54 protein-coding genes (2 of these 54 cut by a window edge) are annotated in these 55,976 nt (G+C 69.2%); 44 read left to right on the top strand and 10 right to left on the bottom strand.

Features of this window, described 5'->3' with window-relative positions:
• The 10 genes from tig to AC3RXZ_RS00905 all read left to right on the top strand — a co-directional run.
• Positions 1-259 carry the 3' portion of a trigger factor gene (gene tig, locus AC3RXZ_RS00860; RefSeq protein WP_491492878.1) on the top strand. The gene continues 1,226 nt to the left of window position 1, outside the view, so only the last 259 of its 1,485 coding nucleotides appear in the window; its start codon lies off the left edge, out of view; the stop codon is at positions 257-259.
• A 68-nt stretch (positions 260-327) separates the two neighbouring features.
• Positions 328-846, top strand: a complete 519-nt coding sequence (locus tag AC3RXZ_RS00865) for a tetratricopeptide repeat protein (RefSeq protein ID WP_491492879.1) — start codon at positions 328-330, stop codon at positions 844-846.
• A gap of 55 nt (positions 847-901) precedes the next feature.
• A complete protein-coding gene (locus AC3RXZ_RS00870) occupies positions 902-1,498 on the top strand; it encodes an ATP-dependent Clp protease proteolytic subunit (protein ID WP_491492880.1) in 597 nt (198 codons plus the stop codon).
• A 20-nt stretch (positions 1,499-1,518) separates the two neighbouring features.
• Entirely contained in the window at positions 1,519-2,160 is a 642-nt protein-coding gene (locus AC3RXZ_RS00875; RefSeq protein ID WP_243225931.1) for an ATP-dependent Clp protease proteolytic subunit, read from the top strand.
• Between the two features lie 173 nt (positions 2,161-2,333).
• Positions 2,334-3,269 carry a sugar-binding transcriptional regulator gene (locus tag AC3RXZ_RS00880; RefSeq protein WP_491492881.1) on the top strand — a complete coding sequence of 312 codons (936 nt, stop codon included), beginning with the start codon at positions 2,334-2,336 and terminating at the stop codon, positions 3,267-3,269.
• A gap of 29 nt (positions 3,270-3,298) precedes the next feature.
• Positions 3,299-4,267: a deoxyribose-phosphate aldolase gene (deoC, locus tag AC3RXZ_RS00885; RefSeq protein ID WP_491493485.1), complete on the top strand. Its 969-nt coding sequence runs from the start codon at positions 3,299-3,301 to the stop codon at positions 4,265-4,267.
• Positions 4,268-4,280: 13 nt separating this feature from the next.
• Positions 4,281-5,723, top strand: coding sequence for an aldehyde dehydrogenase family protein (locus AC3RXZ_RS00890; RefSeq protein ID WP_491492882.1), 1,443 nt, complete (start codon positions 4,281-4,283; stop codon positions 5,721-5,723).
• Positions 5,720-6,571, top strand: coding sequence for an aldehyde dehydrogenase family protein (locus AC3RXZ_RS00895; protein ID WP_491492883.1), 852 nt, complete (start codon positions 5,720-5,722; stop codon positions 6,569-6,571). Before AC3RXZ_RS00890 ends, AC3RXZ_RS00895 begins: the two co-directional genes overlap by 4 nt.
• Positions 6,572-6,668: 97 nt before the next feature.
• Positions 6,669-7,937, top strand: coding sequence for an ATP-dependent Clp protease ATP-binding subunit ClpX (clpX, locus tag AC3RXZ_RS00900; protein WP_243225926.1), 1,269 nt, complete (start codon positions 6,669-6,671; stop codon positions 7,935-7,937).
• A gap of 40 nt (positions 7,938-7,977) precedes the next feature.
• Positions 7,978-9,099: an epoxide hydrolase family protein gene (locus tag AC3RXZ_RS00905; protein ID WP_491492884.1), complete on the top strand. Its 1,122-nt coding sequence runs from the start codon at positions 7,978-7,980 to the stop codon at positions 9,097-9,099.
• Here the strand turns inward: AC3RXZ_RS00905 and AC3RXZ_RS00910 are convergent.
• Both AC3RXZ_RS00910 and AC3RXZ_RS00915 read right to left on the bottom strand, forming a co-directional pair.
• On the bottom strand, positions 9,092-9,586 hold the full coding sequence (locus AC3RXZ_RS00910) for a GyrI-like domain-containing protein (RefSeq protein ID WP_491492885.1): 495 nt from the start codon (positions 9,584-9,586) through the stop codon (positions 9,092-9,094). The genes AC3RXZ_RS00905 and AC3RXZ_RS00910 overlap by 8 nt on opposite strands.
• Before the next feature lie 141 nt (positions 9,587-9,727).
• On the bottom strand, positions 9,728-11,776 hold the full coding sequence (locus AC3RXZ_RS00915; RefSeq protein ID WP_491492886.1) for a M3 family metallopeptidase: 2,049 nt from the start codon (positions 11,774-11,776) through the stop codon (positions 9,728-9,730).
• A gap of 111 nt (positions 11,777-11,887) precedes the next feature.
• On the opposite strand from AC3RXZ_RS00915, the gene AC3RXZ_RS00920 reads away from it, so the two are divergent.
• The 3 genes from AC3RXZ_RS00920 to AC3RXZ_RS00930 all read left to right on the top strand — a co-directional run bounded on the left by AC3RXZ_RS00920 (position 11,888) and on the right by AC3RXZ_RS00930 (position 14,031).
• Positions 11,888-13,087, top strand: a complete 1,200-nt coding sequence (locus tag AC3RXZ_RS00920) for a Gfo/Idh/MocA family protein (protein ID WP_491492887.1) — start codon at positions 11,888-11,890, stop codon at positions 13,085-13,087.
• Positions 13,088-13,162: 75 nt separating this feature from the next.
• Complete coding sequence (locus tag AC3RXZ_RS00925; RefSeq protein WP_491492888.1) at positions 13,163-13,801, top strand: ArsR/SmtB family transcription factor; 639 nt, start codon at positions 13,163-13,165, stop codon at positions 13,799-13,801.
• Positions 13,798-14,031 (top strand): hypothetical protein, encoded by a 234-nt coding sequence (locus AC3RXZ_RS00930; protein ID WP_243225918.1) that lies wholly within the window; start codon positions 13,798-13,800, stop codon positions 14,029-14,031. Before AC3RXZ_RS00925 ends, AC3RXZ_RS00930 begins: the two co-directional genes overlap by 4 nt.
• 3 nt (positions 14,032-14,034) lie before the next feature.
• Here AC3RXZ_RS00930 and AC3RXZ_RS00935 read toward each other — a convergent pair whose 3' ends face one another.
• Both AC3RXZ_RS00935 and valS read right to left on the bottom strand, forming a co-directional pair.
• Entirely contained in the window at positions 14,035-14,250 is a 216-nt protein-coding gene (locus tag AC3RXZ_RS00935; protein WP_243225917.1) for a hypothetical protein, read from the bottom strand.
• Positions 14,250-16,823, bottom strand: a complete 2,574-nt coding sequence (gene valS / locus AC3RXZ_RS00940; RefSeq protein ID WP_491492889.1) for a valine--tRNA ligase — start codon at positions 16,821-16,823, stop codon at positions 14,250-14,252. Before valS ends, AC3RXZ_RS00935 begins: the two co-directional genes overlap by 1 nt.
• A 169-nt stretch (positions 16,824-16,992) precedes the next feature.
• Here valS and AC3RXZ_RS00945 point away from each other — a divergent pair, with 169 nt between their 5' ends.
• Genes AC3RXZ_RS00945 through AC3RXZ_RS00960 form a run of 4 tightly spaced genes read left to right on the top strand, consistent with a single transcriptional unit; the run spans position 16,993 to position 21,869 of the window.
• Positions 16,993-18,609, top strand: a complete 1,617-nt coding sequence (locus tag AC3RXZ_RS00945; protein WP_491492890.1) for an ABC transporter substrate-binding protein — start codon at positions 16,993-16,995, stop codon at positions 18,607-18,609.
• 10 nt (positions 18,610-18,619) lie between these two features.
• Positions 18,620-19,558, top strand: a complete 939-nt coding sequence (locus tag AC3RXZ_RS00950) for an ABC transporter permease (protein WP_491492891.1) — start codon at positions 18,620-18,622, stop codon at positions 19,556-19,558.
• The gene (locus AC3RXZ_RS00955; RefSeq protein WP_491492892.1) at positions 19,555-20,367 is read left to right on the top strand and encodes an ABC transporter permease; all 813 of its coding nucleotides are present in this window, start codon (positions 19,555-19,557) and stop codon (positions 20,365-20,367) included. The genes AC3RXZ_RS00950 and AC3RXZ_RS00955 overlap by 4 nt, the downstream gene beginning before the upstream one ends.
• A complete protein-coding gene (locus tag AC3RXZ_RS00960) occupies positions 20,364-21,869 on the top strand; it encodes an ATP-binding cassette domain-containing protein (protein ID WP_491492893.1) in 1,506 nt (501 codons plus the stop codon). Before AC3RXZ_RS00955 ends, AC3RXZ_RS00960 begins: the two co-directional genes overlap by 4 nt.
• On the opposite strand, the gene AC3RXZ_RS00965 is transcribed toward AC3RXZ_RS00960, so the two are convergent.
• Entirely contained in the window at positions 21,853-22,503 is a 651-nt protein-coding gene (locus AC3RXZ_RS00965) for a pentapeptide repeat-containing protein (protein WP_491492894.1), read from the bottom strand. The two genes, AC3RXZ_RS00960 and AC3RXZ_RS00965, sit on opposite strands and share 17 nt — an antisense overlap.
• A 64-nt stretch (positions 22,504-22,567) precedes the next feature.
• Here AC3RXZ_RS00965 and AC3RXZ_RS00970 point away from each other — a divergent pair, with 64 nt between their 5' ends.
• From AC3RXZ_RS00970 to ndk, 6 genes are all read left to right on the top strand, one after another.
• Complete coding sequence (locus tag AC3RXZ_RS00970) at positions 22,568-22,717, top strand: ribbon-helix-helix domain-containing protein (RefSeq protein ID WP_491492895.1); 150 nt, start codon at positions 22,568-22,570, stop codon at positions 22,715-22,717.
• Positions 22,714-23,403, top strand: coding sequence for a hypothetical protein (locus tag AC3RXZ_RS00975; RefSeq protein WP_491492896.1), 690 nt, complete (start codon positions 22,714-22,716; stop codon positions 23,401-23,403). The genes AC3RXZ_RS00970 and AC3RXZ_RS00975 overlap by 4 nt, the downstream gene beginning before the upstream one ends.
• Before the next feature lie 263 nt (positions 23,404-23,666).
• Positions 23,667-27,008, top strand: a complete 3,342-nt coding sequence (gene ileS, locus AC3RXZ_RS00980; protein ID WP_491492897.1) for an isoleucine--tRNA ligase — start codon at positions 23,667-23,669, stop codon at positions 27,006-27,008.
• Positions 27,005-28,357, top strand: coding sequence for a bifunctional folylpolyglutamate synthase/dihydrofolate synthase (locus tag AC3RXZ_RS00985; RefSeq protein WP_491492898.1), 1,353 nt, complete (start codon positions 27,005-27,007; stop codon positions 28,355-28,357). The genes ileS and AC3RXZ_RS00985 overlap by 4 nt, the downstream gene beginning before the upstream one ends.
• Positions 28,354-28,761, top strand: a complete 408-nt coding sequence (locus AC3RXZ_RS00990) for a DUF4233 domain-containing protein (RefSeq protein ID WP_491492899.1) — start codon at positions 28,354-28,356, stop codon at positions 28,759-28,761. The genes AC3RXZ_RS00985 and AC3RXZ_RS00990 overlap by 4 nt, the downstream gene beginning before the upstream one ends.
• A 1-nt stretch (position 28,762) precedes the next feature.
• Positions 28,763-29,176: a nucleoside-diphosphate kinase gene (gene ndk / locus AC3RXZ_RS00995; protein ID WP_243225905.1), complete on the top strand. Its 414-nt coding sequence runs from the start codon at positions 28,763-28,765 to the stop codon at positions 29,174-29,176.
• 252 nt (positions 29,177-29,428) lie between these two features.
• On the opposite strand, the gene AC3RXZ_RS01000 is transcribed toward ndk, so the two are convergent.
• Positions 29,429-30,046 carry a vitamin K epoxide reductase family protein gene (locus AC3RXZ_RS01000; protein ID WP_491492900.1) on the bottom strand — a complete coding sequence of 206 codons (618 nt, stop codon included), beginning with the start codon at positions 30,044-30,046 and terminating at the stop codon, positions 29,429-29,431.
• A 269-nt stretch (positions 30,047-30,315) separates the two neighbouring features.
• Between AC3RXZ_RS01000 and AC3RXZ_RS01005 the strand changes: the two genes are divergently transcribed.
• The gene (locus tag AC3RXZ_RS01005) at positions 30,316-32,910 is read left to right on the top strand and encodes an Rne/Rng family ribonuclease (RefSeq protein WP_491492901.1); all 2,595 of its coding nucleotides are present in this window, start codon (positions 30,316-30,318) and stop codon (positions 32,908-32,910) included.
• Here the strand turns inward: AC3RXZ_RS01005 and AC3RXZ_RS01010 are convergent.
• Positions 32,869-33,141 carry a DUF4031 domain-containing protein gene (locus AC3RXZ_RS01010; protein WP_243225902.1) on the bottom strand — a complete coding sequence of 91 codons (273 nt, stop codon included), beginning with the start codon at positions 33,139-33,141 and terminating at the stop codon, positions 32,869-32,871. The genes AC3RXZ_RS01005 and AC3RXZ_RS01010 overlap by 42 nt on opposite strands.
• Before the next feature lie 224 nt (positions 33,142-33,365).
• Here AC3RXZ_RS01010 and rplU point away from each other — a divergent pair, with 224 nt between their 5' ends.
• The 12 genes from rplU to AC3RXZ_RS01070 all read left to right on the top strand — a co-directional run bounded on the left by rplU (position 33,366) and on the right by AC3RXZ_RS01070 (position 43,032).
• Entirely contained in the window at positions 33,366-33,674 is a 309-nt protein-coding gene (gene rplU, locus AC3RXZ_RS01015) for a 50S ribosomal protein L21 (RefSeq protein ID WP_243225900.1), read from the top strand.
• A gap of 20 nt (positions 33,675-33,694) precedes the next feature.
• Positions 33,695-33,952 carry a 50S ribosomal protein L27 gene (gene rpmA, locus AC3RXZ_RS01020; RefSeq protein ID WP_243225898.1) on the top strand — a complete coding sequence of 86 codons (258 nt, stop codon included), beginning with the start codon at positions 33,695-33,697 and terminating at the stop codon, positions 33,950-33,952.
• A gap of 76 nt (positions 33,953-34,028) precedes the next feature.
• A complete protein-coding gene (gene obgE, locus AC3RXZ_RS01025; protein ID WP_491492902.1) occupies positions 34,029-35,537 on the top strand; it encodes a GTPase ObgE in 1,509 nt (502 codons plus the stop codon).
• Positions 35,534-36,322 (top strand): glutamate 5-kinase, encoded by a 789-nt coding sequence (gene proB / locus AC3RXZ_RS01030; RefSeq protein WP_491492903.1) that lies wholly within the window; start codon positions 35,534-35,536, stop codon positions 36,320-36,322. The genes obgE and proB overlap by 4 nt, the downstream gene beginning before the upstream one ends.
• A gap of 64 nt (positions 36,323-36,386) precedes the next feature.
• The gene (locus AC3RXZ_RS01035; protein WP_491492904.1) at positions 36,387-37,682 is read left to right on the top strand and encodes a glutamate-5-semialdehyde dehydrogenase; all 1,296 of its coding nucleotides are present in this window, start codon (positions 36,387-36,389) and stop codon (positions 37,680-37,682) included.
• Positions 37,683-37,734: 52 nt separating this feature from the next.
• The gene (locus AC3RXZ_RS01040) at positions 37,735-37,959 is read left to right on the top strand and encodes a hypothetical protein (protein WP_243225893.1); all 225 of its coding nucleotides are present in this window, start codon (positions 37,735-37,737) and stop codon (positions 37,957-37,959) included.
• A 7-nt stretch (positions 37,960-37,966) separates the two neighbouring features.
• A complete protein-coding gene (gene nadD, locus AC3RXZ_RS01045; RefSeq protein ID WP_243225892.1) occupies positions 37,967-38,569 on the top strand; it encodes a nicotinate-nucleotide adenylyltransferase in 603 nt (200 codons plus the stop codon).
• A complete protein-coding gene (locus tag AC3RXZ_RS01050; protein WP_243225891.1) occupies positions 38,566-39,711 on the top strand; it encodes a hypothetical protein in 1,146 nt (381 codons plus the stop codon). Before nadD ends, AC3RXZ_RS01050 begins: the two co-directional genes overlap by 4 nt.
• Positions 39,711-40,088: a ribosome silencing factor gene (rsfS, locus tag AC3RXZ_RS01055; RefSeq protein ID WP_243225890.1), complete on the top strand. Its 378-nt coding sequence runs from the start codon at positions 39,711-39,713 to the stop codon at positions 40,086-40,088. Before AC3RXZ_RS01050 ends, rsfS begins: the two co-directional genes overlap by 1 nt.
• A 1-nt stretch (position 40,089) precedes the next feature.
• Positions 40,090-40,779, top strand: coding sequence for an SDR family oxidoreductase (locus AC3RXZ_RS01060; protein WP_491492905.1), 690 nt, complete (start codon positions 40,090-40,092; stop codon positions 40,777-40,779).
• 139 nt (positions 40,780-40,918) lie between these two features.
• The gene (locus tag AC3RXZ_RS01065) at positions 40,919-42,028 is read left to right on the top strand and encodes an FUSC family protein (RefSeq protein ID WP_491492906.1); all 1,110 of its coding nucleotides are present in this window, start codon (positions 40,919-40,921) and stop codon (positions 42,026-42,028) included.
• Positions 42,025-43,032, top strand: a complete 1,008-nt coding sequence (locus AC3RXZ_RS01070) for a YihY/virulence factor BrkB family protein (protein WP_243225887.1) — start codon at positions 42,025-42,027, stop codon at positions 43,030-43,032. Before AC3RXZ_RS01065 ends, AC3RXZ_RS01070 begins: the two co-directional genes overlap by 4 nt.
• A gap of 14 nt (positions 43,033-43,046) precedes the next feature.
• Here the strand turns inward: AC3RXZ_RS01070 and AC3RXZ_RS01075 are convergent, their stop codons facing one another.
• The gene (locus AC3RXZ_RS01075) at positions 43,047-43,730 is read right to left on the bottom strand and encodes a response regulator (protein ID WP_243225885.1); all 684 of its coding nucleotides are present in this window, start codon (positions 43,728-43,730) and stop codon (positions 43,047-43,049) included.
• The gene (locus tag AC3RXZ_RS01080) at positions 43,727-45,319 is read right to left on the bottom strand and encodes an ATP-binding protein (RefSeq protein WP_491492907.1); all 1,593 of its coding nucleotides are present in this window, start codon (positions 45,317-45,319) and stop codon (positions 43,727-43,729) included. The genes AC3RXZ_RS01075 and AC3RXZ_RS01080 overlap by 4 nt, the downstream gene beginning before the upstream one ends.
• 159 nt (positions 45,320-45,478) lie before the next feature.
• Here AC3RXZ_RS01080 and AC3RXZ_RS01085 point away from each other — a divergent pair, with 159 nt between their 5' ends.
• Genes AC3RXZ_RS01085 through AC3RXZ_RS01095 form a run of 3 tightly spaced genes read left to right on the top strand, consistent with a single transcriptional unit; the run spans position 45,479 to position 48,616 of the window.
• The gene (locus AC3RXZ_RS01085; RefSeq protein WP_491492908.1) at positions 45,479-46,504 is read left to right on the top strand and encodes a Bug family tripartite tricarboxylate transporter substrate binding protein; all 1,026 of its coding nucleotides are present in this window, start codon (positions 45,479-45,481) and stop codon (positions 46,502-46,504) included.
• Positions 46,501-47,046 (top strand): tripartite tricarboxylate transporter TctB family protein, encoded by a 546-nt coding sequence (locus tag AC3RXZ_RS01090; RefSeq protein ID WP_491492909.1) that lies wholly within the window; start codon positions 46,501-46,503, stop codon positions 47,044-47,046. The genes AC3RXZ_RS01085 and AC3RXZ_RS01090 overlap by 4 nt, the downstream gene beginning before the upstream one ends.
• Positions 47,039-48,616: a tripartite tricarboxylate transporter permease gene (locus AC3RXZ_RS01095; protein WP_243225880.1), complete on the top strand. Its 1,578-nt coding sequence runs from the start codon at positions 47,039-47,041 to the stop codon at positions 48,614-48,616. Before AC3RXZ_RS01090 ends, AC3RXZ_RS01095 begins: the two co-directional genes overlap by 8 nt.
• Before the next feature lie 51 nt (positions 48,617-48,667).
• On the opposite strand, the gene AC3RXZ_RS01100 is transcribed toward AC3RXZ_RS01095, so the two are convergent.
• Positions 48,668-50,329: a dipeptide ABC transporter ATP-binding protein gene (locus AC3RXZ_RS01100; RefSeq protein ID WP_491492910.1), complete on the bottom strand. Its 1,662-nt coding sequence runs from the start codon at positions 50,327-50,329 to the stop codon at positions 48,668-48,670.
• 159 nt (positions 50,330-50,488) lie between these two features.
• Here AC3RXZ_RS01100 and AC3RXZ_RS01105 point away from each other — a divergent pair, with 159 nt between their 5' ends.
• The 5 genes in view from AC3RXZ_RS01105 to AC3RXZ_RS01125 are tightly spaced (at most 33 nt apart) and all read left to right on the top strand, a layout consistent with a single transcriptional unit that may run on beyond the window.
• Positions 50,489-51,697 carry a dipeptidase gene (locus AC3RXZ_RS01105; protein WP_243225878.1) on the top strand — a complete coding sequence of 403 codons (1,209 nt, stop codon included), beginning with the start codon at positions 50,489-50,491 and terminating at the stop codon, positions 51,695-51,697.
• Entirely contained in the window at positions 51,697-53,316 is a 1,620-nt protein-coding gene (locus tag AC3RXZ_RS01110) for an ABC transporter substrate-binding protein (RefSeq protein WP_491492911.1), read from the top strand. The genes AC3RXZ_RS01105 and AC3RXZ_RS01110 overlap by 1 nt, the downstream gene beginning before the upstream one ends.
• Before the next feature lie 33 nt (positions 53,317-53,349).
• Complete coding sequence (locus AC3RXZ_RS01115; protein ID WP_491492912.1) at positions 53,350-54,312, top strand: ABC transporter permease; 963 nt, start codon at positions 53,350-53,352, stop codon at positions 54,310-54,312.
• Positions 54,309-55,208 (top strand): ABC transporter permease, encoded by a 900-nt coding sequence (locus tag AC3RXZ_RS01120; RefSeq protein WP_243225875.1) that lies wholly within the window; start codon positions 54,309-54,311, stop codon positions 55,206-55,208. Before AC3RXZ_RS01115 ends, AC3RXZ_RS01120 begins: the two co-directional genes overlap by 4 nt.
• A gap of 8 nt (positions 55,209-55,216) precedes the next feature.
• A protein-coding gene (locus tag AC3RXZ_RS01125) for a M24 family metallopeptidase (RefSeq protein WP_491492913.1) crosses the window boundary here: on the top strand, positions 55,217-55,976 show its 5' portion. It continues 419 nt past the right edge of the window; 760 of the gene's 1,179 nt are visible here — the first part of the coding sequence; it begins with the start codon at positions 55,217-55,219; the stop codon falls past the right edge of the window.

Genomic DNA, 55,976 nt, shown 5'->3' on the forward strand with positions numbered 1-55,976 from the left:
CGTCGACACCAACGGCAAGGCCGTCGACCTCAGCGACTTCATCGCCGTCGAGGACGAGGACGAGTCGGCGGATGACTCCGCCGAGGCGCAGGAGGACGAGAAGCCTGCCGAGAAGGCTCCGGCCAAGAAGCCGGCGGCCAAGAAGGCTCCCGCGAAGAAGAAGGCCGACGACGCCGAGGCTCCCGCTGAGAAGCCCGCGGCCAAGAAGCCGGCGGCGAAGAAGGCTCCGGCCAAGAAGGCGGCCGACAAGGCCGAGTGATCGCTGCGCGATCCTGACGAGAAGGCGGATGCTTCGGCATCCGCCTTCTCGCATATCGGAAGGAAGACATGAAGACGTGGGATGAGCGGGTCGACGAGATCTGGGCGGCCGCAGCGGGGGAGCCCGTCGATGACGAGATCATCGCCCGGATCGACGCCCTCGCCGCCGAGCGCGGCGCCGACGACGCCCGCGCCGCGTTCGAACGCGCGGGTGCGCGCGACTCGGCCGGACGCGAGGCGGAGGCCATCGCCCTGTACCGCCGCGCGCTGGAACTCGGCCTGGACGAGGAGCACCGGCCGCAGGCAGTGGTCCAGCTCGCGAGCTCGCTGCGCAACGTCGGCGCGTACGACGAGGCGCTGGCACTGGTCTCGGCCGAGACGGACGCGCATCCCGACTCGCCGTACCGCGACGCCGTCGCGGCTGTTCACGCCCTCACCCTGGCCAGCGCCGGCCAGCCGGCGCGTGGTCTCTCGGTGGCGCTGCTGGCACTCGTGCCGCACCTGCCGCGCTACCACCGTTCGATGACGGCGTACGCGAGGCAGATCGCCGGGACGACACCCGATATGCCGACGGCGAACACGACCTGAGCGCCGCGTTGTCGCCGGTAGATTCGAATCACCGAACACGGAAACAGGAGCTGAAATGGCTGCAGAACCCCTTGTCGCGACGAGCGTCTTCGACAGGCTGCTGAAGGACCGCATCATCTGGCTCGGATCAGAGGTGCGCGACGAGAACGCCAACGAGATCTGCGCGAAGATCCTTCTTCTCGCCGCCGAGGATCCCGAGAAGGACATCTACCTCTACATCAACTCGCCCGGCGGCTCCATCACGGCGGGCATGGCCATCTACGACACCATGCAGTTCGTTCCCAACGACATCGTCACGGTCGGCATCGGAATGGCCGCGTCCATGGGCCAGCTGCTGCTGACCAGCGGCACCAAGGGCAAGCGCTACATCACGCCGAACGCCCGTGTGCTGCTGCACCAGCCGCACGGCGGGTTCGGCGGCACCGCGAGCGACATCCAGACGCAGGCGCAGCTGATCCTCTCGATGAAGAAGCGCCTCGCCGAGATCACTGCGACGCAGACGGGCAAGTCCGTCGAGCAGATCAACGCCGACGGAGACCGGGACCGCTGGTTCACGGCCGATGAGGCGCTGGAATACGGCTTCGTCGACCACATCCGCGAGCACGCCAGCGACGTCCACGGCGGCGGCGGCACCGACCAGAGCAGCAAGTAAGCGGACGCGAAAGGAATCCCATGTACACCCCCACCTTCCGCTCCGCAGGCGACCTGCCGTCCAGCCGCTACGTGCTCCCGCAGTTCGAGGAGCGCACGGCCTACGGCTTCAAGCGCCAGGACCCCTACAACAAGCTGTTCGAGGACCGCGTGATCTTCCTCGGAGTCCAGGTCGACGACGCATCGGCCGATGACGTCATGGCGCAGCTGCTCGTGCTCGAGAGCCAGGACGCCGAGCGCGACATCACGATGTACATCAACTCGCCCGGCGGATCGTTCACCGCGATGACGGCGATCTACGACACGATGCAGTACGTCGCACCGCAGATCCAGACCGTCGTGCTCGGGCAGGCGGCATCCGCCGCCTCCGTGCTGCTGGCGGCCGGAGCACCCGGCAAGCGGCTGGCGCTTCCCAACGCGCGCGTGCTCATGCACCAGCCCGCGATGGGGGAGGCGGGTCACGGTCAGGCCTCCGACATCGAGATCCAGGCCGCGGAGATCCTCCGCATGCGGACCTGGCTCGAGGAGACCATGGCGAAGCACACCGGCAAGCCGGCGGAGCAGATCAACCGTGACATCGATCGCGACAAGATCCTGTCCGCGAGCGAGGCGCTGGAGTACGGCATCGTCGATCAGGTCCTCACCACGCGCAAGCGCGGCTGACCTTCACGACGCGTTCGAAGGGCGGTCCGGCATTCTGCTGGGCCGCCCTTTCGCATGCCCGGGAGTCCCGCTCGCCCGCGGATGTGGGCGCGCCCGGTGCGATGCTGCTCATATGAGCAAGACCCCGCGCATGCGTCGGTCCGGCGTTACCCTGGAGGAGAAGGGAGGATGCCGTGGACGACGATCTGCTCACCGTGCGCGTCGCCGAGCTCTACTACGACGAGAGCAGGACGCAGGACGAGATCGGCGCGCTCCTCAAGATCTCGCGCTGGAAGGTCGGTCGGCTCCTGGCGCAGGCTCGCGAGCGCGGCATCGTCCGCATCGAGATCGTGCATCCCCGGGCGCGCCGTCTCGGACTCGAGCGCGCTGTCACCGAGGCATTCGGCCTCGCGGACGCCGTCATCGTGCCCGCTGCGGACGACGACGCCATGACGCTGGAGCGGGTCGCGCAGGGAGCAGCGGACCATCTCGCCGCCCTCCGCCCCGTGCCCCGCGTGCTCGGCGTCAGCTGGGGCCGCACGCTGACCGCCGTCGCAGAGGCCCTCGCCGACGGATGGGCGCACGGCGTCACGGTCGTCCAGCTCAACGGCGGGGTGAGCCTGAACCGGCGCTCGGGTGGGGCGGCGCAGCTCGCGGCCACGATCGCCCAGCGCGCGTCCGGTCAGGTCGCGCTCCTGCCGAGTCCCGCCATCCTGGAGCGCATCGAGACCAAACAGGCGATCGAGGCTGACCGCACCGTCGCCGGCGTGCTCGCTCAGGCGGAGGCCGCGAACGCGTTCTTGTTCAGTGCAGGTCCGTGCGATCGGACCTCCGCTCACGTGGAGAACGGCTACCTCGACGAGGAGGACGTCGCCGAGCTCGCCCGTCGCGGCGCCGTGGGCGACGTGCTCGGGCGATACGTCGACGCGGACGGCAACATCGTCGACCCCGAGCTCGACGCCCGCACGGTCGGAGTCGGGCTGGACCGTCTCCGCGCCGCGCGAAGCACGATCTTCGTCACCTCCGGTGCCGCCAAGCACGACATCGCGCGTACAGTCGTGACCAGCGGCCTGTGCCGGATCCTGGTGACCGATGAGACCACAGCCAGAGCATTGTTGGAGGAACAGTGACCACGAAGGAACTCGCCCGCAGGACTGCGGTGGACGTGCTGGGCGGTGAACCCGATGACGCGACGCTGCGGCGCTTCCTGCACGGCCTCCCAGGCGTCGACGCCGTGGGGCTCGAGCAGCGGGCAGCGGGCCTGGGTACGCGCTCGATCAAGACGAGCTCCAAGGCCTGGGCGCTCGACCGGATCATCTCGCTCATCGACCTGACCACGCTCGAGGGGGCGGACACCCCGGGAAAGGTGCGATCCCTGGTCGCGAAGGCGAAGACCCCGGACGCCGCCGAACCTACGACTCCGCTCGTCGCGGCCGTGTGCGTGTACGGCGACATGGTGCCGTACGCGGTGGACGCGCTCGGGAGCCTGCACGGGGATCCCGACGACGGGAAGATCTCCGTGGCGGCCGTGGCCACCGCGTTCCCGAGCGGCCGCGCCTCGCTGGACATCAAGCTCGCCGATACGGCGGAGGCGGTGGCCGCCGGTGCGGACGAGATCGACATGGTGATCGATCGGGGCGCGTTCCTGTCCGGGCGCTACGGTCTCGTCTTCGAGCAGATCGCGCGGGTCAAGGAGGCGTGCCGCCGGGAGGACGGCACCTACGCCTCGCTGAAAGTGATCCTGGAGACCGGGGAGCTCAACACCTACGACAACATCAAGCGGGCATCGTGGCTCGGCATCCTCGCCGGAGGTGACTTCATCAAGACCTCGACCGGCAAGGTGCAGCCGGCGGCGACCCTGCCGACCACGCTGCTCATGCTCGAGACCGTGCGCGACTGGTACCGCGCGACGGGCGAGAGGATCGGGGTGAAGCCCGCCGGCGGCATCCGTTCCTCGAAGGATGCCGTTAAGTACCTCGTCACGGTCGCCGAGACGGCCGGCGAGGAATGGCTGCAACCGCACCTGTTCCGGTTCGGCGCCTCGAGCCTGCTGAACGACGTGCTCCTGCAGCGGCAGAAGCTCGCCACCGGCCACTACTCCGGCCCCGACTACGTCACGATCGACTGACAGGGACACGAACATGTCATTTCTGGAATACGCACCGGCGCCGGAGTCCACGGCGATCCTGAAGCTCAAGCAGAGCTACGGACTGTTCATCGACGGCGAGTTCGTTGACGGTGGCGGCGACAGCTTCACGACCATCTCTCCGGCCGACGAGTCGCGGATCGCCGACATCGCAGCCGCCGGCGACGAGGACGTCGACCGCGCCGTCGCCGCGGCCCGCCGCGCCTACGAGCGGACCTGGTCGAAGATGAGCGGACGCGACCGCGGCAAGTACCTCTTCCGCATCGCGCGCCTCGTGCAGGAGCGGGCCCGTGAGCTCGCCGTGGCCGAGAGCCTCGACAACGGCAAGCCCATCAAGGAGAGCCGCGACGTCGACGTGCCCCTGGTGGCCGCGTGGTTCTTCTACTACGCGGGCTGGGCCGACAAGCTCGACTACGCCGGGCTCGGCGCGAACCCGCGGGCACTCGGCGTCGCGGGTCAGGTGATCCCGTGGAACTTCCCCCTCCTCATGCTCGCGTGGAAGATCGCTCCGGCTCTCGCAGCCGGCAACACCGTGGTGCTCAAGCCGGCCGAGACCACGCCGCTGACGGCGCTGATCTTCGCCGAGATCCTGCAGCAGGCGGATCTTCCCGCCGGCGTCGTCAACATCCTCAACGGCGCGGGCGCGACGGGCGCTCGACTGGTCCGGCATCCGGACGTCGACAAGGTCGCCTTCACCGGTTCCACCGGTGTCGGGCGGGACATCGCGAAGGCCGTGGCGGGGACCGGTAAGAAGGTCACGCTCGAGCTCGGCGGCAAGGCCGCGAACATCGTGTTCGACGATGCTCCGATCGACCAGGCCGTCGAGGGCATCGTCAACGGCATCTTCTTCAACCAGGGGCATGTGTGCTGCGCCGGCAGCCGACTGCTCGTGCAGGAGTCGATCCACGACGAGGTGCTCGACCGGCTGAAGGCGCGTCTGTCGACCCTGCGGCTCGGCGACCCGCTGGACAAGAACACCGACATCGGCGCGATCAACTCCGCCGCACAGTTGCAGCGGATCCGTGAGCTCAGCGACATCGGCGAGGCCGAGGGCGCCGAGCGCTGGACCGCGGACTGCGCGATCCCCGAGAAGGGCTTCTGGTTCGCGCCGACGATCTTCACCGGGGTGGAGGCCTCTCACCGCATCGCGCGCGATGAGGTGTTCGGCCCGGTGCTGTCGGTGCTGACCTTCCGGACCCCCGCCGAGGCGATCGCGAAGGCCAACAACACGCCGTACGGCCTGTCCGCCGGCATCTGGACCGACAAGGGCTCGCGCATCCTCGCCGTGGCCGATCGGCTGCGAGCGGGAGTCGTCTGGGCGAACACCTTCAACCGGTTCGACCCGTCGAGTCCGTTCGGCGGGTACAAGGAGTCCGGATACGGCAGAGAGGGCGGCCGGCACGGTCTGGCCGCGTACCTGAAGGGAGCCTCGGCATGAGCAAGCGACTGTCCGTCCCCAAGACCTACAAGCTCGCGATCGGCGGAGCCTTCCCCCGCAGCGAGTCCGGTCGCACCTACGAAGTCGTCTCCGCCAAGGGTGCTTTCCTCGCGAACGCGGCGAAGGCGTCGCGCAAGGATGCACGGGATGCCGTCGTCGCCGCACGGGCGGCGGCGAAGGGATGGTCGGGTGCGACCGCGTACAACCGTGGCCAGGTCCTGTACCGCGTCGCTGAGGTGCTGGAGGGCCGCCGTGCGCAGTTCGTCGACGAGATCGTCGCCCAGGAGGGCGTGTCGACCGCCGTCGCCGGCGCGCAGGTCGACGAGGCGATCGACCTGTGGGTCTGGTACGCCGGATGGTGCGACAAGTACGCCCAGGTCGCGGGGAACGCCAATCCCGTCGCAGGCCCGTACTTCAACATCTCGGTGCCCGAGCCCACCGGCGTGGTGGCGATCGTCGCGCCGCAGGAGTCGGCGCTGCTGGGGCTCGTGTCCGTGCTGGCACCGGCCCTCGTCGCGGGGAACGCGGTCGTCGTGATCGCCAGCGAGCGCTTCCCGCTGTCCGCCATCAGCCTCGCCGAGGTGCTCGCCACGAGCGATGTCCCCGGTGGCGTCGTGAACATCCTCACCGGCTCCCCGGCCGAGATCGCGCCGTGGCTCGCCTCACACGCCGACGTCAACGCGCTCGACCTCGCCGGAGCCGGCGAGCTGGAGTGGGTCGACCTCGAGATCGCCGCGGCCGACACGCTCAAGCGGGTGCTCCCGCCGGGTGCCGTGGACGCCACTCCGGCGAGGATCGCGGCGTTCACCGAGACGAAGACGGTCTGGCACACCAAGAGCATGGTGTGAGACCCCGGCCGGACACCGGGCCGTCGCAATGCGGCCCGGTGTCCGATGCACGGGTTAGGCTCGTCAGGAAGATCTCAGGATCCTGAGGAGGATGCGCATGGCTCGTATCGGTGAGAGCGCCGACCTGTTCAAGTGCTCGTTCTGCGGAAAGAGCCAGAAGCAGGTCCAGCAGCTGATCGCCGGCCCCGGCGTGTACATCTGCGACGAGTGCGTCGAGCTGTGCAACGAGATCATCGAAGAGCGCATGGCGGAGTCCGAGGCCTCCGGGGTCGCGGAGTTCGATCTGCCCAAGCCGCGCGAGATCTTCTCCTTCCTCGAGGAGTACGTGGTCGGCCAGGAACCCGCGAAGAAGGCACTCGCCGTCGCCGTCTACAACCACTACAAGCGCGTGCGCGCGCGCAGCACCCTGCAGCCGGCCGAGCAGAAGGCCGAAGAGATCGAGATCGCCAAGAGCAACATCCTGATGATCGGTCCGACGGGGTGCGGCAAGACGTATCTCGCGCAGACTCTCGCCAAGCGGCTGAACGTGCCCTTCGCGGTCGCGGACGCCACGGCACTGACCGAGGCCGGCTACGTCGGCGAGGACGTCGAGAACATCCTGCTCAAGCTCATCCAGGCCGCCGACTACGATGTCAAGCGCGCGGAGCAGGGCATCATCTACATCGACGAGATCGACAAGATCGCCCGCAAGGCCGAGAACCCCTCGATCACGCGCGACGTCTCGGGTGAGGGCGTCCAGCAGGCCCTGCTGAAGATCCTCGAGGGCACCGTCGCCTCGGTGCCGCCGCAGGGGGGACGCAAGCACCCCCATCAGGAGTTCCTGCAGATCGACACGACGAACGTGCTGTTTATCGTCGCTGGCGCGTTCGCGGGACTCGAGGACATCGTGTCCGCGAGGGTCGGCAAGCACGGTGTCGGCTTCGGCGCTCCTCTGCACGACAAGACCAAAGACCTCGACCTGTTCAGCGAGGTGCTGCCGGAGGATCTGCACAAGTTCGGACTGATCCCCGAGTTCATCGGCCGCCTGCCCGTCGTCGCGTCCGTGTCCCCGCTCGACCAGGACGCCCTGATCGACATCCTGACCGGACCGCGCAACGCCCTCGTCAAGCAGTATCAGCGCATGTTCGAGCTCGACGGCGTGCAGCTCGAGTTCGAGGAGGACGCGCTGCGATCCGTCGCCGACCTCGCCGTCGAGCGCAAGACCGGTGCCCGGGGTCTCCGTGCGATCCTCGAGGACGTCCTCGGGCCGATCATGTTCGAGATCCCCTCTGCCGAGGACGTCGCGAAGGTGATCGTGACGCGTGCCGCGGTCGAAGAGGGGGCGCCCCCGACCGTCATCATGGAGCGCAAGCGCAAGAGCGCCTGAACCCGCGGTCGACGTCGGAGGTCCGCACTACGGTCGCGGTATGCGACCTTTCCAGATCTCCGTGCCGGATGATGTCCTTCGCGACCTGCGTGAACGTCTGGAGCGGGTTCGCCTGCTGCCGGATTCGCCCAGGCGACCGGACAGCGGGCTGACCGCGGCCTACCTGGCCGAGCTCGTCGAGTCCTGGCGCTCGTTCGACTGGCGCGGCCGCGAACGCTGGCTCAACGAGTTCCCGCAGTTCCTCGCCGAGGTCGACGGCACGCAGGTCCACTACGTGCACCGCCGCGCCGAGGACGCCGGCGCGCCCGCGATCCTCCTCATGCACGGGTGGCCGCACACCTTCGCGCTGCAGCTCGACCTCGTCCGGCTCCTCCCCGAGTTCGATGTCGTCGTGCCGAGCTTCCCCGGTTTCGCCTTCTCGGAGCCGTACGACGGCACCATGACCGAGAACGTCATGGCGGATCTGATGCACGGTCTGATGACCGAAGTGCTGGGGTACGACCGGTACTTCGTGTACGGCGAGGACATCTCGGCGAACGTCAGCGATCTGATCGCCTCCGAACACCCGGAGAACGTCGCGGGAATCGTGGTGACGCACGCGCACTTCGGCACCGACGCCGAGCGCGAGTCGTGGGACGATCCCGAGGTCAGCGCGTTCTTCCGCCGCCTGTCGGAGGCCGGGGGACCCGACGGCGCCTACGCCCACGTTCAGGCCACGCGCCCGGACACGCTGGCGGCGGCGCTGAACGATTCGCCGGTCGGATTGCTGGCATGGATCGTGGAGAAGCTCGTCGAATGGAGTGACACGCCCGCTGATGACCCGGCCGGCGTGGAGCGGCTCATCTCACGAGATCGCATCCTCACCGAGGCGACCATCTACTGGGTGACCCAGACGATCGCGTCCTCGTTCCGCCCCTACTTCGATCACGGCGCCGACGCGGCCATCGCCCCCGTCGAGGTCCCGGCCGTCGTCGCGATCCAGCGGCACGAACACGACTACCCCGAGGTGCTGGCACGCGCCTTCTACCGCGATCTGCGTTCGTTCGAGCGGCTGGAGCGGGGCGGCCATTTCGCGGCCGCCGAGGTCCCCAGCGCGATCGCCGAGCGTGTGCGCACCCTGGCCGCCGAGACGCGGTCGCCCGCGGTGTCCAGGATCAGGTGAGAGGCAGGATGAGATCCGTGCGCAGCCGCTCAGCACGTTCCGTCGGGTCCGAGACGTAGACCTCGATCGAGATGCCCCGGGGCATGAGGCCTGCGGACACTGCTCGTTCGACGAGCCCGGACCAGCCCGTTCCCAGGCCGTCGTACGCACCCAGGTAGGTCGTCGCGACGGCCGGCCCGGAGGGAAGCGTCGACGCCGTGATCAGCACTCCGTCCGCATCGATCGGATCGGCCGGGGCGCTCGCGACGGGGAACCCGAGCTCGAGGTCGAACTCCTCCATCGGGTTGCCGTGGTAGATCGCCAGCGCCGGACCGGCGGGCACGAGTGCGCCGGTGCCGAACTGACGGCCGACCGCGGCATAGCCGGAGTCGAACGCCTCCCGCAGATCGTCGAATCGGATGCCCTCGTGGCGGACGACGGCGAGCGGCATCGGGTCCAGCTCGATGCGATCGGCTGCGCCGAACGGGGCCTCGGGGAAAGCGGTCATGGGTTCTCCTCCTCGACGGACGTGCTGACAGGGCTCAGCCTAGGCACTGAGAGGCGGCGAGGGCACTCATCGAGCTCTCGTCATACGTCGCAGCGCGTGCGTCGAACACCGCGCGGATCGCCGCGAGGTCGCCATCACGACTCATCCCTCGAGACCGCGGCGCTTCAGCAGCGGCTGGATCTCGGCGTCCCGGCCGCGGAAGTCGCGGTAGGCCTCGAGCGGATCCTTCGACCCGCCGACGCCCAGCAGGCGCTCGCGGAACCGGTCGCCGTTGTCGCGCGTCAGACCGCCGTTCTCACGGAACCACTCGACGGTGTCGGCATCGAGCACTTCGCTCCAGATGTACGAGTAATAGCCCGCACTGTAACCGCCGGCGAACACGTGCGCGAAATACGTCGACGAGTACCGGGTCGGCACGGCCGGCTCGTCGAGACCGATCTCGGCGAGAGCGGCCGCCTCGAACGCCGCCACGTCGTCCACGGCATCTTCCGGCGACAGACGGTGCCAAGCCTGATCGAGCCAGGCGGCCGCGAGGTACTCGCTCGTCGCGTGCCCCTGGTCGAACGTCTCGGTCGCCCTCAGACGCTCGACGATTCCCGCGTCCAGAGGCTCGCCGGTCTCGAAGTGACGGGCATAGTTGTCCAGCACCTCGCTCCACAGGATCCACATCTCGTTGACCTGACTGGGGAACTCGACGAAGTCGCGGAACACGTTGGTCCCCGCGAAATGCGGGTACGCGACGGTCGCGAAGAGCCCGTGCAGGGCGTGACCGAACTCGTGGAACAGCGTCGTGACCTCGTCCAGCGTGAGGAGAGTGGGCTGCCCGTCCGCGGGACGTGCGACGTTGAGGTTGTTCACCACGACGGGAGCCGTGCCCCGCACGCGCGACTGGCTGACGATCGGGTTCATCCACGCGCCCCCGCGCTTCGAGTCCCGGGTGTACAGGTCGAGGATGTAAAGCCCGAGCGCGCGGCCGTCGGCGTCGGACACCTCGAACACGCGCGCACCCGGGTGATAGGCGACCAGGTCCGACCGCTCGGCGAACGTGATGCCGTACAGGCGCGTCGCGGCGAAGAACACGCCGTCCTGCAGGACGCGTTCGGCCTCGAACCACGGCCGCAAGGCCGCAGTGTCGATGTCGTACTCGGCCGCACGGACCTTCTCGGTGTAGAACGCCCAGTCGTGGGCCTCGAGTTCGAAGGGCCGCGGCTCGGTCTCGTCGATGATCCGCTGCAGCGCGGCCTTCTCGCGTCGGCCGTTGGCTGCGGCCGGGATCGCGAGACGGTGCAGAAGGTCGGAGACGGCCTCGGGCGTCCCCGCGGTCTCGTCGGAGGTGACGTACGCCGCGTGGGAGGGATGCCCGAGCAGCGACGCGCGTTCGGCGCGCAGACGGGCGATCTCGGTGAGCACGGCGCGGTTGTCGTACGCGTTCCCCCGTGCACCGCGTGATCGCGAGGCCTCCATGATCCGGCGGCGGCTCTCGCGGTTCGTCAGCGACGAGAGGTACGGGTGCCCGGTGAACAACGGGAGCGTCACGAGGTAGCCGCTCTGCCCACGATCGGCGGCGGCGCGGGATGCCGCGGACAGCTCACCCTCGGACAGGCCGTCGAGCTCGGTGGCGGACTCGAACGCCACCGCGAGCTCGTTCGTGTCGGCGAGCAGGTTCTTCTCGAACGTCGTCGTCAGCGTCGACAGGCGCTGGTTGAGCTCGGTCAGCCGGGCCTTCGCCTCGTGATCGAGAGCGGCGCCGGCGTGCGTCATCTCCCGGAAGCGGCGCTCGACGAGATAGCGGTCCTCACCCGCGAGACCCAGCTCGTCGCGGCGGTCATGGATGCGGCGGATGCGGTCGTAGAGTGCGGCATCCAGGTTCACGGCATCCTCATGCGCGGCCATCAGCGGAGCGAGCTCCTCGTCGATGGACTGGATCTCCTCGGTCGCGTCCGCCGAGCTCACGGTGTAGAAGGCGTGCGCGACGCGCTCGAGCAGCTCTCCCGACCGCTCGAGCGCCAGCATGGTGTTCTCGAACGTGGGCTCGTCCGGAGAAGCGGTGATGCGGGCGATCTCGTCCCGATGCTCGGCGAACGCGGCGCGGAAGGCCGGAAGGTAGTGCTCGGGGCGGATCGCGGCGTAATCCGGAAGGGCATAGGGGAGCGGGGACGGCGTGATGAGGGGGCCGGCGGCATCGGTCATGGGATCGAGCCTACGCCGCCGATACCGGACCGCCGGGATCCCGGTCAGGGCCGCAGCTACGCTGGAAGCGCTCGCGAGCACGTTGCGGGCGGAGACCCGGGAGACCTGCTGATGACCGTCGAGAACGCTGTCGAAACACCGGACTTCCGGGTTGCGGTGATCGGAGTCGGCGCGCGTGCCGGAATCGCCCGTCACGTCGAGGCCGTCGGAGGCCGGGTGGTCGCTGCGGTCGACCCGGACGAGCGCAGTCGCGAGCGCGTCGTTCGCCTGTTCGGGGACATCCCGGTCTTCTCCACCGTGACCGAGCTGCTCGCCTCGGGGACCCGGCTCGAGGGCGCGTTCATCACCACTCCGGACTTCACGCATGCCGACGTCGCCGTCGAGCTGCTCGAGGCAGGGATCGCCACGTATATCGAGAAGCCGCTGGCCACCTCGATCGAGGACGCCGACCGCATTCTGGAGACCGGCTTCCGCACCGGCACGAAGGTCTACGTCGGGCACAACATGCGGCACATGCAGGTCGTGAAGACGATGAAGGACATCGTCGATCGGGGCGAGATCGGCGAGGTCAAGGCGATCTGGTGCCGCCATTTCGTCGGACACGGCGGCGATTACTACTTCAAGGACTGGCACGCCGAGCGCGACAAGGCGATGAGCCTGCTGCTGCAGAAGGGCGCTCACGACATCGACGTCATGCACTGGATCGCCGGGTCCCCGACCCGGTCCGTGGTGGGCATGGGCGATCTCGCTGTGTACGGCGCCGTCGAGTCGCGCCGCGACAACTCCGACCGCCGCATGGGGGACTGGTTCTCGATGGCGAACTGGCCACCGGCGGCTCAGCAGGACCTGAACCCGGTGATCGACGTCGAGGACATCTCGATGGTCCTGATGCGCACGGACAGCGGTGTGCTGATGAGTTATCAGCAGTGCCACTTCACCCCGGACTACTGGCGCAACTACACCGTGATCGGCACGGAGGGGCGCATCGAGAACTTCGGTGACGAATCGGGCGGCGAGATCCGGCTCTGGAACGCGCGCAGCGATTATCTCGAGAACGGGCACGTGCGCTTTCCGATCGAGGACGGCGGCGACGGGGGTCACGGCGGCGCCGATCCGCTCACGGTCGCGGAGTTCGTCCGCTTCGTGCGGGACGGGGGTGCGACGCTGACGAGCCCTGTGGCGGCACGGGACGCCGTCGCGGCTGGCGTCGGCGGGGCGCTCTCGATCCGATCCGGGTCCCGGCCGTTCGAGATCCCGCGCCTGCCCGAGGACGTCCTCGAGCATTACGCCGCACACCAGCCCGCACGCTGATCCGGACCGCGCAGGGCCCGGAGCTGATGCAAAGAAAAGCTTGCAAAAGACTCTTTGCAAGGATATCTTTGCATCATGACTGATCGTGAGAACGCCGCCCGGCAGGCGGGTCCCGAGGAGCGCCGCATCCTCGACGCGGGGGCGCTTCGGGCGCTGGCACACCCGTTGCGGGTGAAGATCTTCGACGTGCTCGCCAATGAGGGCCCGCAGACCGCCAGTACGCTCGCCGCGATCCTGGGGGAGTCCTCCGGAGCGACGAGCTACCACCTGCGCACCCTCGCGCGGCACGACCTCATCCGCGAGGTCCCCGGCGAGCATCAGGGACGGGAGCGCTGGTGGGAGCGTCCGCCGGGCGGGATCGTGTACGACTCCCGCGCTGTGCAAGGATCCCCGGCCGGCGAAGCCGCGCTCCAGGTCGCCGTCGCCGAGGTGCACCGCCGCCGCCACGAGGAGCTGATGGAGTACTTCACCGGACGCATCGATCTCGAGCCCGAGGAATGGGTCGATGCGAGCTCCTCGATGACATCGGGCATGAGCCTCACGGCCGAGCAGACCATCGAGCTCATCCGACGGATCGAGCAGGTCATCGACGAGACCGCGGCGACCTACCGCGGTCAGACCGGCGACGGGGTGCGCCGGGTCAGCGTCCGCGCGGACATCTTCCCCCTCACTGCGCACACCAGGAGCACGAACAGCGAGGAGGCGCGTCCATGAGCGCCGTGATCGCCAGTCAGGTTCCCGTCATCCCGCGCGGGGCCACGGCGCTCGAGCGCTGGGCGCTCCGACGGGCCATCGCGGTGACCGGGTGGATCACCCGGCGCGCCGAGATCCGCCAGGAGCGCCACGACGCGTTGCTCGCCCGCCTGCAGATCGAGCAGACGACGGCCGCCGATCCCGCAGCGACCGACCGCGCGCTCGCGCAGTGCGGTCTGCCGCTGAAGTGACGCTCAGTCCTCGAACGGGCGGGTGACGACCTCGCCGGATGCCGTCGCGAGGACCTCCCACCCGGCATCCAGCTCCGCGATCGGACGGCCCTCGAGCCACGTCAGCGTCCAGGACCCGGTGTGGCCCTCGGCCTCGACGGCCGCGATGCCGGGTCGGAGGGATGCCGGGACGGACGCCGGCGGTTCGGAGCCGGCGGACCACCGGGTGCCCAGCTGCATCAGCTCTCCTCCGCCGGTGCCAGCTCGATCTCCGTCACGGCGATCTCCTCGCCCTCGACGAGGTCGAGCTCGGCGATGCGCCCGACCGCCTGCAGGTCTCCGGCGGCGGCGCGCAGAGCCGCGAGCTGCGTGGCGGGGGCGGCGATCACGGCACGCGCGACCGGGGTCTTCTGCGAGGCCTTCGCCTCGGTCTTGGCCCGGCGGATGCCGATGAGAGCGGCGCTGGCGGCGGAGAGCACGGCAGCGTCGCCACCGCGCTCGGCCGGTTCCGGCCACGCGGAGGTGTGGATCGAGCCCTCTTCGAACCAGCTCCAGGCCTCTTCCGTCGCGAACGACACCACGGGCGCCAGCAGGCGCAGCAGCGTCGACAGCGCGATCCGCAGTGCGAGCGCCGCGGAGGGCTGGCCGACGTCGGCCTGGTTGTAGGCGCGCTCCTTCACCAGCTCCAGGTAGTCGTCGCAGAACGTCCAGAAGAACGCCTCGGTCACCTCGAGCGCGCGCGCGTGATCGAACGCGTCGAACGCCGTGGTCGCCTCGCGTACGACGACGTCCAGCGCGGCGAGCATCGAGGCGTCCAGATCGTGCGTGATCTCCGCGCCCTCGGGAACCGGGAAGGAGAGCACGAACTTCGCGGCGTTGAGGATCTTGATCGCGAGCCGCCGGCCGATCTTCATCTGCGTCGGGTTCTGCGGGTCGAACGCGGCATCCACCCCGAGTCGGCTGGAGGCCGCCCAGTACCGCACGGCATCCGAACCGTGCTTGTCGAGGATGTCGGCCGGGGTGACGACGTTGCCCTTCGACTTCGACATCTTCTTGCGATCGGGGTCGACGATGAAGCCCGACACCGAGGCGTGGGCCCACGGTGCGCGAGCGTCCTCGAGCGTCGAGCGCAGCATGGTCGAGAACAGCCAGGTGCGGATGATGTCCTGTCCCTGCGGACGCACGTCGAACGGGGCGACGAGGCTCCACAGCTCCTCGTCCCGCTGCCAACCGCCGGCCAGCTGAGGGGTGAGGGAGGAGGTCGCCCAGGTGTCGAGGATGTCGACCTCGGCCTCGAACCCCCCAGGGACGCCGCGCTGGTCGGCCGTGTAGCCGGCCGGGACGTCGATGGTCGGGTCGATCGGCAGCGATGCCGCGTCGGGCAGGATCACGCGGTCGAAGTCCCGCTCTCCGTTCTCGTCGAGGCCGTACCAGACGGGGATCGGGACGCCGAAGAAGCGCTGGCGCGAGATCAGCCAGTCGCCGGTGAGGCCTCCGACCCAGTTCTCATAGCGCACGCGCATGAAGTCGGGATGCCAGGTGAGCTCCCGGCCGTTCGCGATGAGCTGGTCGCGGAGGTCCTCGTCGCGGGCGCCGTTTCGGATGTACCACTGGCGCGTCGAGACGATCTCCAGCGGACGATCGCCCTTCTCGAAGAACTTCACGGCGTGGTTGAACGGTGCCGACACGCCCAGCAGCGCGCCCGCGGCGTCCAGCAGCTCGACCATCTGCTTGCGAGCGCTGAACACGGTCTTGCCCGCCAGTTCGGCGTACGCGGCCCGTCCGGCCTCCGAGGTGATCGCGTCGGGAGCCTCGGCGATCACGCGGCCGTCCTGGCCGAGGATCGTGCGGTTGGGAAGATCCAGTTCGCGCCACCAGACGATGTCGGTCACGTCGCCGAAGGTGCAGACCATCGCGATGCCGGAGCCCTTGTCCTGCTGAGCGAGGTGATGGGCGCGCACCGGCACCTCGACGTCGAAGACGGGCGTGCGGACCGTCTTGCCGAAGTACGGCTGGTACCGCTCGTCGTCGGGATGCGCCACGAGGGCCACGCACGCCGCGAGCAGTTCGGGACGCGTCGTCTCGATCTCGACGTCACCCGATCCGTCGGACTTGGGGAAGGCCAGCCGGTGATAGGACGCCTGCTGATCGCGGTCCTCGAGCTCGGCCTGCGCGATCGCCGAGCGGAAATCGACGTCCCACAGCGTGGGAGCGAGCGCCTGATAGGCCTCGCCGCGCTCGACGTTGCGGAGGAAGCCGAGTTGGCTCTGCCGGATGGTCTCGTCCGAGATCGTGCGGTAGGTCTGCGTCCAGTCGACGCTCAGGCCCATCTGGCGGAAGACGTCCTCGAACTGCTTCTCGTCCTCGACCGTGAGCGTCTCGCAGAGCTCGATGAAGTTGCGTCGGCTGACCGGCACCTGGTCGGCTGCCTTCAGGCTCTTCGCATCCCCGCGGAACGGGGGTACGAAGTCGGCGTCGTACGGGAGGGACGGATCGCAGCGCACACCGTAGTAGTTCTGGACGCGGCGCTCGGTCGGAAGCCCGTTGTCGTCCCAGCCGATCGGGTAGAAGACGGCCTTTCCCCGCATGCGCTCGTAGCGGGCCTTGACGTCGGTGTGCGTGTACGAGAACACGTGTCCGATGTGCAGGGAACCGGATGCCGTGGGAGGAGGCGTGTCGATCGAGTAGACGCCGGCGCGGCCGAGTTCGGCGGCGCGCAGCCGGTCGAACAGGTACGTGCCCTGCTCGGCCCAGACGCCGTCCCACTTCGCTTCGAGACCTTCGAGTGCGGGCTTGTCGGGAATCGCGGACATGGAGGTCTCCTCGAGCGATGTATGCGGCACGGTGTGTGCGTGCCTGAGTGTGGGTGGGTGCAGACAGTCTACCGATCCGATCCGTCTGCTGCTCGACGCCGTAGATCGACCCGGTCCAAGAATCCGACGTAGACTGATCTGACCCCTTCTCTCCGTTCTGAGGACACGCATGCCCACCGCATCCGCCCGTCGTCTCCTGCCCGTCGCCGCGCTCGCCGCCGCGGCCGCTCTCGCCCTGAGCTCCTGCGGCGCATCCGGAGGCGAGAGCGCGGACGGCGGCGGCGAGGTGGTCTGGGCCATCGAAGGAGCCAACCTGTCGGCCGGCCACATGGACCCGCAGACCAGTCAGCTCGACGTCTCGAGCATGGTCCAGCGCGTCGTGCTGGATTCCCTGGTCTTCCAGGAGGAGGACGGGTCATTCTCGCCGTGGCTCGCCACCGAGTGGACGATCGCCGACGACGCGACGAGCTACACGTTCCAGCTGCGCGACGACGTGACGTTCCACGACGGCGAACCCTTCGACGCCGAGGCGGTGAAGGCGAACTTCGACCGCATCGCCGATCCGAAGACGGCCTCCGCGCAGGCCGAGAGCATGCTCGGCGGCGAGTGGTATGCGGGAACCGAGGTGCTGGGCGAATACGAGGTCAGGGTGAACTTCTCGCAGCCGTACGCCCCGTTCCTGCAGGCGGCCAGCACCCCGCTGCTCGGCTTCTACTCCCCGGCGGTGCTGGAGAGCTCCGCCGATCAGCTCAAGGCCGGCGGGCCGGGCATCACAGTGGGCACCGGGCCGTTCGAACTCACCGACTACACCCCGGACCAGGAGATCGTGTACACGCGCAACGAGGATTACGCGTGGGGACCGGACGGCTCGGGAGCCGCGCAGTTCGAGACGCTGAAGGTCGAGATACTCCCGGAGGCCTCGGTGCGCACCGGAGTCGTGGAGAGCGGCGAGGCGGATCTCGCGAGCCAGCTTCCGCCGAACCTCGCCGCCGACCTGTCGGATGCGCTCACGGTCGAATCGCGCGAGTACCCCGGCCTGCCCTACTCGCTGTACCTCAACGAGAAGCACGGCGTCTTCGCGGACGAGAAGGTGCGTCAGGCCTTCGCGCGCGGCATCGACATCGACTCCGCGGTCGAGGAGATCTTCTTCGGCCAGTTCCCGCGGGCCTGGAGCATCCTCGGCTCGACCACACCCACCTATGACGCGTCGATCGAGGGGACCTGGCCGTTCGACCAGGACGAGGCGAACCGCCTGCTGGACGAGGCCGGCTGGACCGAGCGCGACAGCGACGGCATCCGGATGAAGGACGGTCAGCGCCTGTCCGTGCGGTGGATCGCGTGGACGCCGGTCCCGGACGACCGCGCCGCCCTCGGCAACGCCATCCAGTCGGATCTCGCCGAGATCGGCTTCGAGGTCGAGCGCGAGGTCCTCGAACCGGGAGCCTACAACGCGCAGTACGAGCCGAAGACCTTCGATCTCACCGACTGGGGCTTCTCCGGCGTGGACCCCGACCTCCTGCGCAGTCACCTGCACACCGACGGGTTCCAGAACGCCTCGCAGGTGTCGGATGCCGAGATCGACGCGCTCCTCGAGCAGGGTGTCGCGACGACCGATCAGGAGGCCCGCACCGAGGTCTACCAGCAGCTGCAGCAGTGGAACGCCACGTACACCGCCATCGTCCCGCTGTACAGCCCGTCGCTGATCACCGCGGTCGGCGACACCGTGCAGGGACTCGCCTACGACCTCTACGGCCGCCCGCTGTTCTACGACGTCACGGTCGATTGACGGGCCGCGGATGACCCGGGTCGCCCTGCGCATCGCCGGGCTGCTCGCCTCAGCCGTTCTCGTGCTGTGGGGAGCGGCGACGCTGGCGTTCCTCGCGTTCCGGGTGATCCCGGGCGACCCGGTGTCTGTCATGCTCGGGCCGCAGGCGCAGGTCGCCGACAGCGTCAAGGACGCCATCCGGGCAGAGCTCGGACTCGACCGTCCGCCGTTCGAGCAGTACGTCGCCTACCTCGCCGGGCTCGTGCGTGGTGATCTCGGCGAGTCGTACCAGCTCAGGATGCCGGTGACCGAGGTGATCGGTCGTCAGCTGGGGGCGACGGTGCAGCTGTCGGCGGCCGCGCTCGTCATCGCGGTGGTGCTGGCGCTGGCCGTGGCGCTGCTCGCACGAGGGCGGATCGCCGGAGTCGTGGCGACCGGCGTCGAGCTGTTCATCCTCTCCTCCCCGGTGTTCTGGATCGGCATCCTGCTGCTGAGCGTGTTCGCGTTCGGCCTGGGCTGGTTCCCGGTGACCGGATCGCGCAACGCGGCCACCCTCCTGCTCCCTGCGGTCACGCTCGCGCTGCCGGTGGCGGCACTGCTCGGCCAGGTGCTGCGCGACGGCATCGCCCAGGCCGAGCGTCAGCCGTTCGCCGAGACGGTGCGCGCGCGGGGCGCGGGGCCGGTGCGGCTGACCCTGCGCCACAGCCTGCGGCACGGCGCGGCCGGCGCGCTCACTCTCGCCGCCTACCTCACTGGCTCGGTGCTGGGTGGCGCGGTGCTCGTGGAGACGGTGTTCGCGCGACCGGGACTCGGGCGGGTGACCCTGGCCGCCATCACCGATCGCGACCTTCCCGTGATCGCGGGGATCATCCTGCTCAGTGCCCTGGTGTTCGTCGTCGTGAGCATCGTCGTGGAGCTGCTGCACCCGGTCCTGGATCCGCGTCTGCGGCGGGCGGGGGCCCGGTCATGACCGCTGCCCGTCGTGTCCTGCTCATCGCCGCCTGCGCAGTCCTGGCGGTCGTCGCGCTCGCCGCGATCGCTCCGGGGCTGCTCGCGACGCACGATCCACTGCAGGTCGACGTGCGCTCGACGCTGCTCCCGCCCAGCGCCGAGCACCTCTTCGGAACCGACCAGAGCGGCCGCGACGTGTACTCGCGCGTCGTCCACGGCACAGGTCGATCGGTCGGGATCGGGGTGCTCGCGACGGCGATCGCTCTCGTCGCCGGGCTGGCGGTGGGGTCGTTGTCCGGCGTTTCCCCGCGGATCGTCGACGCCGGGTTCATGCGCCTCAACGACGTGCTGATGGCGTTCCCGGAGTTCCTGATCGCCCTGGTGGTGGTCGCGGTCCTCGGGCCGGGCCCCGTGAACGTGGCGATCGCCGTCACGCTCGCCGCGATCCCGGTCTACGTCCGGCTGGCGCGGGTGCAGACGCGGACACTGCGCCTGGCGGAGCACGTCGAGGCCGCCCGCATCCTCGGCGTCCCGCGCGGTCGCGCCTTCCTGCGTCACGTGGTCCCCGGCGTCCTCGGCACGCTCAGCGTGCTCGCCACGATCGGCATCGGCTCGAGCATCCTGGCCGCAGCGGGACTCAGCTTCCTCGGGCTCGGCCCCACGGAGCCGACGCCGGAATGGGGCCTCATGCTCGCGGGCGGGCGCAACGCGCTGGGTCAGGCCTGGTGGATCTCGGTGTTCCCCGGTCTCGCGATCACACTGACCGTGATCGCGGCCACGGCGGTCGGGCGCGTGCTGCGGGCGAGCGCGGAAGGGCGGCGGGTATGACGGCTCTCGACGTGCAGGGGCTGCGGATCGCGTTCGGGCGAGACGTCGTGGTCGACGACGTGTCGTTCTCCCTGGATGCGGGTGAGTGCGTGGCGATCGTCGGGGAGTCGGGGGCGGGCAAGTCGCTGACGGCCCGCGCCATGCTGGGGCTGGTCCCGTCGGACGCGCGGGTCACGGCGGAGCGCTGGGAGGTGGCCGGTGCCGACGTGCGACGGCTCGATGAGCGCTCCTGGAGGCGGCTGCGCGGCAGAACCGTCGCGCTGGTGTCGCAGGATGCGCTGGTGTCGCTCGACCCGCTCCAGCGGATCGGCTCGGAGGTCGCCGAGCCCCTGCGCCTGCACGAGAAGGGCCTGCGGGGCGCGGCGCTGCGCGCCCGCGTCCAGGAGGCGCTCGAGCGCGTGTGGATGCCGGATGCTGGCCGTCGCGCTCGGCAGTATCCGCACGAGCTGTCCGGGGGGCTGCGCCAGCGCGCCCTGATCGCGTCAGCACTGGCCGCGTCGCCCTCGGTCCTCGTCGCCGACGAGCCCACCACGGCTCTGGACTCGACCGTCCAGGCCCGCGTGCTCGACCTGCTCCGCGAGATCACGGATGCCGGGACCGCCGTGCTGTTCATCAGTCACGACTTCACCGCTGTGCGCCGCGTGGCCGATCGAATCCTCGTGATGCGCGACGGTCGGGTCATCGAGGCGGGACCTGCCGCTCAGGTGCTCGACGCCCCGCAGGAGCCGTACACCAGGACGCTCGTCGCCGCGACCCGCCATCGGCCGCGCGAGACCTCGGCTGCGCCCGGCGAAACGCTGCTCTCAGTCGACGGACTCGCGAAGGCGTTCGGAGGAGTGACGGCCGTGACCGAGGCGACGTTCGCCGTGGCGCGCGGACGGACGCTGGGCGTGGTCGGCGAATCCGGATCCGGCAAGACGACACTCGCACGGATGATCATCGGGGTCGAACGCCCGGACGCGGGAGAGATCCGCTGGCACGGGCCGCATCGTGTCCAGTTCGTCCATCAGAATCCGCTCGGGGCGTTCGACCCGCGCTGGAGCATCGGGCGCTCGCTGCGCGAGGCGCTGGAGGCCGCGGGCGTGCCCAGGAGCGAGCGCGCGGAGCGCGCGGCGGCGCTGCTCGAGGAAGTCGATCTCGATCCGGCCCTGGCGGCGCGGCGCCCGTCGGCACTGTCCGGGGGCCAGAGACAGCGCGCCGCCATCGCCCGCGCGCTCGCCGCGGATCCGGATGTCCTGGTGCTGGATGAGCCGGTGTCGGCGCTGGATCCGTCCATCCGGGAGCGCGTGCTCCGGCTGCTGCTGCGACTCCAGCACGAGCGCGGCCTCACGATGCTGTTCGTGTCGCACGATCTCGACGTCGTCGCAGCGGTCGCGGAGGACGTCCTCGTGATGCAGGACGGGGCGATCGTCGAGCAGGGTCCGGTGGCGGACGTGTTCGCGGCGCCGCAGCATCCCTTCACCCGCGAACTGCTGGCGGCAGGGCTCAGTCCCGCACCCTGATCCCCACGCCGGCTGCCAGCAAGGGCGCCAGCTGCTGGACCTGGAAGCCGGTGAGCGTGACGCCGCGCAGGCTGTTCGCGTCGGTGAATGACATCGCGTCCAGTCCCCGCAGGTCGACGTCGGTCGCGCGCAGACCGCGGGGGTCGACCTCGTCGCTGCGGCATTCGTCGAACCGCACGCGCGTGAGCTGCGCCTGCGGCATGTCGAGCGTCCGGATCGTCGAGTCCGCGAACAGCAGGTCCGTGCCCTTGGCGGCGCCGAGGTTGAGGTAGTCGATGTGCAGGTCGCGCAGTTCGAGCTCACCGATCCGGGTGGTGGAGAGGTCGAGCGTTCCGATGCGTCCGCCCCTGACGCGCAGGCGACGGATCCCCGCGTCGCGCAGGCCGACGGACGCGGCGCGGACGCCGATGATCTCGACGTCCAGAAGGTCGGCCCCGGTCAGATCCACCGTGCCGGCGTCGACGGAGAGCTCGCACTGCTCGAGCGTCGCGTGGGCCAGGTCGACGTCACCCGTGAGGGCGAGCCGGGACTGGAGCAGGTCGGCGCGGCGCGCGGGCTCGGCCGGCGTGAGGACGTCGGGAACATCGGGCGGGGAGACGCGCGGCGCGGCGGGGGATTCGGGGGAGCGGACCATGCGTCGAGCGTAGGACGTGGGTCGGACGCTTGCGGATTCGTTGCTCATCTTCTATATTGCTAGCATGCAAGCATCCGAACCGAAGGTGCAGTTCAACGTCTACCTGCCGCCGGGTCTCGTCCGCGGCGTCAAGCACCGCGCGATCGATGAAGGCACGAGCCTTTCGGCCCTCGTCGAGAAGGCGCTGCGCGCGTACCTCGAGGGGGAGTCATGACCGTCGTCCAGCAGATCCTCTACACGCGCAGGCCCGAGCGGTGGTGGGCACTGGCCGAGGTGCTCGGCTTCACGACACCGTTCGCGCCGGCGCCGGAGTGGGGTGAGTTCCACGCCGACGGCGTGCTGGCCGTGCACCACGCCACGCCGGAGCATGCTCCTGGCGCGGTGGACGTCCATTTCCTGGTCGAGGACGTGGATGCCGCGGCATCCGCGCTGTCGTCGTTCGATGTCGAGCGGGGGTCGATGGAGGGTGTGGGCGAGATGCTGACCGTCCGTGCGGCGTCCGGCGTCGCGATCTCGGTCTCGGCGGGTTCGGCCGCCCGATCCGGAGACGTGTCGGTGCAGCCGATCTGGTTCCAGCAGGACCTCGCCGAGCCGCGCGCGATCCTGGAAGCCCTCGGTCTGCGCGCCGGGATCGCGTCGGATCGCGGTGGCTGGGTCGAGCTGCACGCCGAGGCCGGCCGGGTCGGGCTGCACTCCGGGGATCCCGGCATCGGGCTGAGCTTCGAGACGCGCGAAGACCTGGACGCGCTCGCGCAGCGCCTGCGGGACGCCGGATTCGACGCATCGGTCGTGGATGAGGCCTTCGCGCGGACGATCCGCATCCCGGATCCCGACGGCGGCGCCGAGATCTGGATCAACGGCGTCCAGGAAGACCTGCACGGCTACCACCGGGAGTCGTGACCTGCGTCAGAGCTGGTCTCCCGGTGGGAGTGATCCGTGGTCATCGTGACCGCGCGTACAATGGACGCAAAGCATCGATCCGGCCATCACCGGGGAGCTCTCGGAAGAACGGTCGCGAGACCCAGTAGAACCGAGCGGGGCAGGCCCGTCATCGCCGCAGTGAGAGTGGCCCCGCCGTGAGGCGGCGCACGCGGGGTGGTACCGCGGTCCTGTCTACAGGGTCGTCCTCGCAGCAGCATCCGCCACGACCACTGCGAGACACGATGACCTATCCCCGCACCTCCGCCTTCGGCCCCGCGGCCGACTCCGTCACGCCGAGCCCGCGGTTCCCCGCGATCGAGCGGGAGATCCTGGAGTTCTGGAAGACGGACGACACGTTCCGGGCCTCCGTCGCGCAGCGCGAGGGCGCCGAGGAATGGGTGTTCTACGACGGCCCGCCGTTCGCCAACGGCCTGCCGCACTACGGCCACCTCCTCACCGGATACGCCAAGGATCTGTTCCCGCGCTTCCAGACCATGCTCGGCAAGAAGGTCGACCGGGTCTTCGGATGGGACACGCACGGCCTGCCCGCCGAGCTCGAGGCGATGAAGCAGCTCGGGATCACCGAGAAGAGCGAGATCGAGGACATGGGCATCGACGTCTTCAACGCGAAGGCGAAGAACTCGGTGCTCGCCTACACGCGCGAGTGGCAGGACTACGTCACGCGCCAAGCGCGCTGGGTCGACTTCGACCGCGGCTACAAGACACTCGATCTCGGCTACATGGAGAGCGTCCTGTGGGCGTTCAAGACGCTGTACGACAAAGGTCTCGCCTACGAGGGGTATCGCGTGCTGCCGTACTGCTGGCGCGACGAGACCCCGCTGAGCGCCCACGAGCTGCGCATGGACGACGACGTCTACCAGACGCGCCAGGACCCGTCGGTGACCGTCGCGTTCCCGCTCACCGGTGCGGATGCTCAGGCGCAGGGCCTCGACGGGGTGCGCGTGCTGGCCTGGACCACGACGCCCTGGACCCTCCCGACGAACATGGCGCTCGCCGTCGGGCCGGACATCGCGTACGTCGTGCTCCCCGCAGGTCCGAGCGGCGCGGCCGACGGCAGCGAGGGTCGTTACCTGCTCGCCGCCGACCTCCTGTCCGGCTATGCGAAGGATCTCGGCTACGAGGATGCCGCGGCGGCCGCCGCGGCCGTCGAGCGCACGCTCTCCGGCGCCGAGCTCTCCGGACTCGGCTACGAGCCGCCGTTCGACTACTACACCGACACGGCGACGTACGGGACCGAGAACGCCTGGCGCGTGCTCGTGGACGACTACGTCACGACCTCCGACGGCACCGGAGTCGTCCACCAGGCACCGGCCTACGGTGAGGACGACCAGCGGATCACCAATGCGGCCGGCATCCCCACCATCCTGTCCCTGGACGACGGCGGACGGTTCCTGTCCAGCGTGACGGATGTCGCCGGTCAGCTGTGGATGGACGCCAACACGCCGCTCGTCCGGCTGCTGCGCGAGCGCGGGAAGCTGCTGCGACTGCAGAGCTACGAGCACTCCTACCCGCACTGCTGGCGCTGCCGGAACCCCCTGATCTACAAAGCCGTGTCGAGCTGGTTCATCCGTGTCACCGACATCAAGGACGACATGCTCGCGAACAACGAGCAGATCACGTGGGTGCCGGAGAACGTCAAGCACGGCCAGTTCGGCAAGTGGCTCGAGGGGGCGCGCGACTGGTCGATCAGTCGCAACCGCTACTGGGGCTCGCCGATCCCGATCTGGAAGAGCGACGACCCCGAGCACCCCCGCGTGGACGCGTACGGTTCGCTGGAGGAGCTGGAGCGCGACTTCGGCACGCTGCCGCGCAACCCCGACGGAGAGGTCGACCTGCACCGGCCGTACATCGACGAGCTCACGCGTCCCAACCCCGACGACCCCACCGGCAAGAGCACGATGCGCCGCATCGAGGACGTCTTCGACGTGTGGTTCGACTCCGGTTCGATGCCGTACGCGCAGGTGCACTACCCGTTCGAGAACCAGGAGTGGTTCGACACGCACGCTCCGGCGGATTTCGTCGTGGAGTACATCGGGCAGACCCGCGGCTGGTTCTACGTCATGCACGTGCTGTCCACCGCGCTGTTCGGCCGTCCGGCCTTCACCGGCGTGAGCTGCCACGGCATCGTGCTCGGCAGCGACGGCTACAAGATGTCCAAGTCCCTGCGCAACTATCCGGACGTGAGCGAGGTCTTCGATCGCGACGGCTCCGACGCGATGCGCTGGTTCCTCATGTCCAGCTCGGTGCTGCGCGGCGGCAACCTGTCGGTCACCGAGGAGGGCATCCGCTCCGGCGTGCGCGAGTTCCTGCTGCCGCTGTGGAACTCCTGGTACTTCTTCGCCACCTATGCCAACGCCTCGGACGGCTATCAGGCCAGCTGGCGCACGGACTCCGAGGACGTGCTCGACCGCTACATCCTCGCGCGCCTGGGCGACCTGGTCCGCGATGTGCGCTCCGATCTCGAGGGGCTCGACTCCACGACCGCGGCCGGGCGGCTGCGTGACTTCGCAGAGGTGCTGACCAACTGGTACATCCGTCGTTCGCGCGACCGGTTCTGGGTCGGCGTGACGGATGATCCGGCCAGCCGCGAGGCCTTCGACACGCTGTACACCGTCCTCGAGACTCTGTGCCGCGTGGCCGCGCCCCTGGTGCCGCTGATCGGAGAACGCGTTTGGCAGGGCCTCACCGGCGGACGCAGCGTGCATCTCGAGGACTGGCCGGATGCCGCGGCGTTCCCGGCTGCGAACGAGATCCGCGACGCCATGGATGCCGTGCGCGAGCTGTCCAGCGTCGGCAACGCGCTGCGCAAGAAGGAACGGCTGCGCGTGCGCCTGCCTCTCGCGCGGCTCACCGTCGTGTCGCCGCTGGCGGCGTCTCTCGGCCAGTTCGAGGACATCCTGCGCGACGAGCTCAACGTCAAGACGGTCGAACTGGTCCCGCTCACCGACACGGCCGCGGGGGAGTACGGCATCAGCCACCGGCTCAGCGTCAACGCCCGTGCCGCGGGCCCGCGTCTGGGCAAGGAGGTGCAGCGCGTCATCCGCGCCGCCAAGGACGGCTTCTGGACCGAGGACGGCGGGGTGGTCACCGCGGACGGCATCGTCCTCGAGCCGCACGAGTACGAGCTCGCGCTGGAGACGACCGGCCGCCCGGAGGGCGAGGCGCTCGCGATCATCCCGACCGGCGGCTTCGTGCTGCTGGACACCGCGACGACGCCGGAGCTCGAGGCCGAAGGCCTGGCGCGCGACGTCATCCGCGCCGTGCAGGAGACGCGCAAGAACGCCGGGTTCGACGTGAGCGATCGCATCCGTCTGGGGCTGCTGTTCTCGGATGCCGAGGACGCCGACGCCGTGGCCGCCGCGTTCGACATCGCGGATGTCGCAGGGGAGACTCTCGCCGTGGAGCATCGGGTGGCGCGTGCCGGGGATGCGCTGGACGCCCCGGAGTTCACCGCCGAGATCGAGAAGGGCACGTACGCGAACCGCGGCGACTTCACGATCGCCGTCACCCGCGTCGGAGGAGCCGAAGGATCCGTGCCGAGCGAGCGGAGCGAGAACAAGTGAGTGACAGGCAGAGAGCCGACGAGGTCTACGAGACGCTTCTCGCGCGCGCCGGCGAACGGTGGGTGCAGCCGCGCAAGGAGCGCGTGGCGCGCATCCTCACGCTGCTGGACGACCCGCAGCGCACCTATCGCGTGGTGCACATCACCGGCACGAACGGCAAGACGTCGACGGCGCGCATGATCGAGAGCCTGTTGCGCGCCCACGGTCTGCGCACCGGGCTGTTCACGAGCCCGCACCTGGAGCGGTTCACCGAGCGCATCATGATCGACGGCGAGCCGATCGACGACGCCGCCGTGGCGGACGCCTGGGACGAGATCGACCCGTTCGTCGGGATCGTGGACGCCGAGCTGGAGGCCGCGGGCGACGCGCCCCTGACGTTCTTCGAGCTGCTGACGGTGCTCGCCTTCGTCGCGGCGTCGGATGCCCCGGTCGACGTCCTCGTGCTCGAGGTCGGAATGGGCGGCGCCTGGGATTCCACCAACACCGCCGACGGAGACGTGGCCGTGTTCGCCCCGATCGACATCGATCACGCGGACCGGCTCGGCGACACGATCGCGGAGATCGCCGAGGTCAAGGCGGGGATCATCAAGGAGGGCGCCGCCGTCGTCTCCGCCCAGCAGCCGGAGGAGGCCGTCGCGGTCCTGCGGCGAGTCGCTGCGGAGAAGAACGCCACCATCGCGTTCGAGGGGACCGACTTCGGCCTCGCCGAGCAGAAGCTGGCGGTCGGCGGGCAGCTGCTGACGGTCCGGGGCCTCGCGGGCCAGTACGTGGAGGAGTACCTGCCGCTGTACGGCGCGCATCAGGGGCACAACGCGGCTCTCGCCATCGCCGCGGTCGAGTCGCTCATCGGCGCGGGATCCCAGGCGATCGCGGGGGACATCATCACCGAGGGCCTTCAGGGCGCGACTTCGCCCGGACGGCTGCAGCTGCTGGGCATCGCCCCGACGGTCATCGTCGACGCGGCGCACAATCCGCACGGGGCGACGGCGCTCGCGCAGGCACTGGACGACAGCTTCGACTTCGACGAGTGGGGGCTCGTGCTCGGCATCCTGTCCGACAAGGACGCCGCCGGGATCGTCTCCGTGCTCGCCCCGGCGGCCGCCCACGTCTTCGCGACCTCCCCCGATTCGGAGCGCGCGAGCGATGCCGATGCGATCGCCGACCTCGTGGAGCAGGCGGGTCACCGTGCGACCGTGCATCCTTCTCTCGCGGACGCTGCGGATGCGGCGCGCGAGTGGGCGGCGTCCTCGGATCGTCGTGCCGTGGTGATCGCCGGCTCCGTCGTGCTGGCGGGCGAGGCGATCGCCCTCGCCGAGGAAGAGGACTGGAAGTCGGGGTGGCGGGCGTGAGCGCCGAGCAGGCTCGGCGTCCCCGCGCACCGCGCACGCTGGTGCAGAAGCTCGCGCCGATCGTGCTCGGCTTCGAGGCGATCATCGTCTTCCTCGCCGGTCTCACCATCTTCGGACTCCGTGTGCTGCCGGAAGGCATCCCGCACTGGTGGGGCATCGCCGGCGGCGCGATCCTGGCTGTCGCATGCATCGCCGTGGCGGGCCTCATCACCCGGCCGTGGGCGATCGCGGCCGGTTGGGTGATCCAACTGATCATCGCGCTGTCCGCGATCCTGGTCCCGGCCATCCTCATGGTCGTCCTGGTTTTCGGCGGCATGTGGGCGTATGCGACGATCATGGGGGCCAAGCTGGACGCACGACGTCCGGCCGGAGCCGAAACCGATTCTTCGACAGAGAGTGAATGACATGGCCACCGAAGAAACCCTCGTCCTCGTCAAGCCGGACGGCGTCGCTCGCGGCCTCACCGGCGCGATCCTCGCGCGCATCGAGGCGAAGGGCTACGCACTCGTCGACATCCGCCTGGTCGAGCCCGACCGCGATCTGCTCGCCGCGCACTACGCCGAGCACGAGGGCAAGCCGTTCTACGAGCCGCTGCTCGAGTTCATGCTCTCCGGACCGTCCGTCGCGATCCGCCTCGCGGGCAACCGCGTGATCGAGGGGTTCCGTTCCCTCGCCGGCACGACCGACCCGACCACGGCGGCGCCGGGGACCATCCGCGGCGACTTCGGACGCGACTGGGGTCTGGCCGTCCAGCAGAACCTCGTGCACGGCTCCGACAGCCCGGAGTCCGCGGCTCGCGAGCTCGCCATCTGGTTTTGACACGTCCCGGCTCAATGCCGCGCAGCGGCGTTGAGCCGGGATCGTGTCAAGGTTGAGCGAGCGCAGCGAGTCGAAACCTGAGCAGGCTCGGCTGTTGCCGCGCAGCGGCGTTGAGCCGGGATCGTGTCAAGGTTGAGCGAGCGCAGCGAGTCGAAACCTCAGCAGGCTTGGCTGTTGCCGCGCAGCGGCGTTGAGCCGGGATCGTGTGCCCGTCCTCCGTCAGGGAGGGCGGGCATTCCTCATCCCCGCGGATCAGAAGATCGCGCGGTAGACCTCACCGAGCAGGTCGAGACCGGCCAGCTGCGCCATCATGATCACGATCGCGTAGGCGACGATCGTCGCGAGCGGCACCCAGGCCATCAGTCGTGCGGCACGCTGCTGGACGCGCTCGGAGGTCGTGAAGGTGCCGTTGCGCGCGAGGTGCACCATGGTCGCGAGGAACGTCGGGATCGTGACCGACCATGTCACCATGCACCACGGGCAGAGCGTTCCGAGGTTGTCCGCGTAGATGCTCTGGGTGATCAGCCAGCAGATGAAGACGAACGCCCCCGTGATGCCGAGACCGAACAGACCCCAGAACCAGCGCGGGAAGCGCACGTTCGCGAGGACGGCGACGCCCATGACGAGCACGGCCATCCAGCCGGTGACCCCGATGATCGGGTTCGGGAACCCGAAGGCCGATCCCTGCCAGGAGTCGAGGTTCGCGTCGCACTGCAGGATGACACTGAAGTAGCAGCTGGACAGCGAGTCCGGGTCCTCGAGCTTGATGAACTTCTCCACCGTGAGCTGGAAGGCGGCCCACCATCCGATGATGCTCGCGATGATCAACCAGATTCCGTACCCGATGTAGCGGGGGCGCTGCTGCGTCATAGCGCCAGTATCTCAGCGATTGCTATGCGCCGGGCGTGAGGCGGCCGGGACGATCGGCGGTTCCGATGCCGCGATAATCCGCGCTTGATGCGATAATGACCTGTGATGCTTCTCGCGGCGCCGCCGCAGACGGGCATCGACGAAGACTTCGGGGCCCATGCCCCACGCGATCAGAGCACAAGAGCCGATCGCACGCCGAGTGAGTTCGCGGCCCGTGCCGCATGAGATTTCGCGGAGCACACAGTGCCCGTGCAGGGAGTACGCCAGAGATGGCCGATGAGAACAATGACAACAACACCCCGACCCTCGACGAGAATGCAGAGCGACCGCTAGACGCGACGCCACAGGCGCCGGAGGCCGACGCGGCCCCGGTCGACGAGGCGGCGCAGGACACTCCCGCCGCGGACGCTTCGGAGGAGACTCCGGCGGTCGACGCACCTGAGCCGGAAGCTGCGACCGAGGACGCTCCCGCCGCAGACGTGATCGTGGCCGCGGCTGACGCCGAGACGAACGCGCCCCCGGTGGAGCCGGCGGCGGATGACCGGGCCACGGACGCCGCACCCGCCGAGCCGGTGTCGGCCTCGTCCGCGGAGGCTCCCGCAGAATCCGCGTCCCCGCAGGGACAGACCCCGGCGGAGCCCGCCACAGAGAAGCCCGCAGAGCCTGCCACCGAGCCCGCAGGGTCCGGCGCGGAGGCACCGGCTGGGCCCGCCACCGTATCCGCCGAGCCCGTCGCCGAGACTCCGGCCGAGGCTTCCACGGAACCGGCAGAGCCCGTCGCAGAGAAGCCCGCGAAGCCGGAGCCCGTGACGGCGGTCAGCCTCGGGCTGATCCCGGAGACGTTCGTCTCGCAGGTCTCCACGCAACTGCACTTCTACGCTCCCGAGATCGTGCCCCTGCCCGCGCGCCCCGGCCGCGAGCGCGACCGTGACCGTGACCAGGACTCCGATGACACGGGTTCGTCCTCGCGCCGCGGTCGCCGCCGAGGGCGCGGCGGCGATGGCGACGACGAGCGTTCGGAGCCGCGTCAGCGTCAGCGCGTCGTCGAGTACATCACCGAGCCGAAGGCGATCAAGGGATCCACGCGCCTGGAGGCCAAGAAGCAGCGCCGCCGCGACGGCCGCGACGCCGGCCGTCGACGTCCTGTCGTGACCGAAGCCGAGTTCCTCGCCCGGCGCGAGGCCGTCGACCGCATGATGGTCGTCCGCTCCAAGAACGGCCGCACCCAGATCGCAGTCCTCGAGGACAACGTGCTCGTGGAGCACTACGTCGCGCGCAACCAGGACGCCTCGCTCATCGGGAACGTGTACCTCGGCCGCGTGCAGAACGTCCTTCCCAGCATGGAGGCGGCGTTCGTCGACATCGGTCGGGGACGCAACGCGGTGCTGTACTCGGGAGAGGTCGACTGGGACGGCGTCGAGACCGGCAACCAGCCGCGCCGCATCGAACTGGCGCTCAAGCCGGGTGACCGCGTTCTCGTCCAGGTGACCAAGGACCCCGTCGGGCACAAGGGGGCCAGGCTGACCAGTCAGGTCTCGCTCCCCGGCCGTTACCTCGTGTATGTGCCGAACGGATCGATGAACGGCATCTCGCGCAAGCTCCCGGACAACGAGCGCGCCCGCCTCAAGCGCATCCTCAAGGAGGTGCTGCCGGAGTCCAGCGGCGTCATCGTCCGCACGGCCGCCGAAGGCGCCACGGAAGACCAGCTGACGCGGGACGTCCAGCGCCTCACCAACCAGTGGGAGCACATCCAGAAGCAGGTCGAGAGCCAGCAGGCGCCCGCGCTGCTGCACGCCGAACCCGATCTGCTCGTGAAGATCGTCCGCGACGTGTTCAACGAGGACTTCACGAAGATGCTCATCCAGGGCGACGAGGCTCAGCGCACGATCCGCGCCTATCTCGAGAGCGTCGCCCCGGATCTGCTCGAGCGCGTCGAGTCCTACGAGGACGAGACCGACCCGTTCGACGCCTTCCGCGTCACGGAGCAGATCGAGAAGGCGCTGGACCGCAAGGTGTGGCTGCCCTCCGGCGGCTCGCTCGTGATCGACCGCACCGAGGCGATGACCGTCGTCGACGTCAACACCGGCAAGTTCGTCGGATCCGGGGGCAACCTGGAGGAGACGGTCACCAAGAACAACCTCGAAGCCGCGGAGGAGATCGTCCGCCAGCTGCGTCTGCGCGACATCGGCGGCATCATCGTCGTCGACTTCATCGACATGGTCCTCGAGTCGAATCGCGACCTGGTGCTGCGGCGCCTCGTCGAGTGCCTGAGCCGTGACCGCACTAAGCACCAGGTCGCCGAGGTGACGTCGCTGGGACTGGTGCAGATGACGCGCAAGAAGCTCGGGCTGGGTCTTCTGGAGACGTTCTCCGAACCCTGCGAGGTCTGCGCGGGCCGCGGCGTCATCGTGCACCACGATCCCGTGGTCAAGCACCGCGCGAGCTCCTCCGGATCCTCCGGTCGTCGTCAGCGCGGCGGCAACCAGAGCAGCAGCGCACCGGCGGCCTCCTCGGTCGTGACGCACGGCATCCCGGAGGGGGCGAAGTCCGCTCTCGCGCAGATCGCCGCTTCCACGCGTGCCGCGTCCGGCGAGTCGACGGATGCCCCGGCACCCGTCGAGCCGGTGGCCGAGCGTCCCAAGAAGGCGCGCAAGAAGCGGTCCGAGCGTTCCAAGGCTCCCCGCAGCGAGGCCGAGCAGCTGCTCGACTCGGTGCTGGACGCCCTCCCCGAGCCGAAGGCACCGGGACAGGGGCGCAACCGTCGTCGCGTCACCACGGCGGCGCTCACCGGCACTCCGGTGGCCGTGAACGCCGAAGCGGGGTCAGCGACCGCGCCGGTCGCGGGCGGGGACACGCAGTCCTGACGCGATCAGCCGGCGCGTGAGCTCCTTGCCGCCGACATGAACCGCACCCGCAGCGACGAGCCGGGGGAGGATCTCCTCCGGCACGTCGTAATGATCCAGGTCGAAGGCGCGTGCGGGGACGTCGTTGGCGCGGGCGAACACGTGGAGCTCGTCGAGGTCCGCGTCGCTCACCAGGTGCGCCCACAGGCGTCCGTGCGCGGGCCAGATCGGGTCGTCGACGAGTACGGTCACCGTGCGATCCTATTCCCGGGTGCGTCGTGCGACACGGGATCCGCTCGCTTTGCCTCTGCGCCCGGCATCCGGTAAAGTGGACCCTTGGTGCGCGAGCTGAGCCGTCCCTCGGGGCGGTCCGGATGAGCCCCGGTGCTCGCACCCGTCAGACCTGCGACGAACGCAGGCACAGTCTTCCCGTGAGATTTCCGGAGCCGAGTGCTCCCCAACGAAACAGGTATGAAGTGGTTTACGCAGTAGTGCGCGCCGGTGGACGGCAGGAGAAGGTCGAGGTCGGCACGATCGTTCAGCTCGACCGTGTTCAGGCTGCCCAGGGCGAGAAGATCGAGCTGCCTGCCGTGCTGCTCGTCGACGGCGCCACGGTGACCACCGACGCCGACAAGCTGGCGAAGGTCAAGGTCACCGCAGAGGTGCTCGGCAACCTCCGCGGCCCGAAGATCGTCATCCAGAAGTTCAAGAACAAGACCGGCTACAAGAAGCGTCAGGGCCACCGCCAGGAGCTCACGCGCGTCAAGATCACCGGTATCAAGTAAGCACGAAGAGGAGCTGAGAAATGGCACACAAGAAGGGTGCGAGCTCGACCCGCAACGGTCGTGACTCCAACGCACAGCGACTCGGCGTGAAGCGCTTCGGCGGTCAGACCGTCAACGCCGGCGAGATCCTGGTCCGCCAGCGCGGCACGCACTTCCACCCCGGCGTCAACGTCGGCCGTGGTGGCGACGACACGCTGTTCGCTCTCGCCGCCGGTTCGGTGGAGTTCGGCGCGAAGGGCGGCCGCAAGGTCGTCAACATCGTCGCGGCTGCCGAGTAATCGCAGCGCACAGCTATCATCCGGACGGGGCGGGCATTTGCCCGTCCCGTTCGCGTATTCCGAGGAGTTCTGACGCATGGTCACGTTCGTCGACACGGTGACGCTCCACCTGCGCGCCGGCAAGGGCGGCAACGGCTGTGTGTCGGTGCATCGCGAGAAGTTCAAGCCGCTCGGCGGGCCCGACGGGGGCAACGGCGGAGACGGCGGCGACATCGTCCTCGTCGCCGACCCGCAGACCGGTACGCTTCTGTCGTATCACCACTCGCCTCACCGCTCGAGCGGCAACGGCGGATTCGGCATGGGCGATCACCGGTCCGGGTTCGCGGGCGAGACCCTGGAGCTCCCGGTGCCGGTCGGCACGGTCGTGAAGGATGCCGCCGGCGAGGTCCTCATCGACATGGTCGTTCCGGGGGAGCGCTTCGTCGTCGCGCAGGGCGGCCGCGGAGGGCTGGGCAACGCAGCTCTGGCGACGCCCAAGCGCAAGGCCCCCGGATTCGCCCTGCTCGGAACGCCGGGCTTCGAGGGCGACGTCATCCTCGAGCTCAAGACCGTCGCCGATGTCGCTCTGGTCGGGTACCCCTCGGCGGGGAAGTCCAGCCTCATCGCCGCGATCTCGGCCGCACGCCCGAAGATCGCCGACTACCCGTTCACGACTCTGCACCCGAACCTCGGCGTCGTGCAGGCGGGCGACGCCCGCTACACCGTGGCGGACGTGCCCGGACTGATCGAGGGCGCGAGCGAGGGACGGGGACTCGGCCTGGAGTTCCTGCGCCACGTGGAGCGATGCTCCGCGCTTCTGCACGTCCTCGACTGCGCGACGCTCGAACCCGGTCGCGATCCGATCAGCGACCTCGACGTCATCATCGCCGAGCTGGCCGCCTATGAGGTACCCGAGGGGCAGGTGCCGCTGCTCGAACGCCCGCAGCTGATCGCCCTGAACAAGGTCGACGTGCCCGAGGCGCGCGACTTGGCCGAGCTCGTCCGCCCCGAGCTCGAGGAACGCGGATTCCGCGTGTTCGAGATCTCCACGGTCTCGCACGAGGGGCTGCGCGCGCTGACGTTCGCGCTGGGTGAGATCGTCGAGGAGCATCGCGCGCAGGCCGCGGTCGAGGTGCCGCGCGAGCGGGTCGTGATCCGTCCGAAGGGCGCGGTGAAGGAATTCACCGTGCGCGTCGAGGGCGGCAGCTACGGCAACGTGTACCGCGTGCTCGGCGAGAAGCCCGTGCGTTGGGTGCAGCAGACCGACTTCCAGAACGAGGAGGCCGTGGGCTACCTCGCGGACCGTCTGGAACGGCTGGGCGTCGAGGACGAGCTGTTCCGAGTGGGCGCCACACCCGGAGCGACGGTCGTCATCGGCGAGGGCGACGGGCTGGTCTTCGATTGGGAGCCCTCGATGTCCTCGGCAGCCGAGCTCATGGTCGCCCCGCGAGGAACCGATCCGCGTCTGGCGCCGAACGGACGCCGCACGACGAGCCAGCGCCGCGAGCAGTACCACGAGCGGATGGACGCCCGCGCCGCGCAGCGCGCCGAGGCCGAGGAACGCCGCCGCGTCACCGCCGAGGACGTCGACGGGGACGAGGAATGACCGCACGAACCAGGGAAGAGCTCGCGACCGCCGCGCGCATCGTGGTGAAGGTGGGTTCGTCGTCGATCAGCGGCGAGTCGTCGTGGCGCATCCCGATGATCGTGCACGCGCTGCAGAAGGCGCACGGTCGCGGATGCGAGATCGTTCTCGTCTCCTCGGGGGCGATCGCCACCGGCATCCCGTTCCTGAACCTGGATGCCCGGCCCACCGACCTCGCCACCCAGCAGGCGGCGGCCGCGGTCGGTCAGAACATCCTCGTCTACCGCTACCAGGAGGCGCTGCGTCCGTTCGGCATCGTCGCGGGACAGGTGCTGCTGACCACGGGAGACCTGGAGCACGCGACGTCCCGCAGCAACGCCCGTCGCGCCATGGAGCGCCTGCTGGGCCTGCGGATCCTGCCGATCGTGAACGAGAACGACACCGTCGCCACGCAGGAGATCCGCTTCGGCGACAACGACCGCCTGGCGGCACTCGTGGCCCAGCTCATCCAGGCGGACGCCCTCGTTCTGCTCAGCGACGTCGAGGCGCTGTACACCAGGCCGCCGACGGACCCGCTGGCCGAGCCGATCGAGACGATCCGTCCCGAGGAGGACCTCTCAGGCCTCGAGTTCGGCGCCACCGTGGTCAACAGCGTGGGCACGGGCGGTGCGGCGACCAAGGTGTCGGCGGCGCGGCTGGCCGCGGCATCCGGGATCGGCGTGCTCGTGACCAGCGCCGACCTCATCGACCGCGCCCTGTCCGGGGAGTCCATCGGCACGTGGTTCGTGCCGGCGGCACAGGGCTGATCGCGGCTGTCTCGCCGCCGTCACATCGGCCCTGTCGAGCTCGCGCGCTGGATACACTGGGCGGATGAGCGTCGACACCCTCACCGCACCCGTCGGATCCGCCGCTGCGGAGGCCGCCGGGCCGCAGGAGCGCCTGAGGCTGGCGAAGGATGCGTCGCGAGCGATCGCCCGGCTCACCAGCGATGACAAGGCGCGCGCTCTCGAGGCGATCGCGCAGGCCATCGAGGCGGGAGCTGCTCGGATCATCGCCGCGAACGCCGGAGACATCGCTCGCGGCGAGGCCGACGGAATCGGCGCGGCGCTCATCGACAGACTGCGCCTGGACGACAGGCGGGTCGCCGCTCTGGCGGCCGCCGTCCGCGACGTCGCGACGCTGCCCGACCCGGTCGGTCAGGTCGTCGGCGGACACCGGATGCCCAACGGCGTCGCGCTGGAACAGGTCCGCGTGCCGTTCGGCGTCGTCGGGGCGATCTATGAGGCGCGTCCGAACGTCACGGTCGACATCGCCGCGCTCGCCCTGCGGTCGGGCAACGCCGTCGTGCTGCGCGGCGGCAGTGCGGCCCGGGAGTCGAACACCGTGCTCGTCGAGATCATGCGCGCGGCTCTCGCCGGCGCCGGTGTCACCCCAGAGGCCGTCCAGACCGTCGACGACTTCGGGCGCGAGGGGGCCAAGGCGCTCATGCACGGGCGCGGATTCGTCGACGTGCTCGTGCCGCGCGGCAGTGCCGCCCTCATCGAGACGGTGGTCACCGAGTCGACCGTCCCGGTGATCGAGACCGGTGCCGGCGTCGTGCACATCGTGCTCGACGAGACGGCTCCCGACGACTGGGCGCGCGACATCGTGGTGAACGCCAAGGTCCAGCGGCCCAGCGTCTGCAACGCCGTCGAGACCGTGCTGGTCCTTCGTCAGGCCGCGCCCCGGCTGATCCCGCTCGTCGCCAGCGCGCTGCAGAGCGAAGGCGTCGCCGTGCACGGCGACGACATGGTGGCCGGACTCGTGAGCGGAGTGATCCCCGCCACCGAGGAGGACTGGGCCACTGAGTACCTCAGCCTCGACATCGCGATCAAGGTCGTCGACACCCTGGACGATGCGCTCGCGCACATCCGCCGGTACAGCACGGGGCACACCGAATCGATCATCACCACGGATGCCCGAAACGCCGAGCGCTTCCTCGCCGAGGTCGACTCCGCGGTGGTCATGGCGAACGCCTCGACGCGGTTCACCGACGGCGCGGAGTTCGGGTTCGGGGCCGAGGTCGGGATATCCACGCAGAAGCTGCACGCGCGAGGTCCGATGGGCCTGTCCGAGCTGACCAGCACGAAGTGGCTCGCGCGTGGGGCCGGGCAGACGCGCGGCTGAGCGATAGGATGGGGAAGCGCGTTCGCGCCCCCGGTCACGAAACGGAGTCAGGATGAATCTCGTCGCACAGATGGCGATGGCAGCCGCTGAGACGGAGCACCACGGCAACGTGGCGCTCGAGACGCTGATCTTCGGTGTCATCGCCGCGATCGTGTTCGCTCTTCTGGGACTGGTGACGTTCTCCTACCGCCACGTCGCGAACCGCCACTCGGCGAAGGCCGAGGCGTGGGCAGCGCAGCACGGCAAGGACGGCCACGGAGCAGGGCACGGCCACTGAGCCGCCCATGGAGACCACGACCTCACGGGCACCGCGTATCGGGGTGATGGGCGGGACCTTCGACCCGATCCATCACGGGCACCTGGTCGCGGCGAGCGAGGTCGCGCACTCGTTCGACCTCGACGAGGTGATCTTCGTCCCCACCGGCCGACCGTGGCAGAAGCGCACGGTCACGCCCAGCGAGCACCGCTATCTGATGACGGTGATCGCCACGGCGTCCAACCCCCGATTCACGGTCAGTCGCGTCGACATCGATCGCGAGGGCGACACCTACACGATCGACACGCTGCGGGATCTCAAGCAGCAGCGACCCGATGCCGAACTCTTCTTCATCAGCGGAGCGGATGCCGTAGCGCAGATTCTCAGCTGGAGGGACCATGATGAGTTGTGGGATCTGGCCCACTTCGTCGCGGTCTCGCGTCCAGGACACGTTCTGAGCACCGATGGCCTCCCGAGCGACGATGTCAGCCAGTTGGAGGTGCCGGCGCTGTCGATCTCCTCGACGGACTGCCGCCAGCGCGTCCACGAGGGGGAGCCGGTGTGGTACCTCGTCCCCGACGGAGTCGTTCAGTACATCGCGAAGCATCATCTGTATCGGAGCAAGGCATGAGCACATCGGACAGCCCAGGGAAGGAACCGCTGACGCGCAAGCAGCTGCGGGAGATCCGCCTGACCGGCGCGACACCGGTGATCACGGAGAACGAGGAGGCGACCCCTCCTCCGGCCCCCGTGCTGCCCCGCGCCGCCGAGCCGGCCCCCGTCGCGCCGGCACCGGTCCCCGATGACGCCGTGGATCTCGGGGCAGCGCCCCTGACGCGTCGCCAGGCCCGGGAGCAGGAGCGCATCAGGACCGCGTCGGTCCCGGTGATCGGCGCCGAGGACCCCGCGGCGTCGCCCGCCGAGCCGGAGACGTCGGACGACGACGCCGGAAGCCGGGAGGCGAAGACCGCGGCGACGGAGACGGAGATCGTGTCCGCCGTCCCTGTGTTCGCTCCCACTCCGGCGAAGGCGGACGACGGCCCCCTGGATTCGTCCTCCGACGCTCCCGAGGACGAGTCCGAGGACGAGACCGAAGCACTCCTCGAACCGGGTGACTCGGAGCCCGAGACCGCCGAGGAGGCGGATGCCGGGGCCGCCGCCGACCAGGAGGCCGGCGACGAGGACGAGGACACCGAGGCCGACCTCGTGGCGCTCGGCGTCGACGCTGACGTCATCGAGGACACCGATGACGCAGCCGAGCACGGCGAACGGCCGACCGTGAACCCCACATTCGGGCAGAGCGTTCTCGCCGAGGAGAAGACCACCACGCCGTTCACGCCGTCGTTCGACGAGCTGATCACGGTCAGCGACTCCACGGGCTCGCAGCACATCGCTCCGAGCGCTCTGATCTTCAACCCGCCTCCCGGGGACGGCTCGCTGTCAGGCCCTGTCGCCTCGACCGGTGAGGTTCTCATCACCGGAACCTACGAACTCCCCGAGGGCCTCGGCTCGCAGGGGCACGCGAAGGGGGTCGCCGACGGCAAGGACGTCGATGCGGTCCTCATCGACGGCGAGCTGCCGCCGGCATCCTCGCCGACGCCGATCGCGGCCAGCTCCGCGGTCAGCACGATCAAGCCCGCGGGCGAGGTCATCCGTCCCCCAGCGCCTGAGAAGGGCAACCGGCTCATGCTGACGCTGGCGATCACCGCCGGCGGACTGGCGCTGGCGCTGGCGACGGCCCTGATCATCGCCTTCACGACGAATGTGCTCTGATGCAATCACCTGAATCCGCGGAGCAGATGCTCCAGATCGCCGCGAACGCGGCGGCATCCAAGGGCGGCGAGGATCTGCTCGCGCTCAACGTGTCGGAGCCGCTGCCGCTGGTCGACATCTTCCTCCTCGTCACAGGAAACAGCGAGCGCAACGTCGCCGCGATCGCCGACGAGATCGAGGACAAGCTCGTCGAGGCCGGACACAAGCGCGTCCGCCGCGAGGGCCGGGCCGAGGCCCGCTGGGTCCTGCTGGACTTCGGCGACCTCATCGTGCACGTGTTCCATTCCGAGGAGCGCGTGTACTACGGTCTCGAGCGGCTCTGGAAGGACTGCCCGGTGGTCCCCATCGAGCTGACCGAGCCTGCCGACCGCGCCTGACATGGCCGTGCACCTCGTCACCGGCGCAGGGTCCGGCATCGGCTCCGTGCTCGCGCGTCGCCTGCTCGAACGGGGCGACGATGTCGTCCTGCTGGCTCGCGACGCCGGCAGGGCGCGGGAGATCGCCGCTCGATTCCCCGGAGCGACGACGATCGTCGGCGACCTGGGGCAGCCGGGCCGGCTCTCCTGGGCGCTGTCGAAGCAGCGGCTGCCGGAGCGGCTCGACTCCGTGGTGCATGTCGCAGGGGTCGTCGATCTCGGGGCGGTCGCGGATCTCGCGCCGGCGCAGTGGGAGCAGCAGCTCGCCGTCAACCTCGTCGGTCCGGCCGAGCTCACGCGGCTGCTGCTGCCCGTGCTGCGGGTGTCACGCGGCCAGGTCGTGTTCGTCAACTCCGGTGCCGGCCTGCACGCGCACGCCGGCTGGTCCGCGTACGCCGCCTCCAAGCACGGTCTGAAGGCACTGGCGGACGCCCTGCGCGCCGAAGAAGCCGAACACGGCATCCGGGTCACCTCGATCTATCCCGGCCGGACTGCGACCCCCATGCAGGCGCGCGTGCATCAGCAGGAGGGCCGCAAGTACGAACCGGAGCGATTCATCGATCCCGAGTCGGTCGCGACGACGATCCTCACGGCTCTCGATCTGCCGCGTGACGCCGACATCACCGACCTGACGGTGCGTCCCGGAGCCTGACGGGCGGCTCCGGCCGCGTCCGTCGACGGCGCCGGCACGGCCTGTCAACCCTCGTGCGCGCGGCGCCCGGCACGGGCAGGATGACGGTCATGCCGAACGAGGACGTCATCCCCTCCGCCTCGCCGAGAGCGGTGCCGACGTGAGTCCGTCCACGGCGCCGGCACGTGCGCGCGAGCGGCTGGCGACCTCGCTGCACGCGGCGGTGACGGGGCCGCGTCTGCTGCTGGCGGTCAAGACCGCGGTGGCCGTCGGCCTCGCGTGGACGGTGGCGCGGTATCTGCCCGGCGTCACGGACGATCACCCCTATTACGCTCCGCTCGGTGCGCTGATCAGCATGCACCCGACGCTCATGGACTCGATGAAGTCCAGCCTCCAGACGTTGGCGGCTCTCGCGACCGGAATGCTCCTGGCACTTCTCGTGGTGTTCACCGTCGGACCGAACGTGTGGACCCTCGCCCTCGTCGCCGGGATCGGCGTCCTGCTCTCGGGAACGGGGTGGTTCGGCATCGGTCGCGAGTACATCGCGGTCGCCGCGGTGTTCGTGCTCATCATCGGCGGGCACGACGCCGAGACGTACTCCCTGAGCTATCTCGTCCCGATGGCCGTCGGACTCGCGATCGGGCTCGTCATCAACCTGCTCGTCGCTCCCCGGACGTTCTCGGCGACGGCGAGTGCTCGAGTGGAGGGCTATCGGCGGGAGCTCGCATCCCACCTGGACGGCATCGGGGAGGCGCTGGAGACGGCCTGGCCGCCGGAGCGCACGGGGTGGACCGAGGGCGCCGATGCTCTCGAGACGACGGCGCGAGACGTGCGCACGGCCCTCGCCGAGGCTGATCGGAGCCGCCGGGGCAATCCGCGCGCGATCGGCGGGCGTCACGGCACCGGTGCCGCGCATGCGAGACTCGAGACGCTCGAATCGATCGCGGTGCGGGTGCGGGACATCTCCGATGCGCTGGAGGACGTGGTGAGGGAGCGACCGGGGGGCTTTCCCATCGACGAGTCCCTGATCCCAGCGATCGCCCGTGCGTGCCGGGCCGTTGCTGCGGCGATCGCCGACCTCGGGCAGGACGACAAGGAGGCGCACCGCACCAGGGCTGCGGCGGCTCAAGCCGTGCGCCGGCTGGTCGACGAACTCGAAGCCGGTCACGCATCCGCTCGCAGCATCCTCGGTCCCGGAGTCCTGGTGGCCACGCACCTTCGGCGGATCGTCGTGCTCCTGCACGTGAGGGCGGGGGAGGAGGGACGATGACGACCGGGGTGCACGACGACGGCGGACGACCGCCGTGGCGGCTCGGCCGTGACGCGTGGGCGCTCGCGCTGCGCCGTGCGGTGCGCAAGTTCGGGACGGATCGGAATCCGGATGCCGCGGCAGCACTGACCTTCTACGCCGTGCTCGCGACCGTGCCCGCGGTGATCGCCGCGATCTCGACGATCGGTCTGATGGGTCGGGACGGAGCGCGCCTGGACTCGGTGCTGCAGGCGGCGGACGCCGTCCTCCCCGAGGGGGCGGGGGAGGCGTTGCGGGACCCGCTGTCCGAACTCGCCGACGCGTCGGCCACCGGCTGGGTGCTGCTCGCCTCGCTCGTGCTCACGGTGTGGTCCGTCGGCAGGTACACGACCTCGTTCAGCCGTGCTGCGAACCGGATCTACGGGGTGGAGGAAGGCCGGCCGTTCTGGAGGTCCAAGCCGGCGCATCTGCTCCTGACGATCGTTCTCCTCGTGCTGGTGCTCGTCGCGGCGGTCCTCGCCGTGACGGGCGAGCGCCTCGCGCGCGGGCTCGGCGAGATCTGGGGTGTGGGGGAGGCCGGCCTGCTGGTGTGGAGCATCGTGCGCTGGCCGGCGCTGGCGGCGGTGATCGTCCTGCTCGTCGCGATCCTGTACACGTTCGCACCCAACGTCTCTCCCCGCAGCTTCCGGTGGATGAGCCTGGGCGCGGCCGCGGCGCTCGTCGTCTTCGGCATAGCTTCCGCGGCTTTCGGCTTCTACGTGACCGCGGTCGCGGACTACGAGCGTCTCTACGGTCCGTTCGCGAGCGTCCTCATCTTCCTGCTGTGGCTCTGGATCGCGAACGCGGCGCTCCTGTTCGGCGTGGAGCTGGACGTCGAGCTCGAGCGCGTCCGCGAGCTGCGCGCGGGGGTCCCCGCCGAGCGGCAGGTGCAGGTCGAACTGCGGGACACCACCGCGATCGCCTCCCGCGTGCGACGCGACGTCGCCGAGGAGCGCAAGGCGCGGCGCCTGCGGCCACCGCACTGATCCGCGTGGCGGGGTCACACCAGGGAGCGGTACCGCAGCTCCGGACGGCCGACACTGCCGTATCTGGGAGAGCTCTCGGCGAGTCCCGACTCCACGAGACGCTCCAGGTAGCGGCGCGCGCTGACGCGCGACATGCCGAGTTGCTCTGCGACCTCGGTGGCGGACAGCGGTGCGGCGTGCGCCTCCAGAGCCGTCGCCACTCGCTGCAGAGTTGCCGGGGAGACGCCCTTGCGCTGTGCGGCGATCGCGACGGCGTCGTGCCGCATGAGCGCGTCGACCGTGACCTGGTCGAGTTCGGCCGTACCGGTGAGTTCGGCATCCCGGGCGATCACGCGCCAGACGTCGTCCAGGCGCTCGTGCAGGGTCTGCATCGGAAAGGGCTTGACGACGTAGTGATGCACGCCGTGCGCCCGCGCGCGCCGGACGGTGTCCAGATCCCGCGCGGCGGTGACGGCGATGACCTCGACGTGCGCGCCCGAGGCGCGGGCGCGGCGCAGGACCTCGATGCCGGACATGTCCGGCAGGTAGACGTCCAGCAGCAGGACGTCGGGCGCGAGCTCGTGCACGGCGCGCAGGGCGTCCGCTCCCGTGGAGGCGACTCCGACCACCTCGAAGCGGGGATGGCGTTCGACGAAGCCACGGGTGACGTGGGCGACGGCGAAGTCGTCCTCGACGATGAGCGTCCGCAGCCGTGTCATCGCACGGACTCCGCGTGCTGCACGGCGGGCAGGCGCACGGTGAATCGGGCGCCACCGGCGGAGGAGGGGCCGAGGTCGATGGATCCGCCCCGGCGCTCGACGATGCGCGCCACGATGGTCAGCCCGTAGCCGCGCTGGCGCCCGTCCGGCTTGGTGGAGAAACCGAGCCGGAACACGTCTCCGCGTCGTTCGAGGGGGACCCCCGGGCCGTCGTCCTCGACCACGATGCGGATGTCGAGACTCTCGTCCTGGGCGATCGACACTCTCACGTGCCCGCCCTGCCCGGCGGCGTCGAGAGCGTTGTCGATCAGGTTGCCGACGACGGTGCTGAGGTCGTCTCCTCCGCAGTCAGCGGGCAGGCGCGAATCGTCCGTCACGGTCAGCAGGACGCCCAGTTCCCTGGCGCGCGCGCGTTTGGCGAGCAGGATCGCCGCGAGCTCGATGTCCTGCACTCCCGTGGGGGCGTCCAGCCGGTTCAGTCCGCCGCCGTCGCCGGCGCGTTCGACCACACGGCGGGCGGCATCCACTTCGCCGAGCTCGATCAGGCCGCCGATCGTGTGGAGGGTGTTGGAGAACTCGTGCTGCTGGGCGCGCAGCCCCTCGGCCAGGCTCTGCGCTCCGGCGAGCTCGCGCAGCGCGTGATCGAGCTCGGTGCGGTCCATCAGGGTCACTACGGTGCCCACGCGCCTGCCCTGCACGCGCACGGGAGCGGCTCGGGCGAGCAGGACGCGTTCGCCCGAGAGCACCAGCCGCTGAGAGTCGTCGTCGTCGGCATCCGCCTCGGCGATCACGTGCGTGAGATCGTCCAGCAGATCCGAGGCGATACGGCCCGTCGCCTCGGCAGGCGTCGCGAGGCCGAGGAGCCGGGCGGCGGCGTCGTTGCAGAGCGAGACCCGGCCGTCCTCGTCGAGCGCGAGCATGCCCTCGCGGATGCCGTGCAGCGTGGCCTCGCGGGTCTCGAGCAGTCCGCGGATCTCCTCGGGCTCCAACCCGTAGATCCGCCGGCGCACCATGCGCGCGACGCCGGTCGCGGCGATGACGCCGATGACGGTCGCCGCTCCGAGGGCGAGGAGGAATCCCGTGATGTCCCCGGCGAAATCCGCGCGCAGGTCGGACCACAGGATGCCCACGGAGACCTGACCGATCACGTCGCCGTCCTCGCCGAAGACGGGGACCTTGACCCGCCACGACTCGCCGAGCGTGCCGGTCTGCGTGCCGACGTACATCTCGCCCGACAGGGCGACGCTCGGATCCGTCGACACCGGCTCGCCGATCCGGTCCGGATTCGGATGCGAGAAGCGGATGCCCTCGTCGTCCGTGACGACGACGTAGGCCACGTTCGAGGAGTCCCTGATCAGCTCAGCGATCGGCTGGATGACGGATGCCGGGTCGGCGTCGTCGTACGCGTCGGTGACCGCGGGAAGCTGGGCGACCGACTGAGCCACCGCGATCATGCGCTCCTGCGAGGCCTCGCGGATCTGCTGCTCCTGCATGAGCATCGCGGCAAGGCCCGCGGTCAGCACGATCGCGAGCACGATGACGGCCTGCAGCAGCACGAGCTGCGTGCGGAGCGTCATCGCCTTCACCACGAGTCCATGGTAGGCGAGCGGGCGACGGCGTCCGGCGGGACCGAAACGACCGAAATGCGTCCTTTCGTACGCAACCCGTGGGCGACGCGTGCGCGGCCCTAGCGTGAGCGGACACCGTCCCGGCATCGCCGCCGGGCTGACGGACTCGAGGAGGAGTTCATGGCACAGCACAGCCCCATCCGCGCCCGTCTGGTCGTCGGCGCCGTCATCGGCGTCGCGGCGCTGACGCTCGCGGCCTGCTCCGGAGGATCTGCGTCGTCGGACGGAGACGCCGGAGCGGAGACGAGCATCGACAGCGTCACCGTCATCGCTCCCGCCGACCCCGGCGGCGGTTGGGATCAGACGGCGCGCGCGTTCGCGCAGGCGCTCACCGACGAGAAGCTCGTCTCCTCGGCACCGGTGACGAACATCGGCGGCGCCGGAGGGACCGTCGGCCTGGCGGCGCTCGCGACCGAAACCGACCCGAACACCCTGATGATCACGGGCAGCGTGATGGTCGGCGCGGTCGAGACGAACGCGTCCGAGGTGCGCATCGAGGACACCACGCCGATCGCGAAGCTCACGGAGGAGCCGTTGGTCGTCGTGGTGCCGAAGGACAGCCCGTACGACACGATCGGCGACTTCGTCGACGCCTGGGTCGAGGAGGGGTCGGCGATGGCGGTCACCGGAGGTTCGGCCGGCGGCATCGATCACATCCTGGCCGGGCAGCTCCTCACCGAAGCCGGAGTGGACGCCGCGGACGTGCCGACCTCGCTCAACTACATCGCCAACTCCGGGGGAGGAGAGGCGCTGACGCTGCTCCTGGGCGGTCAGGTGCAGGCGGGGATCTCGGGTGTCGGCGAATTCGCCCAGCAGGTGGAGGCGGGCGAGCTCAAGGCGCTCGCGGTGTCCTCCGAGGAGCCGGCCGCGCTGCTCCCGGATGTACCGACCCTGACGGAGGAGGGCATCGACATCGTCGTGACGAACTGGCGCGGGCTCATCGCCCCGGGGGACATCTCGGAAGAGGAGAAGGCAGCTCTGGAGGACCTGGTCACAGCGACCCATGAAGGCGGCGCCTGGGCCGAGGTTCTCGAGACCAACGGCTGGACCGACGCGTTCCTGATCAGCGACGAGTTCTCGTCCTTCCTGGAGGGCGACATCGCCACCACGCAGGAGACGCTCACGACCATCGGGCTGATCGAATGACCCAGCCCATCACCACAGGGGCGTCGGCCGTCGCCGGCGCCCCCCGGTCGCGTCGGATCGGGGAACTGGTGTTCCTGGCCGTCATCGCCGGGTTCTCGGCGGTCGCCCTCGTGATGACCGGGTTCATCCGGGAGCCGATCGGGTCATCGAACGTGCTGGGCGCGCGGGTCGTCCCGTACGCGGTGACGGGACTGATGCTGCTCGCGTCGCTGGGCGCGATCGTCGCGGTCCTGCGCGGAGACGTCGGCGAGCCGGACGAGGGGGAGGACATCGATGCCGAGGCGAGGACGTCCTGGAAGACCGTGATCCTCCTCGCACTGTCCTTCGCCTCGCTGATCGTCGTGATCCCGCTCGCCGGATGGCCGGCGGCCGTCGTCGTGCTCTTCACGGGTGCCTCGCTCGCGCTGGGCGCAGCCCGGTGGTGGATGGCGCTGATCATCGGGCTCGGCCTGGGGGTCGTCACGCAGGTGCTGTTCGGCACGCTGCTGGGGCTGTCGCTGCCGCCCTTCGGGACGATCCTGCCCGGGGTGCTCGGTGGATAGCCTGCAGCTGCTCCTGGAGGGCTTCGCGACGGCGCTGCAGCCGCAGTACCTGCTGTTCGCGTTCGTCGGCGTGCTGCTGGGCACCGCGGTGGGCGTGCTGCCCGGGATCGGACCCGCCATGACCGTGGCGCTGCTGCTGCCGCTGACCTACACGCTGGACGTCACCAGCGCCATCATCATGTTCGCCGGTATCTACTACGGCGGCATGTACGGCGGGTCCACCACCTCGATCCTCCTGAACACGCCGGGGGAGTCGGCGTCCATCGTCACCGCGATGGAGGGGAACAAGATGGCCAGGATGGGGCGGGCGACCGCTGCACTGGCCACAGCGGCGATCGGCTCGTTCATCGCCGGCACGATCGCGACGGCTCTTCTCACGCTGTTCGCGCCGTTCATCGCCGACTTCGCAGTGACGCTCGGACCGGCGGACTACTTCGCGCTGATGGTCGTGGCGTTCCTCACCGTGGGTGCGCTGCTCGGCTCGAGCCCCGTGCGCGGCATCGTGTCGCTGTCGATCGGGCTTTTCCTGGGGCTCGTCGGCACCGACACCCTGACGGGTCAGGCCCGGTTCACCTTCGGCATCCCGAACCTCGGCGACGGCATCGACGTCGTCATCGTCGCGGTCGGCCTGTTCGCGGTCGGCGAGGCGCTGTACGTCGGATCCCGGCTGCGCAATGGCCGGTTGCCGATCATCCCGGTGTCGGGAAGTTGGCGGACGTGGATGAAGCGCAGCGACTGGAAGCGGTCGTGGAAGCCGTGGCTGCGCGGCACGGCGATCGGCTTCCCGATCGGCTCGATCCCGGCCGGCGGCGCGGATGTCGCGACGTTCCTGTCGTATGCGACCGAGAAGCGGCTCGCGAAGGACCCGTACCGCCGACAGTTCGGCAAGGGCGCGATCGAAGGCGTCGCAGGGCCGGAGGCGGCGAACAACGCCGCAGCGGCGGGTGTCCTCGTTCCGCTCCTGACGCTCGGACTTCCGACGACCGCGACGGCCGCGATCATCATCTCCGCGTTCCAGACCTACGGCATCCGCCCTGGCCCGCTCCTCTTCGACAGCCAGCCGGCACTGGTGTGGGCGCTGATCGCGAGCCTGTACATCGGCAACGTGGTGCTCATCATCCTCAACCTGCCGCTGGTGGGGATGTGGGCCAAGGTGCTGCGGATCCCGCGGCCCTACCTGTACGCGGGCATCCTCGTGTTCGCGGGGCTGGGAGCTTACGCCGCCAACTTCACGGTGTTCGACGTCGGGATGCTGCTCCTGCTGGGCCTCATCGGGTTCTTCATGCGCCGGCACGGGTATCCGGTGTCTCCGATGGTCGTGGGGGCGATCCTCGGGCCGATGGCGGAGGAGCAGCTGCGCAAGGCCATGGCGATCAGCCAGGGCGACCCGGTCTTCCTGGTGCAGAGCCCCGGGTCCATCACGATCTACTCGGTCATGGTGGTGCTCATCGGGCTGGGGCTGTGGCTCAAGCGCCGTCAGGCGCGGTTCGAGGCAGCGCTGCCCGACATCGACACGGCCACGATCCGGACGGTGGATGCCGAGATCGCGGAGCGGCTCGGAGAGCGCTGAGGACGCGCCTCGGGGACCGGGTCCATCTGCTCGCGGTCTCCGAGGCGGGTTTCAGGCGCTGAGCCGTGTCCGCCGTTCGAGCATGCCGCGCTCGGCGCGCGTCTGGGGCGGGATCGCAGACAGCAGCGCTTGCGTGTACGGGTGCGCCGGATGGCGATAAACCTCTTCGGTGTCACCGATCTCGACCATCTCGCCGAGGTACATCACCGCGACGCGGTCGGCGATGTGCCGCACCAGGGACAGGTCATGGGCGATGAAGACGATCGACATCCCCAGGCGCTCGCGCAGATCGCACAGCAGATCGATGATCTGCGCTCGGATGGAGACGTCCAGCGCGGAGACCGGCTCGTCGCAGACGAGGACGTCCGGATCCAGGGCCAGCGCCCGTGCGATCCCGATGCGCTGACGCTGTCCGCCCGAGAACTGGTGGGGAAAGCGCGATGCCATGTCGGCGGACAGACCGACGAGTTCCAACAGGTCGGCGACGCGTGCGCGGCGGGTCGCCGGTGAGCCGGTGCCGGTCGCGTCGAGGGGTTCGGAGACGAGTTGCTGCACCGTCATCCGAGGGTTCAGCGACATGTAGGGATCCTGGAACACCATCTGCACCCCGCGGCGCAGGATCCGGCGGTCTCGCATCCGCCCGCGGGTGACGTCCTGGCCGCGGTATTCGAGCGCTCCGGCATCCGGCACGTCGAGGCCGACGAGCATGCGTGCGAGCGTGGACTTGCCGCTGCCAGACTCTCCGACGATCGAGAGGATCTCTCCGCTGTGCAGGGACAGGTCGACGCCGGCCACCGCGGTGACCGTGTGGCCGTGCGACCCGCGGAAGGTCCGACGCAGGCCGTTCGCATTCAGGATCGGCTTCTCGTCCTCGTCCAGGTCCGCCGCCGCCGAAACCGGCTTCGGCATGGAGTTCAGGAGCTGGCGGGTGTACGGATGCTGAGGTTCGGTGAGGACGACGTCGGCGCTGCCGGATTCGACGATGCGCCCCGACCGCATGATCGCCACGCGGTCGGCGACCTCCATCACGACTCCGAGGTCGTGAGTGATCAGGAGGATCCCCACGCCGAGGCGTCTGCGCAGGGACAGGAGCAAGTCCAGGATCTGGGCCTGCACGGTGACGTCGAGAGCGGTGGTCGGCTCGTCCGCGATGATCAGGTCGGGTTCGAGCGCGATGGCCATCGCGATCAGGATGCGCTGTCGCTGGCCGCCCGAGAACTGATGCGGGTACTGGTGGACCCGGGTGGCGGGTTCCGGGATGCCGACGAGTCCGAGAAGCTCCTCCGCGCGTGCCAGAGCCTCCCTCTTGCTCAGCGGCCGGTGCGCCCGCAGGAGGTCCGTGATCTGGTCGCCGACGCTGAGCACGGGATTGAGTGCGGAGAGCGCGTCCTGCATGACCAGACTCACGGTCACGCCGCGGAGTTCTCGATGGCGCTCGGATGTCAGCGCGAGCAGATCGTCTCCGTTGAGGCGCAGCGTCTCGGCCTCGACCCTGCCCTCATCGATGAGGCCCATCACCGCGCGTGCGGTCATCGACTTCCCCGAACCGGATTCGCCCAGCAGCGCGAAGACCTCGCCACGGCGGACGGTGAGGTCGATGCCGTCGACGACACGGTTCTCGCGCCCCCCGCCGGTGAGTGTGACCGTGAGTGCTTCGATCTCCAGGACCGTGTCGCCGGAGGATGCTGACCTGTTCTCCATGGTGCCCATCATGCCATCAGAATGGTGCTGAAATGTTTCGAACAGGAAACATCTCAGCCGAAATTGTGCATTGCAGTTGACAGTAGCGCCGAAATCAACGAGATTCGGAGTCATTCTCCTCGCATGACCGGGGAGAGCCCACCCGCATCACCGAATCGAAGGAGCGCCTCCGTGCTCGAACCAGCAGGCCGCTACAGCGGCTACACCGCTTACGACTATCTCGAAGCAGGCAAGGACTACCGCGAGTTCCGCTACGCCAAGCAGATCGGGCGCGTTCCCGCATACACCGGCCTGGAGCTCAGCGACGCGCAGAAGGAGCGCACGGAACGGCTGCTCCGTGAGGAGACGGTGATCTCCCTGCACGAGCACGTGCAGGTCTTCCCGGAAGATATGGGAGAACTGCGCGACCACATCCGCCAGGGGCGCGAACCCACTGGCTACGAGGGTCTCTCGCGCTCCGGCCTGACTGCTGTCTTCGACAACGGCATGGACGGCACGTGCTGCATCTCGAGCGACGCCGGGTGGAAGTACCAGGACGTGCTGTTCGATCTCGGCGTCCGGATGGCGGATCTCGCCCACCAGGACTTCGTCATCAAGGCCGAGTCGATCAAGGACATCCGCCACGCCGCCGAGACGGGCCGCGTCGCGCACATCTTCGCCCTCGAGGCCGCGACGATGATCGAGAACGAGGTCGACCGCCTCGACGTGCTCTACGGATTCGGCGTGCGCCAGATGGGAATCGCCTACTCCGAGGCGAACATGCTCGGCGGAGGCCTGAAGGAGCGCGGGGACGGCGGACTGACCTACTTCGGCGAGCGCGCCGTGGAGCGCATGAACAAGTTGGGCATCGCGATCGACATCTCGCACTCGGGAGATCAGACATGCCTCGACGTCATCGCGCACTCGAAGGTCCCGGTGTTCATCACCCACGCCGGCGCGCGCGGTCTGTGGCCGACCAACCGGATGAAGACCGACGAGACGATCATCGAGTGCGCCAAGCGCGGTGGAGTGATCGGTATCGAGGCGGCTCCGCACACCACGATCTCGCCGCAGCATCCGAAGCACTCGCTCGAGTCCGTGATGGACCACTTCCAGTACTGCGTCGACCTCGTCGGTCTCGAGCACGTGAGCTTCGGTCCGGACACGCTGTTCGGCGACCACGTCGGTCTCCACGACGCCTTCTCGTCGAACCTGTCGCTGGGCCAGGCGCACGCCAACGTCGACTACGAGAAGCAGCCGTACGTCGACGGCATCGAGAACCCCGCCGAGGCCTTCTACAACATCATCGGCTGGCTCGTGAAGCACGACTACTCCGACGACGAGATCCGCGCAGTCGTCGGCGGGAACACCATGCGCGTCCTTGAGGAGGTTTGGGTCTGATGAAGCACAGCAGGTTCCTCGCGCTCGGCGCGACCGCGGCCGTCGCCGTCGGTCTCGTGGCGTGTGCACCGACAGCACCGGAGCCCGGTGAGTCCAGCGGGAGCGCCGGACCGAGCGACGAGACGATCAGCATCGGCACGACCACCGATGTCGTCAACTTCAATCCGGTCCTCGGCAACAGCCGGACGGACTCCTGGATCACCAACCTGATGTACCCGCATCTGCTGAGCATCAGCGACGACGGGAGCAAGGAGGCCCACGTCGCGACCGAGTGGGGGTATGTGGACGACACGACCGGGTTCTACGAGATCCGGGACGACCTCACCTGGAGCGATGGAGAGCCGCTCACCGCGGAGGATGTCGCGTGGACTCTCAACGCGGTCAAGCGCGACCAGGCGCCGGGGACGTTCTTCGGGCAGCTCGGGAACCTCGACACCGCCACGGCGGTCTCGGACACGCGGGTCGAGCTGACGCTCACCCAGCCGGACTCGTCGATCATCGACGAGATCGGATTCTGGGGTGTCGTCGTGCCGAAGCACGTCTTCGAGCCGCAGGGATCCATCGCCGAGTTCGCCAACGACGGATCGGACGGCGGTTGGGTGGGCATGGGTCCGTTCATCATGAGCGACTTCCAGGTCGGGCAGCATTACACGCTGGAGCGCGTCGAGGACTATCCGCTCGTCGAGGGCGGCGTCCCCGGTCCGGCCGAAGTGGTCTATCGCGTCTATCCCGACGTGAACACGGAGATCCTCGCTCTGCAGAGCGGTGAGATCGACGTGATCGCCAACGCGCTGCCCCCGGCGCAGGTGGAACAGCTCAGCAGCACGGAGGGACTGCAGGTCATCGAGGCGGCGGGGCTCGGCTACGCCCATCTGGTCTACAACATGACCAAGGAGGGCCTGGACGACGTCAGGGTCCGGAAGGCGCTCGCGCACGCCGTGGACTACGAGGCCATCCGCACGGTCGTGCTGCAGGGGCAGGCGGTCTCCACCGGATCGAGCGCGCTCATGCCGGTGCTCTCGAAGTACTACGACGACTTGATCACCGAGTACGAGTTCGATCCGGAGCTGTCGCGGTCGCTCATGGAGGAGGCGGGGTACACCGCGGATGCCGATGGCGACTTCCCGGTGTCCTTCCGCCTGATCTACTCGCTGCAGGACAGCGTCACCAGCCAATGGGCGCAGATGGTGAAGGACAGTGCGGCCGAGGCCGGCATCACGATCGAGTTGCAGGGAACAGAGCGCAACACGTACCTCTCGATGACGAATGAAGGCGACTACGACATCTACGCCGGCAACTTCGCCATCATGGACGACCCGGTGACGAACTTCGCGCTGTCGTACCTCCCCGGCGGAGCGATCAACTACACGTATGTCGACGACCCCGAGCTGAACGCCTTGATCGAGGAGGGCATGGTCACGTTCGACGAGGACGACAAGATCGCGATCATGCGGGAGGCGAACCAGATCGTTCACGACCAGGTCTACGACAACATCATGTACACGCAGAACCTGTTCTTCGCGGCGAGCGATGAATGGGCCGGCTTCATCTCGAAGCCGAGCGAGCTGCTCTCGATCGTGAACCCGCTCTCCCTCGCGAGCGCGTACCCGGTCGAATAAGCCATCGAAACACTCTCGAGGAAGGTCGCCCGGGTGTCCCGAGCATCGTTCATTCTCAGCCGCGTCGGACGTGGTCTGCTCACGATCTGGTTCGCCGTGACCGTGACGTTCCTGCTCCTCCGTCTGCTTCCCGGCGACCCGGCCCTGGCGCTGGCGAGCCCCAACATGACGGATGACATCCGGGCGACCATCCTCGAGCAGTACGGACTGGACCAGCCTCTGCTGGTGCAGTACGGGCTCTACATGTGGCAGCTGCTGCAGGGCAATCTCGGCATCTCGTTCACTCAGTCCATCCCGGTGACGGATGTGCTGCTTCAGCGTCTGCCCTGGACGCTGCTGCTGACGATCACGGCGCTTGTGCTGACGATCGTCATCGGAATCCCGCTGGGAGTCGCAGCGGCTTCCCACAAGGGAAGGTTCATCGACCGCGGTGTTCAGGTGCTCGGTGTCACCGGGCAGTCGCTGTTCGTGCCGAGCGTCGCGATCCTGCTGCTGTTCGTCTTCGGCCTCACCCTCGGGTGGCTCCCGATCGGAGGCGCCTACACGAACGGGACCTACGGCATGGACTGGTACCTGAGTGTCGCTCAGCACCTGATCCTCCCTGCCGTCTCCCTCATGCTGATCCAGGTCGGCTCCTACGTCCTCACGATGCGGTCGACGCTGATCGAGACACTGGGAGAGGACTACATCCTTCTCGCCAAGGCGAACGGCCTGCGCGGCCGGCGGATCCTCTGGAAGCACGCACTGCGCAACGCCCTGTTGCCGACGACGACGCTGATCGGGCTGCAACTGGGCTTCCTCGTGGGAGGCGCTGTGCTCACGGAGACGGTCTTCGCGTATCCGGGGATCGGGCGCGGCATCTACGAGGCCGTCACCCAGCTCGACTTCCCGGTGCTGCAGGGCGCATTCCTCATGCTTGCGGTGACCGTCGTCGTGGCGAACACCGCAACTGACATCGTCTACGGATACCTCGACCCGAGAGTGAAGACGTCATGACCGCACCGATGCCCTCCGCCGAGATGACGGCGATTCCCGAACCGACCGCGATCGGCAGCGAGCGCGCTGCGGCGCACACGTGGCGCGCGTTCCGACGTGATCCCCTCGGCATGATCTCGCTCGGCCTGCTCCTGCTGCTGGTCGTGATCGCGCTCGCCGCGCCCCTGATCGCGCCGTACCCCGCCAGCTACGGTCCCGACGTGCTGCGTCCGCCGAGCGGCGCCCACTGGTTCGGCACCGACGCCCTGGGACGCGATGTGTTCTCCGAGGTGATCTGGGGAACCCAGCAGAGCGTGCTCGTCGCGGTGGCGGCATCAGTCATCGCGATCGTCTTCGGGACGATCATCGCGGTGCTCGGCGCCTACTTCCGGCGCCTGGACGGCCTGATCAGCGTCATCGTCGACATGACGCTCTCCCTGCCCGTCCTGCCGCTCATGATCCTTATCGCCGCACTCGTCGGACCGAGCACATCGACGATCATCCTCGTGGTGGCGGCCTTCTCCTGGCCGGAGGTCACTCGACTCGTGCGATCTCAGGCCCTGACCGTGGTCGGGCTGCCGTACGTCGACGCCTCGCGGCTCATGACGACGTCGCCGTGGTGGATCATCTCACGGCATCTGCTGCCGGCCGTCACCCCCGTCATCGTCGTCTCCGTCGTCGTCACCGCGTCACGAGCCGTTCTCTCCGCGGCAGGCCTGGCGTTCCTCGGCCTCGGCGACCCCACCACCTGGTCGTGGGGGCGCATCCTCTACGAAGCCCAGCAGGCCGGTGCGATGGTCAGCGCCTGGTGGCTGACCCTGTTCCCCTCGATCGCGATCCTGGTGCTCGTGCTGTCTGCGACGCTCCTGTCCATCGCCTACAACGATGCGCGCAACCCGCGCCATCTGGCCCGCTGAGGAGCGACATGACCGACTTCGACCAGCGCCTCGACGCGGCGTTCTACGATCGGGTCCAGCAGCGCGTGCTCGCGCGGATGGAGGAGGAGGGCTTCGACGCCTTCCTCACCGACCATCCCGAGGACATCGCTTATCTGACCGGCTTCTTCCACCATCCCTCCGAGCGGCCCGTCGCGATCTGGCTCGACGCGGGCGGTGCCGTGACGATGCTGCTGCCGGAGCTCGAACGCGAGTACGCCCGGTCTCAGGCCTCACGCGCCGAGATCATCGCCTTTCCGGAGTATCCCGGGATCGTCCCGCCGTTCGCCGTGCTGGCGCGCGCCGTGCCGTCCGCGCGGCGCGTGGGGTTCGCCACGACGATGCCGTATCAGAGGCTCGTCGCGGCACGCGAATCCATGCCCGGCAGCGTGTTCACTCCGAGCGAGCTGATCACGCATGCCCGGTATGTCAAGTTCCCGGAGGAAGTCGTGCTGCACCGTGAAGCGGCGCGGATCACCGACCGGATGCTCGAGGCCGGTGTCCGGTTCGTGACCGACGCCGTCTCGAGCGGGGGAGAGCTCCCGACGGAGGCCGAGCTGGAGCGGCACGTGACGGCGTCCGGATCCGGGCTGATGTATGCCGAGCACCGCAACGTCGTCGTCGCTTCCCTTCTCGCGGGCGGTCTGGTGTATTCCGGGGCGAACTCCGCCTTCCCGCACGGCCTGCCGTCGGTGAACCGCCTCCAGCCCGGCGACACGTTCATGCTCTCGCTCGGCTGCGCGGTCGGCG

It is taken from the genome of Microbacterium cucumeris (assembly GCF_058349845.2).

Excerpts from the sequence above, each read along its gene's own strand:
- AC3RXZ_RS01005 (WP_491492901.1), top strand. The coding sequence starts at position 30,316 with ATGGCCGATGAGAACAATGACAACAACACCCCGACCCTCGACGAGAAT.
- AC3RXZ_RS00920 (WP_491492887.1), top strand. The coding sequence starts at position 11,888 with ATGACCGTCGAGAACGCTGTCGAAACACCGGACTTCCGGGTTGCGGTG.
- AC3RXZ_RS01050 (WP_243225891.1), top strand. The coding sequence starts at position 38,566 with ATGAGCACATCGGACAGCCCAGGGAAGGAACCGCTGACGCGCAAGCAG.
- AC3RXZ_RS00925 (WP_491492888.1), top strand. The coding sequence starts at position 13,163 with ATGACTGATCGTGAGAACGCCGCCCGGCAGGCGGGTCCCGAGGAGCGC.
- obgE (WP_491492902.1), top strand. The coding sequence starts at position 34,029 with ATGGTCACGTTCGTCGACACGGTGACGCTCCACCTGCGCGCCGGCAAG.
- AC3RXZ_RS01035 (WP_491492904.1), top strand. The coding sequence starts at position 36,387 with ATGAGCGTCGACACCCTCACCGCACCCGTCGGATCCGCCGCTGCGGAG.
- rsfS (WP_243225890.1), top strand. The coding sequence starts at position 39,711 with ATGCAATCACCTGAATCCGCGGAGCAGATGCTCCAGATCGCCGCGAAC.
- AC3RXZ_RS00915 (WP_491492886.1), bottom strand. The coding sequence starts at position 11,776 with ATGACCGATGCCGCCGGCCCCCTCATCACGCCGTCCCCGCTCCCCTAT.
- AC3RXZ_RS00875 (WP_243225931.1), top strand. The coding sequence starts at position 1,519 with ATGTACACCCCCACCTTCCGCTCCGCAGGCGACCTGCCGTCCAGCCGC.
- AC3RXZ_RS01060 (WP_491492905.1), top strand. The coding sequence starts at position 40,090 with ATGGCCGTGCACCTCGTCACCGGCGCAGGGTCCGGCATCGGCTCCGTG.
- AC3RXZ_RS00895 (WP_491492883.1), top strand. The coding sequence starts at position 5,720 with ATGAGCAAGCGACTGTCCGTCCCCAAGACCTACAAGCTCGCGATCGGC.
- AC3RXZ_RS01000 (WP_491492900.1), bottom strand. The coding sequence starts at position 30,046 with ATGACGCAGCAGCGCCCCCGCTACATCGGGTACGGAATCTGGTTGATC.
- AC3RXZ_RS00965 (WP_491492894.1), bottom strand. The coding sequence starts at position 22,503 with ATGGTCCGCTCCCCCGAATCCCCCGCCGCGCCGCGCGTCTCCCCGCCC.
- AC3RXZ_RS00945 (WP_491492890.1), top strand. The coding sequence starts at position 16,993 with ATGCCCACCGCATCCGCCCGTCGTCTCCTGCCCGTCGCCGCGCTCGCC.
- AC3RXZ_RS01075 (WP_243225885.1), bottom strand. The coding sequence starts at position 43,730 with ATGACACGGCTGCGGACGCTCATCGTCGAGGACGACTTCGCCGTCGCC.
- AC3RXZ_RS00890 (WP_491492882.1), top strand. The coding sequence starts at position 4,281 with ATGTCATTTCTGGAATACGCACCGGCGCCGGAGTCCACGGCGATCCTG.
- AC3RXZ_RS00960 (WP_491492893.1), top strand. The coding sequence starts at position 20,364 with ATGACGGCTCTCGACGTGCAGGGGCTGCGGATCGCGTTCGGGCGAGAC.
- AC3RXZ_RS00865 (WP_491492879.1), top strand. The coding sequence starts at position 328 with ATGAAGACGTGGGATGAGCGGGTCGACGAGATCTGGGCGGCCGCAGCG.
- ndk (WP_243225905.1), top strand. The coding sequence starts at position 28,763 with ATGGCCACCGAAGAAACCCTCGTCCTCGTCAAGCCGGACGGCGTCGCT.
- AC3RXZ_RS01040 (WP_243225893.1), top strand. The coding sequence starts at position 37,735 with ATGAATCTCGTCGCACAGATGGCGATGGCAGCCGCTGAGACGGAGCAC.
- AC3RXZ_RS00905 (WP_491492884.1), top strand. The coding sequence starts at position 7,978 with ATGCGACCTTTCCAGATCTCCGTGCCGGATGATGTCCTTCGCGACCTG.
- AC3RXZ_RS01085 (WP_491492908.1), top strand. The coding sequence starts at position 45,479 with ATGGCACAGCACAGCCCCATCCGCGCCCGTCTGGTCGTCGGCGCCGTC.
- AC3RXZ_RS00975 (WP_491492896.1), top strand. The coding sequence starts at position 22,714 with ATGACCGTCGTCCAGCAGATCCTCTACACGCGCAGGCCCGAGCGGTGG.
- AC3RXZ_RS00935 (WP_243225917.1), bottom strand. The coding sequence starts at position 14,250 with ATGCAGCTGGGCACCCGGTGGTCCGCCGGCTCCGAACCGCCGGCGTCC.
- AC3RXZ_RS01090 (WP_491492909.1), top strand. The coding sequence starts at position 46,501 with ATGACCCAGCCCATCACCACAGGGGCGTCGGCCGTCGCCGGCGCCCCC.
- AC3RXZ_RS01110 (WP_491492911.1), top strand. The coding sequence starts at position 51,697 with ATGAAGCACAGCAGGTTCCTCGCGCTCGGCGCGACCGCGGCCGTCGCC.
- AC3RXZ_RS01070 (WP_243225887.1), top strand. The coding sequence starts at position 42,025 with ATGACGACCGGGGTGCACGACGACGGCGGACGACCGCCGTGGCGGCTC.
- AC3RXZ_RS00955 (WP_491492892.1), top strand. The coding sequence starts at position 19,555 with ATGACCGCTGCCCGTCGTGTCCTGCTCATCGCCGCCTGCGCAGTCCTG.
- clpX (WP_243225926.1), top strand. The coding sequence starts at position 6,669 with ATGGCTCGTATCGGTGAGAGCGCCGACCTGTTCAAGTGCTCGTTCTGC.
- AC3RXZ_RS00870 (WP_491492880.1), top strand. The coding sequence starts at position 902 with ATGGCTGCAGAACCCCTTGTCGCGACGAGCGTCTTCGACAGGCTGCTG.
- AC3RXZ_RS00950 (WP_491492891.1), top strand. The coding sequence starts at position 18,620 with ATGACCCGGGTCGCCCTGCGCATCGCCGGGCTGCTCGCCTCAGCCGTT.
- AC3RXZ_RS00910 (WP_491492885.1), bottom strand. The coding sequence starts at position 9,586 with ATGACCGCTTTCCCCGAGGCCCCGTTCGGCGCAGCCGATCGCATCGAG.
- AC3RXZ_RS00970 (WP_491492895.1), top strand. The coding sequence starts at position 22,568 with ATGCAAGCATCCGAACCGAAGGTGCAGTTCAACGTCTACCTGCCGCCG.
- proB (WP_491492903.1), top strand. The coding sequence starts at position 35,534 with ATGACCGCACGAACCAGGGAAGAGCTCGCGACCGCCGCGCGCATCGTG.
- ileS (WP_491492897.1), top strand. The coding sequence starts at position 23,667 with ATGACCTATCCCCGCACCTCCGCCTTCGGCCCCGCGGCCGACTCCGTC.
- AC3RXZ_RS01120 (WP_243225875.1), top strand. The coding sequence starts at position 54,309 with ATGACCGCACCGATGCCCTCCGCCGAGATGACGGCGATTCCCGAACCG.
- valS (WP_491492889.1), bottom strand. The coding sequence starts at position 16,823 with ATGTCCGCGATTCCCGACAAGCCCGCACTCGAAGGTCTCGAAGCGAAG.
- AC3RXZ_RS01100 (WP_491492910.1), bottom strand. The coding sequence starts at position 50,329 with ATGATGGGCACCATGGAGAACAGGTCAGCATCCTCCGGCGACACGGTC.
- nadD (WP_243225892.1), top strand. The coding sequence starts at position 37,967 with ATGGAGACCACGACCTCACGGGCACCGCGTATCGGGGTGATGGGCGGG.
- AC3RXZ_RS00930 (WP_243225918.1), top strand. The coding sequence starts at position 13,798 with ATGAGCGCCGTGATCGCCAGTCAGGTTCCCGTCATCCCGCGCGGGGCC.
- rpmA (WP_243225898.1), top strand. The coding sequence starts at position 33,695 with ATGGCACACAAGAAGGGTGCGAGCTCGACCCGCAACGGTCGTGACTCC.